Origin of the sequence: Pseudomonas sp. REP124, from assembly GCF_020164475.1 — a bacterium.
In the GTDB taxonomy this organism is placed as follows: domain Bacteria; phylum Pseudomonadota; class Gammaproteobacteria; order Pseudomonadales; family Pseudomonadaceae; genus Aquipseudomonas.
Window position 1 is genome coordinate 57,672 of sequence record NZ_JAIQWX010000003.1, and the last position, 55,013, is coordinate 112,684.

Below are 55,013 nucleotides of genomic sequence, written 5' to 3' on the forward strand. Positions count from 1 at the left end.
CTTGCCGGCGCCGACATTCAGCTCACCCGCTCCCGCGGCAAACTTGCCTCGAAGGTAGGCCTCAAGAGGTTTGGCGATGCCATGGGGATCGGTGATCGACTGGCGCGCTTCCAGGTTGGTGATGCTGGTGGCGTTCTGACCGATGTTCAGATCGTTGGCCAGGCCGTAGCTGTAATCCACGCCCAGCATGTCGTTGTACCAGCCCGACCGGAAGGTGAACTGCGCACCCTGGACCCACTCGTCACGGACAGGGCCGACGCCATCGCCGTCGTTTTCGTTCCAGTAGTACTGGCTATAGCGCAACGAGGTCTTGCTGTCTTCGATAAAACCGCCAGCCTGCACGCCAGTAACGAGCATGCCGCATGCCAAACCAGCCAGAGCGCTACGAGTAATCAACATGACCTGTCCCTTTTTCGGGTTATTAGAATGGTGCCCCTTTGGTGGCGGCACCTAGATTCCAACGGGTCATGTCGGGAGGCAATTCAATCAGGTTTCATCCTGTGGAACAGGGTCTGAGGGCCGCGAGATAGGCACTTGCAATGGGGGCAGGTAATGCGGCACATGCTCGGTTAACGAGGATTTCCGAGGCGAATATAAGTGTTTCAGGCGAAGCAGATGTAGCCTGAACTGACGCCTTCGCAGGCAAGCCTTGCTCCTACAGTTGGGGTGTCACATTGCCGTAGGAGCGAGGCTTGCCCGCGAAGAGGCCGGCACATTCAGCATCAAGCCTGCGTCCGGCTGTGAAGCAGTCGCAAAACCTGCAAATCGGATTTATCTGACAGACCGCTCTGTTTTTGAGGGGGCATGCGCTCCGGCGACAGTTTTTACGAAGCAGTTTGATAGAGTCCAGCCTCTACTGAAATTGCTGACAAGGAGTCACACATGCCAAAACCAGCCGCGCGTGTAACCGACCCGACCCGTTGTCCACTACATGCAAAGACCGAAAATGCTATTGCTTCCGGATCCCCGGACGTGTTCATCGACGGGCTCCCTGCTGCCCGTGAAGGTGACACCTGTACCTGTGGTAGTACTTTGATCTCCGAAGTGTCCTCAACGGTATTAATAAATGGAAAAAAAGCGGCATTGATCGGCACTGTCGGCACTCACGGAAACGTGGTGATTGGCGGCTCCAGTACGGTGATTATCGGGGACTCACACACTCCTGCCACAATCCTGCCGTCCTCGCCTCTCCCGACTCAGAAAGTCTACGGACAATCATTCAGCATCACTGATAGCGAAACAGGACTTCCATTACCTTCTCGCGGCTATGTCGCAATTGTCGATGGTGTTGAGAGTAACGGTGTAACAGATGCCCACGGCATGGTTCATCTCAAGACCCTGAATCCAGAAGCCAAAATTTCGCTTCACATCAAGTTCGTTGCTCCCGCCCGCACACTTCACGAACTGTCGGAGGAAAGCTGATGGCCTCTTCAGTCAGGACCCTCTCCGATGCAAGAGAAATCAAGTCGGGCGAATTCATATACCCTGTTCCGATTACTGTGAACGACCGGGCAGCCACACGTGAAGCGATCATCAAAAAGGCTCGATCGCTGGATGCGACGTTTGTAGAACGCTCCTTCTGGGGTGCACTGAAAGGTAAGGCTGACATGGTCATCGACTGGGACTACAGCATGATTGCCTTGCACCATGCGGGACGAAGTCATGGCTGCGCACCGGGTGCAGCACAAATGCTGGACATTCAGAAGGGCCACTTGAGCCAGAAGTACGACGATATCGGCTATCACTACGGGATCGATTGCACCGGGCAGATTTTTGAAGGCCGCGACATCCGGCTTCAGGGTTCAAGTGTTTTGAAGTTCAACAAGGGCTTGATAGGTATTGTCCTGCTGGAAAATCTTACGACTCCAGAAGAAGGCGGAGATTGGATCGCCAGAGGACGAGTGGCCCTCGATAGCATTGGCTACAGAACCACAAACGTTATCCCGGCTGCTCAGATTACCGCCTTGATGCATCTGATCAATGCACTCAAGAGCGTATTCGTCATCAAGCACTTTGGTGGGCACCGCGAATTTCCGGGTCAGGCTTCCGAGGGAAAGGTTTGTCCCGGCAACGTCGGAATGGAACTGGTGAGGCATCTCAGAAGCAAGACACAACTGCTGCCCCCACCGGCGCCGCGAGAGTGAAAACGTTACTGGCAGGTGTTCTTTTGGCAGTGCTGGCCATTCTCAATATCGGCTACTACCAAGCCCTTGAAGACGGTGACATTGAAACCGTCCTCTTCATAAAGAAACACCCGTCCCTGCAAATCAAGTTCTACAACATCCACGCTAATGACGGCGATATCAGGCCAGTCGAACGACTATCAGGCGAGGAGAGAATGTGGATCATTGATTACTGCAGGCACAGGCTTGGTATCGATACTGAGCTCAAAACGCAGGATGATGTTGAAATGTGCAGGAGAAAGTAAAACTGCGGCTTTGAGGAAAAGGGGCTTTGGCCCTATTCCGTTTTTCGCGACCTCCAAAATCAAAGAAATACGGGGTGCCGTTCGTCGGCCCCGGCGCACGATCAATTATTGGGCCAGTCGATGAATTAGCCAAAATCGAGGTCTCTATGCGCCCCCTTACTTCAGATATGCCAAATGGCCGCGAGCTCATTGACGAACTCGACTTAGCTACCGCGAGGATGATGGCCCTTTCCGTTGACCGCATCGGTACGGCTGAGTGGAAGGAAGCCTCCCTGAGACAGCAATACGCATTCAACAAATGGCGTGAATATCTTCATCAATTGGCTGATGACCGGGTTCTGGCCGAAACCACGGATGTAGTGGTCCCGCTGACTGAGATTGTCATCCCGGTCAATTGCTCCGATAAGGCCCAAAGTCTTTCTGCGTACTCATGATCAACGGCCCAAGGGGCCACACCCTTTCGCCCCACATCGGAATCGTTGACAGAGGTGATATTGCAGTCCTCGCAATAGACACCGCCCAACCCGGCAAGTGTGGGACTGGTCGCGCACCACAGGCTTGTCGCAGCACCTTGCTCGACGGTCTTCAGACCGGCTTGCGGATTCAGACGCTGGCGTCCGTGCTCATCCAGCACGTCGAACGCGGCGATTTCGGCACTGCTCAGATGGCGCGCGAGATTGGTGAGGATCTGGCCAGGATGGACCGAGAAAGCCCGCACACCCCGATCACGTCCGCGCCGGTCGAGCGCCAGCGCAAACAAGGCGTTGGCAGTTTTGGACTGACCATACGCCACCCATTTGTCATACGGGCGGCGCGTGAAATCGATGTCGTCGAAATCCACGCCCGCGATCTGATGTCCTCGCGACGATACCGACACCACGCGCGCCGCGCCTGCAGCTATCAGGGCCGGCCATAGCCCGCATGTCAGGCGGTAGTGACCGAGATGATTGGTTGCGAACTGACTCTCACGTCCATCGTCGTCCCGCATCAAGGGCGAAGCCATGACCCCGGCGCAATTGATCAGCATCGCGACAGGCCGCCCACTGTCGAGCACACGTCGACTGAAGGCAGCAACCGATGCAGCCTGCATCAGATCCATCTGCAGCACTTCGACCCGCTCGACGCCGGCCAGTGTAGTCAGCGCCTGACACGGATCTCGCGCAGGAACGATAACCTGCGCGCCCGCGGCAGCCAGACTTTGGGTGGTGATCAGTCCTATGCCCGAGTGACCGCCGGTAACAATGGCGATCCGGCCTGTCAGGTCAACACCTGCCATGACCTGGGCCGCAGTGCTGGCGGCGTCGAACTCGGACTGTATGGGTTTTTGAAGCGTCATCATCGGAATCCCCTGGCATATATCGAAGTGCACGATTCTTTATTAAGCTCGCTGGACGAACCATCCTCTGAAAACCGGTTTTCTATCGTGATCATCCAGAATGCAGTGTCTGATCCCCTGTCCGAAGTCCTTGCGCTGTCAGGACTGCGTGCCGCCTGTTCCGTGCGATTGCAGGCAGGAGGCACATGGGCCCTGAGATTCCGGCCCATCGAATTGAAATTCAACGTCGTGCGACGGGGCGAGTGCTGGCTTCGCGTGGCCGGGATGCAGCCAGCTCAGCTGACGGCGGGCGACTGTTTCGTGATCGCGCGTACCCCGTTCATTCTTTCCAGCGGGCCGGATGAGGAAGCCGTGGATGCTTCGCAAGTGTTCTCCCATGCGGGGGCATCGGCGACATTCGGCATGGGTGAAGAGGTCGAGTTATTGGGCGGCAGCGTTTCCCTGGAGGGACCTGCCGCGGTGGAGCTGCTCGAGACGTTGCCGGCTGCACTGATCATCCCTGGAGCGTCAGGAGGCGCATCTTCGTTCAACTGGCTGCTCGATGAGCTGGACCGTGAATGGCAGTCGAATCAACCCGGTGCGCACACGATGTGCAACGATCTGCTCCGGTTGGTCTTCGTTCACGCGCTGCGCCATCACATCACCACGGCTGACGCAAACGATCTGAGTTGGCTGGGTGGACTACGCGACCCCGTCATCGCAAAGGTACTGCGCGCCATTCACGGTGCACCTGAAAAAACGCTGAGACTGGCTGAAATGGCGAGTATCGCCTGCATGTCGCGCTCCGGTTTCACGGCACTTTTCAAGGCACGTGTGGGGCAGGCACCTGTCGAATATGCCACGCGCTGGCGCATGCAGGTCGCGGCTTCGCGGTTGCGCAACGGTGCAGACAACGTCACTACCGTCGCCGCGTCACTGGGCTACCTTTCGGACGCTGCATTTGGCGCCGCATTCCGACGCGTTCACGGCCAGTCGCCCGGGCACTATCGACGGGAAGCGAGTGCGAGAGCGCCTCAAGAATGAAACGCCGCCTTCTGGAATCCCCATGGAACGTTGCCAACACGATTTGAAAGAAGATGCCAGGGCGTAACACCCTGGCAGAACACAGAGATCACTTTTTCTTCTTCGCAGGCTTGTCAGTCTTATCTGACTTCTTCGCCTTGTCCGGCTTGCTATCAGCTTTCTTCGCGGATTTCTTCGGTGCGGCATCTTTCTTCTTGTCTTTCTTGTCGGAAGACTTCGAAAGCGCCAAGGCCGCAGCTGATTTCTTTGCCGATGATGACTTTTTGTCTTTCAAATCCTTGCTGGCTTTTGAAGACTCACTTTTGCTTTTCTTCTCGTCCTTCGCCATGTTGACCACCTCTCGGAGAATGCGTGTATTGGCAAATGGCCTGTGGGATTCGCCACAGGCTAGTCATTAGGCGAGCGGGTCCGGAGGCGGTTCAAAATATTTATGCTTCAAACTGAACCCGGGAGATGCAAGAGGCGGCGCGAATCGCTGAAGCCAGAACGCGTCCGAGCGCTTGCCCGGACGCGCCGTTCTTCACTGCGCGAGCGTCGCGTTGTCGATGACGAAGCGGTATTTGACGTCACCCTTGAGCATCCGCTCGTAAGCTTCGTTGATGTGCTCTGCGCGTATCAGTTCGATATCCGAGACGACAGTTCAATACATTGTCCCGATCCGTTCGCTTCTGCCGTAGCTCAATCCGGTCGAATACTTGCCTGATCCTGTGGAGATGCAAGGGGATGGAAAGAAAAAGCCTCATCGGCGGGCTAGACTTCGATCGGCTGATACAGCGAGTAGGTCCTCGTCCCGGCTGTAGCAAAGCACTGGCCGCATTCGAGGAGCTTTGTTCATTCAAGGCCACGACCGGAACATGATTCGGTCCAGGCCTTCCTTCATTCAGGAGAAGCGAACATGGGTTTTGTGACGACGCGGGACGGTGTTGAGATCTTTTATAAAGACTGGGGACCACGTGATGCCAAGGTCATCTGGTTCCATCACGGATGGCCACTGAGCGCCGACGATTGGGACGCGCAGATGCTGTTTTTCCTGGCCAACGGTTACAGGGTCATCGCACACGACCGACGGGGCCATGGGCGCTCGAGTCAGGTCTGGGACGGCCACGATATGGATCACTACGCCGACGACGTTGCGGCCGTGGTGGATTACCTTGGGGTACAAGACGCAGTACATGTCGGGCACTCCACCGGCGGCGGCGAAGTGATTCATTACATCGTGCGCCACGGTGAAAACCGCGTCTCCAAAGCCGCCATCATCAGCGCCGTGCCACCCTTGATGGTCCAGACTCCGAATAATCCCGGAGGCCTGCCAAAATCGGTTTTCGACGACCTGCAGGCCCAACTCAAAGCCAATCGCGCGCAGTTCTACCACGACGTCCCTGCCGGACCTTTCTACGGTTACAACCGCCCCGGTGCGAAACCGTCCGAGGGCATCATTCGCAACTGGTGGCGCCAAGGCATGATGGGTTGTGCAATCGCGCACTATGACGGGATCGTGGCCTTTTCCCAGACCGACTTCACCGAAGATTTGAAGCGCATCAAGATTCCCGTTCTGGTGCTGCATGGGGATGACGACCAGATCGTGCCTTATGAGAATTCGGGGGTTCTGTCGGCGAAGCTGTTGCAGAACAGTACGCTGAAAATCTACCCGGGCTTTCCGCACGGAATGCCGACAACCCATGCGGATACGATCAATGCTGATTTGCTCGCGTTCATTCGCAGTTGAATGATCGGGGCGGGTGAAAATCCCGCCCCTTTCAGCGTTGGCTAGCTGGGCAACTTCAGGTGCAGCAAGGGAAACGGTCGGCCCTCGCCATCCAGCGGAGAACGACCTGTTTGAACAAACCCGTAATGCAGATAAAAACCTACCGCTTCGGGATTCTGCTCATTCACGTCAACACTGATCTCATTGCGCGAACGGCGAGCGTGATCCAGCAATGCGCGCCCAATCCCCTTCCCTCGTAAATCCGGCTCGATAAAGAGCATCTCCACGTGGTTTTCGTTGAGCCCGATGAAACCCAGCGGGCGGTCCTGCGCATCGACTGCAACCCATAACTCCACAGCGGGCAGGTAGATGTCTCGCAGCTGCGGAAGTAACGCAGTGATATCGGATTCTTGCAGGAAGTGGTGAGTGGCGCGAACGGAGCGCAGCCAAATGTCGAGCAGTAGCGGATGGTCGGCGTTGGTAGCCTGACGAATGATCATGGAATCATCCTTTTGTATTTGATATCGGGAATGAGGCACGCCAGTGAATGGCGACCGTATAAGCGTCGGCAACGTGTATGACCGCTTCGCGAATTAACGCCTGGGCGGTTCACGGCAGAGGTGGCCGCAAAGGAGGGAGGCGGAACGATACTGATGGGTTTTCGATATGTCTATACCAATTGACGGATCTACGTTCAGCGCACCGCCTGTAGGAGCTGCCGCAGGCTGCGATCTTTTCGCAACGCTCGACACAAAGGAATCCATCACAGATCATCAAATGCCCCTTCAAGGATGCCCAGGGACGTATGCCATGGATCGCCTTCCGACACTCTTCACCGATCGTCTTGTACTCACGCCCCTCCAACTGGAGGATGCCCCCATCATCCAGGACTTGTTCCCCCAATGGGAGGTAGTTCGCTACCTGGATAGTCGCGTCCCATGGCCGTATCCAGAAGACGGAGCGCTGGTCTATGTGCGGGACATCGCCCTGCCTGCGATGGCAGCCGGTCGTGAATGGCATTGGATGATCCGCATGCGCAACGATGCCGAGTGCACCCTCGGTAGCATCAGTTTGTTTGAACAGCCTGGGAACAACAGAGGCTTCTGGCTTGCGCCGCAGTGGTGGGGAAAAGGCTATATGCGTGAAGCATGTCGGATCATCAACGCGTATTGGTTCGAGACATTGTCGCGTCCGGTCATGCAGGTTCCCAAAGCGGTTGCCAACCATGCGTCCCGCAGGGTCTCAGAGCATGAGGGCATGCGTCTGGTGGGTGTGCGAGAAGGTAATTTTGTCTGCGGGTTGATGCGCGTCGAGGTTTGGGAGATGACGCGTACGGAGTGGATTGGCAGATCTATGGCTGGCCATTAGTTTTATTGGCTCGGTCATTGGCCGCTATGTAGAAAAATGAAAAAGGAGACAAATTTACTTTGTAGAAAACAAATCTGTCCCCTTTCCGATGGTCCCCTTCTCCGCAAATTACGGCATGGAAATACTGTAACCCGCGAGTTTGGCCCTCTCCTTTTCTTTCACGTACTTCTTGTTGGCCATCTGCGAGAACTTCATGAAGTCGGCCTTGGCGTCGTCCCTGTCTCCCAAATGGTCGTACGCGATACCGCGTGCGTAGTAAGCCCAGGCATAGTCCGGCTGGCGCTGAAGGCCGGTGCTGAATGCTTCAGCGGCCTCTCGGTACTGACCCAGGTCCGTCAACGCGAGTCCCAGATGATAGTAGGTTGGCATATGGAAGCCGGAGCCCTTCCCAGCTTCTCCCATCCCGTTGTCAAGGTTGTACTGCACGAGTTCAAGGGCTTTTTTCGGGTTGCCAGCGTCGCGATACATGGCACTCAAGTCCAGGTTGTCACGCGGATCAGGCTTGACCGCCAGCTGCATGGATTTTTCCTTGGCGGCCACGGCTTCCGGAAAGTGTTTGAGGTTGCTGAAAGCATCGGCCTGCACAGCGTAAATCGAACTCTGCAGCGATGCGGGAAGCGTATTTTTCTGCAGGCAAAGATCACCTTCCTGCAGCACCAGAGGATAGTTTTCGGCTTTGGAAGCCTTGAACTGATTTACGCAGTGGGCAAGGTTGGCTTTTTGCGGGTTCTGCATCCCTGCACAACCTGTAAGGATGACAGAGGAGGCAAACAGTACGGGCCAGCGAAAATTCATGATGAGCATCCTTGTCAGTCGAGCAGATGAGCGTTGAGGTCAGGACGATAAACCTGCAAAAGAGGAGCAGTCACGGTGCCTTGTAGCGAGCAAAACACGGTGGTGTGTCCCGCAAGTGGCGTTGTCGTGCCGCCCTCCTCGACGATCAGCACGCGGTCTACGAAACCAAACGGCGTGGCGACGCCGGGACCGGTGAGATTCTCGGTGCGCCATTGGCCGATCGGGTCACCAACGCGGCGAATTTCGGCGCGGCTAATAGCGTTGCCCTGACTGAAAAAGCGTGCGCTATCGACGAACAGCGGTTTGAGTTTTGCCGCCACTTCTTGCGGCAAGCCATCGGCTACGAAACCCCAGAAGAGAAAATTGCCGACGTCTTTGATGGTTTGGGCCTGGTTGTAATAGCCGACCATACGCACGCCGTTAACGATCAGGGGCGTTTCGAACTGTTGGTAAGTGCCACCTTCCTGCAGCGGACTCATGACGGTCGGTGCCTTGACCGAGCCATAATCACTCAAGCGCAGGGTCCCTGCCGGCAGACGTGCGTCGCGCAGGCTTTCGAAAAATTGCGCGTCGCAACGAGAGAACTCAGTCAGAAGTTGTTCGGGCGTGTTGATGGCTTGGGGTTGAGCCTGTACAGCGCTGGCGGCTGTGATGGCGAGCAAAGTAATACTGGAAAAAACTGAGCGGAGCATTTACGTCATCCATGAGGAGGGAACGAAGGATTTCGGCTTATCAGTCGCAATCTTTAATAAAGAAGGGCTTGCGAGAGAAGGCCTGAGTGCTGGCAAAAGGGGCACAGATTGATTTTCTGGACAATGAATCTGTCCCCTTTTAACGCCCGGAGCCGATCTTTCTCATTACCGCGGAACAACAATCACCATCGGCGTGGGTGCCGCTGGAGGCATCATCATTCCCTCGCTTTTAACCACCGTCACACCGTGCTTCTTGATGGACTCAAAGACCTTTTGCGTCGCTGCCGAGTCGTTATAGCCACCGTCATCTATGACTACGGTCAGCGCGCTTTGACGGCGCGGCTCGATGAGTTGTACCTGATTGGTCCGGAAGTACGAGTCCATGGCAACCTTGTCCAGGGACGACAGATCAACTCGTAGAATTTCCGTGTACTTCAACGCCGATGCATTCCAGCCATAGACATTGATCTGTTCCTGAGTCAGGGCAAAAACACAGAAGTGGTAACCACCGATAGTGGAGCCTGGAGTGGAAACGATTAACGTGCAGCGGCCATGCTGCATGATCGATCCTTTGATATCTGGAAAGTCCTTCACGATCTCAGTCGGAAATTGCACTCGGTCGTAGTAGACCGTTGCCCTGTCTAACGGGGTCGTGTTGCAGCCGGACAGAGTGACGGCTAACCCGACGGTCAAACTGGCAAGAAAATTACGCACGGACTACTCCTGTGAGGTTGGTGGTGGGAAGGCGTGAGCCAAAGATCACCAAAATAACAGGATAAAGGCGAAACGCCACCACCGAAATCAGGCCATACGGATATTCGCTGTTTCAGGTCATAGCCCCCGAGAATCGTACAAATCCAGTGGCTCTCGTCAGGGCTGTTTTTGAACGTCCACTCACTGCCAAAACCGGAAATTTAGACTGTTCCCCCCTGAAACGGGCTGACACCTGCCTCACCCAACCACCGGCGCATGCTCAGCCATCAATTCAATCACCCAGTCGATAAACACCCGCACCTTGGCACTGACATGGCGATTCGGCGGAAACGCCAGATACATCGGCATCGGCGCCAACTGCCAGTCCTCAAACAGCGGCAGCAACTCGCCGCTGACCAGGTGCGGTTTGGCCATGTACTGCGGTAGCCAGAGCATGCCCAGGCCAGCCAGGCCGGCGGCAAGGTAGGCATTGCCGTCGTCGACCGTCAGTTGCGGGCGGCCGTGGGCCTCGATGCGCTCCTCACCTCGCTGCATCGTGTAGGGCAAGGTTTTGCCGGTACGAAACCAGAGGAAGCCGACGGTGTTGTGCCGGCCCTCCTCCAGTTCACGGGGATGCGCCGGCGTACCGAAACGCTGCAAATAGCCGGGCGCGGCATAGATGCCGAGTTTCAGATCGCCCACATGCCTGGCCACCAGGGATTGATCGGTGATCTCGCCGCCACGCAGCACGCAGTCGACGTTTTCACCAATGATGTCGACGATGCGATCGCTCACGCCCAGGTTCAGCTGAATTTCCGGATAACGTGCAAAGAACTCCGGCAAGGCCGGTATCAGCAGCATGCGCGCAAATGGGCTGGGGACATCCACCCGCAGCCGCCCGCGCGGTGTCATCGACGCGCTGGACAAGCTGGTCTCGGCGTCTTCCATGTCGACCAGCAGCCGCGCGACGCGTTCGTAGTAGGCCGCGCCGTCGGCGGTGACATTGACCTTGCGTGTGGTGCGATTGAGCAGGCGCACGCGCAATCTGGCTTCCAGTTGCTGAACGAGCTGCGTCACGGTGGTCTTGCTCATGTGCAGGGTGGCTGCCGCTTTGGTGAAGCTACCCGTTTCCACCACCCGGGCAAACGCCTGCATTGCATCGAAACGGTCCATTTCACGCCTCTCTCGGGTCTGGATTGTTTGGATTGTACAAACAGTCATGACCAGACCTGCCTGTTTATTGAGGTCGGCGGCCTTTTTTATAGTGGCTTCACCGTAAACACCGGGCCGCGATGGCCCCGAAAGAGGTATGCCATGACCAGCAAACGTGATGTCGTTTTCCCGCCTGACCGCCATGCGTTGTACGAGCTGCACCGCTACTCGCCGGCGATTCGCTCCAACGGTTTTCTGTTCGTATCCGGACAGGTCGGCAGCCGCAAGGATGGCTCCGCCGAGCCGGACCTTGCGGCACAGGTTCGCTTGGCCTTTGCGAACCTCAACGCGATTTTGGCCGAGGCCGGCGGTAGTTTCGAGGATGTGGTCGACACGACGATCTTCATGGTCGACCCCGACTCGAAATTCGAAACCATCTGGGAAGTGGCGGCCGAGTATTGGGGCGAAGCGCCCTATCCGACGGTGACGGCGATCGGCGTGACCTGGCTGTCGGGCTTCGATTTCGAGATCAAGGTGATCGCCAAACTACCGGGCCTGTAGGAGCGAAGCTTGCTCGCGAAAGCGGTTCATCGGCCCCCATCGATGTTGACTGGCAGACCGTCTTCGCGGGCGAGCCTCGCTCCCACGCGGCAGATGCCAGTTCATGACCAATGTGGGAGCGGGCTTGCTCGCGAAGGCGTCGTGTCAGTCGACATCGTTGTCAGCTGATGAACCGCTTTCGCGAGCAAGCCCGCTCCCACAGGAGTCCGATGGACAGCGCGTTCTACAAGACGCCCATGGCCGGTCGCCTGCGGGGGGCGGGAGAAAACATTGATGCAAACCATCGAGCGTCAACAGACCACACGCGCATCAATGAAAGATAGGGTGACGAGATAGCACGTCCGTCACCCTTTGAACTCCGGCGAATTCCCTGTCAGTGCTATGAAAAGTGATGCCGTACCGGAAGCGTGAACTGGAAAATGGCTCCACGGGGCTGATTGGCACTCGCCCATAAGCGTCCGCCATGGGCCTCGACAATCGAGCGGCAGATCGACAAGCCCATGCCAAGGCCCGCGGCTTTGGTCGTGTAGAACGAGGTGAACACTTGGTCGGGGTTCTGCGTGGCAAAGCCCGGCCCCGAATCGCTGACGCTGATCAGCAAGTAGCCCTCCTCCCCCGGCACCGCACTGATCTGCAACTGGCGCTCGTTTTGCGGTGTAACGCCCATCGCCTCAAGCGCGTTCATGATCAGATTGAGCAGCACCTGTTGCAACTCCACACGATCACCGACGATCAACTGCAAGCCATCGGTGAGTTGCGTCTGCAGCGTCACACCGTTCTTCATGATCTCGCTTCGGGTGAATTCGATCATTTCGCCAATGGCCACATTGATGTCCAGGGCACCGTTCTGCGGCGGTGCCTTGCGGATATGCCCGCGAATGCGCCCCAGCACATCGGCGGCGCGGTTGGCATCCTGGATCAGCCGGCCGAGCACCTGACGGACCTCGTCGAGCGCCGGTGGCTGAACGTTCAGCCAACGCTGCGCGGCATGGGCGTTGAGTATCGCGGCTGCAATCGGCTGGTTGACCTCGTGCGCGATCGATGCCACCAACTGCCCCATGGTGGCGACGCGATTGGCGTGGGCCAGTTCGGTCTGCACCTCGCGATAGCGCCGCTCGCTTTCGCGGGCTTTCTCTTCTGCCTGCTTGCGCTCGGTCAGGTCCAGAACGAAGGCGACGCCTTCCTTGCGATCGCTTTCGAACATGGCTAGACCAACGATCGCCGGCAGCGTGCTGCCATCTTTCTTGAAATACGCCTTCTCCAAGGGTTGAGCATGGCCATTGCGCACCGCGTCCTGAACGTAACGATCGCTGAGTTCGCGATACTGCGGCACCGTCAGATCGCGCCAGCGCATCCTTCCTGAAACAAGGTCTTCGCGGGTGAAGCCCAACATACGCAGAAAGGCATCATTGGCCTCGACAATGTCACCATCAACATTCCACACCACGATGCCGATGATGTTGGCGTCCACCAGGCGCCGGATCTTCGATTCGCGCTCGGCGACCTCACGGTACAACCGGGCATTTTCCAGGGAAATGGCCGCCTGCGAAGCCACCAGTTTCAGCACCGCAATGCGGTTCGGGCTGAACACCCTGGCGCTCAGGTTGTTTTCCAGATACAGCGCCCCCACCAGCTTGGCCTGGGTCATCAATGGCAGGCAGAGAATCGAGCGGGCGCGCTGCTGTCGCACGTAAGGGTCGGCGGCGAACGGGGCTTCGCTCGTAGCGTCGCCCAGAACGATGCTCTCGCCAGTGCGCAAGACCTGATAGAGAACGGACTCCGGCAACAGCTTGCTGCTGACGGCGGTATCGCGCAATTGCGTAGCGTTGCCGCCGGTGGTCACTTGCGCAACAACCCTGTGCTCGCCTGCGTCCGACAGGATCAACAGGCCGCGCTCGGCTCCGGCCTGTTCGATGGCGGTGAGCATGACCGTGTCGATCAGCTTTTCCAGAACGATTTCGCCCGACACTGCCTGGGAGACCTTGATCACGGTCGTCAGGTCGAGGTGTTCAACCGCCGTGGCCATGGTGGTAATCGGGCCGAGCGAAGACTCTTCGGTGCGCAGCGACGGATACTTCGCTTCCAGCTGGCGCACCTTGCCATCGGCGCCCCAGCGCAGATAACCGTAGCGCGCATCCTGCAGATAGACACAGGCAATTTTGCCAAGGCCACGCGCGGCGAAGAAGCGAGACGCCAGTTCATTGGCCAGCGCCTCGATCTGTGTGAAACCATCCTTCTGCGCCAGATTGATGGCTTGTTCATACAGCAACTCGGCGTCCAGCACACGCCCTTCAACTCGGGCGATCTCGGCAGCGATCAACGCTGCCCGGCTGGCGAAATTCTCCGGACACTGTTGCGCCCAGCCCTGCAACCGCTGGTAATCGACGCCCATGGCGGCCAGATGCAGCGCATGCTCTTGCTCCGAGACGCCGTCGCACCAGGCTGACCGAACCAGCGCATCATAAAAGTAGAACTCAGCTTCCTCGAAAAACGAGTGAGACGCCCAGAGCAAGCGCTGAGCCTGTGCAGCGGCTGTCATGGCCGCCGCGTAATTTTCGGCCATGTACTGCGCCTGTAATTTGCGCACCCAGTACCAGCACTCTGCCAGGGCCAGGTCCAGGCTGCTGGACAGATGGGCTTCGGTCTTGCTTTCGTTGAACTGTTGATCGTCAAAGCAACCAAAGTATGACGTCTGGCCTCGAAGCATGCGGATCAGCGCGAACTGGGTTTCGATGAAATCGACAACCAGGCCGAAACGTACCTTGATGGCATAGGCCAGACCGCGCTCAGCCTCGCCTTGTACATCGGACAATGGCGCGCCGGCGAACAGCGCGTCGGAAGTAAGGCTGTTGCCCGCATAGGCACCGTACGGCAAATCTCCGATCCGATTAGCGGCAGCAAACGAGCGGCGCAACAGATCGCGACACTGCGCCACTGGCCTCATCCAACGCGAAGTAAAATTGGAGAAACACAGAAAGGTGCTCGGCTCGAATCGCGTCAATCCACGATGTTCGACCAGCTCGCAGCCCAGTTGCCCGAAGCGCAATCCCGCCTGATAGTCACCAAATCGCCGCCCGGCAACCCGAAACAGGTTGGCATAGTGCACACACGATGCATCGCAGTTACCGCGTTCGAGACTGAGGCTGACCGCCTTGCAAATTGACAGGCACGCCAGGTTCGCGTCTGTCTGCAGAGCAGGGGGAAAGAGCTTGCCCAACGCGCTGACAGTCATCAGTGAGACGGCGTCGTCCATCAACGGTAAATCGACAAGCGCCTCGATTTGTCGATCGCCCAGCAGTGACCAGATGCGGTCGTACTCCTGGGACACTTCATTGTCGCTTGGGTGGGCTGACCACTCGATACCCACATGACGCAGGTAGTCGAGACAGACACTGACCGCGCCGTCGCTGCGATCCATCAGCAGGTAGACATCCATCTTCAGGCAGGCGATGTTCGCTCGCTCAATGACAGTCTCGGCCCGCTTCAACAGTGTCGTCAGACGCTCATCTGCAACGGAGAGCTGTCCGGTAAGGAACTCGCATTCGGCCCGGTTCAACTCCAATGCAAAAAGCAGTTCATGCTTATGTGCCCAGCCGTCTTCGTCCAACAACTGCGAACCGGTGGTGAGATAGTTGAGCGCTGACGCGTAGGCAGTCGATGCCTTGGCGCGCTGACCGGCGATCAGATTGAACTCGGCCAGCTGCTCCCGCTCGATCGACTCCGTGAGCAGATCAGCACCGCGATTGAGCTGGCCGACGATTTCGAAGATCGATTCCTCCAGATCCAGGGCAGTTATCTGCGATACAAGCAACCGACCGATTCGCAAATGTGCCTGGGCCCGGGACGCTTCAGGAATCAGAGAATAGGCAGCCTCATGGATACGGTCATGTACAAACCCATAGCTGCCGTCCAGTCGCTCGACCAACTCCTGACTTATCGCTTCCCACAATACCGTGCTCAACTGCGCCTCGGGCACATCCATGGCGGTGGCCAGCGCCTGAATGTCGGCGACGTTGCCCAGGCAGGCGAGATGCTGCAACGCTTGCTGAGTGTGAATCGGCAAGCGGGTCAACTTGTCGACCATCAGGTCAACGATGTTGTCGGTGTAACCCTTGGCATGGATACGATCCGGGTCCCAGAACCACTGACGAACCTCGTAGCCGAAAGCCAACAGCTCTTCCTCGGCAAGCGCCAGTAGAAACTGGATCACAAAGAATGGATTGCCCGCCGTTTTCTCCAGCACGATCTGCGCCAGAGGCTCGACACGCTTTATCTCTTCGTGAAGCGCTTCGGCAATCATCTGCTCGATGTGCGTCTTGGCCAGCGGTGCCAGAGTAATCTCGTTAACCCTGCCACCGGCATTACGAATGGCCTGAAGCTTTCCCGAAAGCGGGTGCGTAACATCCACCTCGTTGCTGCGGTAAGCCCCCACCAGCAACAGGTGCCGCATATCCGATCCGACGAGCAGGTCTTCCAGCAGGTCGAGCGTTGCGGCGTCGAGCCACTGCAGATCGTCAAGGAACAGGGCGAGCGGATGTTCAGCCCGTGCAAACACGCCGATAAAACGCCTGAACACCAGGAGGAAACGACGTTGCGCCTGCTGAGGATCAAGCACCGGCACCGGCGGCGGCTCGCCGATGATCAATTTCAGCTCGGGAATGATATCGGTCATGAGCCGCGCGTTGGCATCCAGCGCCATTTGCAGGTCCTCACGCCAACTCGCCAGCTCCGTATCGTTCTTGCCCAGCAGTGTACGGACCAGGCTTTGAAACGCCTGAACCAGTGTCGAATAGGGAATGTCTCGCCGGTACTGATCGAACTTGCCGGAGGCGAAAATTCCTCGGGGTGGCACTAGAAACTTGTGCAGCTCATTGACCACCGAGGACTTGCCTATGCCGGAATAACCGGTAACCAAAACCATTTCCGGTGCGCCGTTTTCAACGATTCGACCGAACGCGGCAATGAGCGCGTCGACCTCCCGCTCGCGCCCGTAGAGTTTCTCCGGAATCAGCAACCGGTCAGACCTGCTGTGTTCACTCAAAGTAAACGAATTGATCTGCCCAAGTTGCTGCCAGTCGGCGAGGCATTTGCGCAAATCGTACTCAACCCCGGCGGCGGTGCAGTAACGCTCCTCCGCCGTTTTGGCGAGCAACTTCATTACAATTTCGCAGAGTGGCTTGGGCACCGTTTCGACCCGTACGCTGGGTGGCAGCGGTTTCTTCGCGATATGGCAATGTACCCATTCGATCGGGTCGACGGCGGTGAACGGCAACGTTGCGGTCAGCATCTGGTAGAGGGTGACGCCGAAGGAGTACAGGTCACTGCGCGAATCGATCGAGCGATTCATCCGACCGGTTTGCTCAGGTGCCATGTAAGCGAGCGTGCCGCTGATCGTCTCCGGCGCCGACCGTTCGCGGGGAAACCGAGAAGCCAGGCCAAATCCGGTGAGTCTGGCCTGGCCATCGGAGCAGTTCACCAGGATATGGCTGGGTTTGATGTCCTTGTGAACAATCCCCCGCTGATGGAGCTTACCCAGCGCCACTGCAATGCTGACTGCGTGCTGCAAGAACGTCGTGATTTCCATCGGGCGTGCCAGCAATTGCGCCAAGGGCTGGCCGCCCGGATCCTCAAGTACCAATTGCATATGAGCGCCTTCGCGCACCATCTCGTGCGGCTGAAGTGCCCAACTGCAATCGAGTTCATCTTTCAACGAAAATTCGTGAGCGAGTCTGGCGAGACTCGCCGGCAAAGGTTGTTCGGCGGCGAGCCTCGACAACAAGACGTTGCGATTACTGTCAGCTCCCAAGCGCGATACCCGACAGAGGATACGTTCACCGTCGGCCCATAAAATCTGCATGTTGTAATTCGCCAGACTAAAAAGAATATAAGGTCCTGAGCCGTTTCTTCCTTGTAGTCGTCATTTTTGACAGTTGATTGCCAAAACAGCGCAAGTTTCCTCGGCGAATGCACTCTCGCATTCATAGGCTTCAATCAGGGTCGCGTGGCATAAGGATTGTCTTCTCGAAATTATGTTCTGAGAAGAATAATCATCAGTCACACGATAGAAGGCGGCGAAAATGTCATCGAACGGACTTAAAAGCAGCTACACCAAGATTTAAATATTTAATACCAAAATATACTTTACCTAATGGAAGACTACGTGTAGCGCAGGAAATACGAGCCGGCGCACCCTTCGCGTCAGCCTCGTTGCTCGATGGTTCTACAGCTTGAATGTATAACTAAAAAGAGCACATTGATAATAAAAAGAACATGCTCACAGGATATCAATCTGAAAAACTGAACCGGCCAATTTATCTGCTTAAATGTGGGAAAGTTGAAAAATGATCAGATGTTTTCCGTGCCATTACTGTCTGTAGCCAACTTCTATAAAAAACTGCTACTGATCAATTCCTGATTATTCTCCATGCGCTGGCTGGAAAGCCGACGTCCGTCGCCCGCAACACGGTGGTCGTTGGCGGTGGTGGTTTTACACCGCCATCCAGATGATCGACGAGGTGATGGAAAATCACGTCGACCGAGGCCAGGGTTTCGGAACTCATTCCGAAACCATTTAAACACGCACCTTTCAGCTATGTTTAATGCGCGCAAGCAGACTTCCCATGCCTGCGGAAAAAGGAGCCACCCCATGTCAAAGCTATACCCCAGCATCGATCCCGAGGGGCTGGTCGAGTACTCAGTGGTCTACACCGACCGCTCGCTCAACCACATGTCGCAGTCGTTCCAAGGCGTGATGAAGAACATCTCCAGCACCCTGAAGCAGGTCTACAACGCCCAGGCTGTTGCGGTGGTGCCGGGCAGCGGCACGTTCGGCATGGAAGCGGTGGCGCGCCAGTTCGCCACCGGCCAGCAATGCCTGGTGATCCGCAACGGCTGGTTCAGTTATCGCTGGAGCCAGATTCTGGAGATGGGCAACATCCCGGCGGCCACCATGGTGCTCAAGGCCCGACCGGTCGAAACCGGTCGCCAGGCCGCCTACGCCCCTCCTCCTCTGGACGAAGTGCTGGCCGCCATTCAGACGCACAAGCCGCAGATCGTCTTCGCCCCCCACGTTGAAACCTCATCAGGGATCATCCTGCCCGACGACTACCTGCGAGCCGTCGGCGACGCCGTGCATGCGGTGGGTGGCCTGTTCGTACTGGACTGCATCGCCTCGGGCACGATTTGGGTGGATATGCACAAATGCGCAGTCGACCTGCTGATCAGCGCACCGCAGAAAGGCTGGAGCGCCTCCCCTTGCTGCGCCCTCGTAATGCTAAGTGCCTTGGCCCTCGAATGCATCGAACACACGCAAAGCAGCAGCTTCGCCTGCGACCTGAAAAAGTGGCTGCAGATCATGCAGGCCTACGAACAGGGCGGGCATGCCTACCACGCGACCATGCCCAGCGATGCCCTCGCGCGATTCAACGAAGTGATGAAAGAGACGCAAGCCTACGGTTTCGACAAGGTGCGCGAGGAACAACAGGCCTTGGGCGATCGGGTGCGCGCAATGCTGACCGGCAAAGGCATCAAAAGCGTGGCCGCCGCCGGTTTCCAGGCCCCTGGCGTGGTGGTGAGCTACACCGATGATCCCGACATCAAGAGCGGCAAGAAATTTGTCAGCCACGGCCTGCAGATCGCCGCGGGAGTGCCGTTGCAATGCGACGAGCCGGCCGACTTTCAGACCTTTCGTATCGGGCTGTTCGGGCTGGAAAAGCTGAACAATATCGAGCGTACGGTCAGTACGTTGGAGAAGGCATTGGATGAGGTGATGGGTAACTAAATCCTCATAGTGCCCAAAGGTGATACCGGACTTGTGAACTCCTGGAAGGTATCCCTGGGCACTGCCAGCCCATGACGCTGATGCTCGACGTGCCCTACTCCCGAACCGCGCAAATGCCCTCCAGTGTCGAGAAGGAAGTGTCTTTGGCCGTCAGTAGAAAATCACTCATATAGGGCGTTGCCAGCATGTCCGAGCGCACCGCAGCGAAAAGTGTCGGAAACATGCCCTTCTCGCCCAGGCGTCGAGCCGTGACATATCCGCGGGTGGTGTATTCGTGCAAGGCCCAGTTTGGCAGGCAGCTGACGCCTCTGCCCGACGCCACCAATTGCATCATCATTACCGTCATCTCGGAGGTTCGGACATTGAGCGGCTCGACGTCGGCCGGATCGAGGAAGCGAGTGAAGATATCGAGCCTGTCTCGTTCGATGGGATAGGTGATCAGCGTAAGTGGCTTCAGGTCCTTCGGCGCAATGACACTTTTTCCAACCAGCGGATGGTGGTTGTCCACGGCCAGCAATGCTTCGTAGGTGAACAGAGGCACATAGGTGATGCCGTTCATGTTGATCGGATCGGAGGTGACAACCAGATCCAGATCGCCACGCGCCAATGCAGGTAGCGGCGCGAAGGAGAACCCTGACGCGAGATCCATCTCTACTTCCGGCCATGATCTCCTGAAGGCGTCGATGGCTGGCATCAGCCACTGGAAGCAGCTGTGGCACTCAATCGCCAAGTGCAAACGTCCAGCCGAACCGCCCGCCAATCGGCTGAAATCACGTTCGGCTTCCCGCAGTAATGGCAGGACATCATCAGCCAGTTTCAGCAATCTCAGACCCGCGCTGGTAAAGCGCATCGGCTTTGATTTGCGCATGAACAACGTCATCCCCATGCGCTCCTCCAGTTCCTTGAGCTGATGGGAAATAGCTGACTGTGTCAGGTTCAGACGCTCAGCCGTTTCCACCAGACTGCTGGTATCCCGCATGGCTTGTACGGTTTTAAGATGACGTAAATCGATCATGAATATGAATAAAATTTGAGTTGGCGAGAATTAAAATTAGTTTGTCTCACCATGAGAGAAAAGTCGACAGTGACTTGAGTTCCAGTGCGGGCGAGAGGTAGTTGCACCATTTGGAGCGCACTCTGAAACGTCTTCTGGTGGGCGCCGATTCCTCAGCCCGGATCCAACACCCAAACATGAATGTGATTAATATTTTATTGAAATCAATTCGTTTTTATTCAACTGGGCACTCGGCATAAAATGCGAACTGCTCTTCACGGCAGGTCCAATAAAGCCTGCCAAGTGAAAAAACAGAACGCTGGTCAATCTGAAAACGATAAATAAAAAGTTCAGGTCCGGCTCAAAAACAGGATGTCAGACCAAGATGAACAATGAATTCGCATTTGCTATCAAGAGCATTTGTTTTGATGAGGATTACTTGCCCTCGGACACTACGCGCATTACCACAAACTTTGCCAATCTGGCCAGAGGGAAAAGTCGTCAAGAGAATTTGCGCAACACTTTGAAGATGATAGACAACCGCTTCAATGCCTTGGCGCACTGGGACAATCCTGCTGGCGATCGTTACACGGTTGAGTTGGACATCATTTCCGCTGAAATGAACATCGATGCCCAAGGCGGTGATCAGGCCATTCCTTTGATCGAAGTTTTGAAAACAACGATTGTTGATGGAAAAACCGATGAGCGCATCAACGGCATCGTAGGCAACAACTTCTCCTCCTACGTGCGCGACTATGACTTCAGTGTGCGATTGCTGGAGCACAACAGGAACCAGTCCGGGTTCAGCACCCCGGAGGATTTCGGCGACTTGCACGGGAAGTTGTTCAAGTGCTTCGTCAATTCAACTGCCTACAAAGAGCATTTCGACAAGCCGCCTGTAATCTGCCTGAGTGTTTCAAGCACCAGAACTTATCACCGGACCGAGAACCAGCATCCTGTTTTGGGGTTTGAGTACCAACAGGACCAATACTCTTTGACGGATGAGTATTTCAAGAAGATGGGGCTGAAGGTTCGCTACTTTATGCCGCCTAACAGCGCTGCGCCCTTGGCCTTTTATTTTTCAGGCGACCTGCTGGGTGATTACACCAACCTTGAGCTGATTGGCACCATCAGCACGATGGATACCTTCCAGAAAATTTATCGACCTGAAATTTATAACGCAAATTCTGCAGCAGGAAAGTCCTATCAGCCTAGTTTGAAAAACCAGGACTACTCATTGACTCGAATTGTGTATGACCGAGAAGAACGGAGTCGGCTGGCTATCGAGCAAGGTAAATTCGCCGAAGAAAACTTTATCAAGCCCTACCAGACCATTCTTGAGCAATGGTCCGTCAGCTGCGCTCTTTGATTAATTGAACCAAGGTCATCTTTCATGAAAAAACTGTTGCCCACTTCGACAGCTGGCAGCTTGCCGAAACCTGCCTGGCTTGCTCAACCGGAGACCCTTTGGTCGCCCTGGAAACTGCAAGGCGATGAGTTGGTTGAAGGCAAGCAGGATGCGCTGCGCTTGTCATTGCACGAACAACAACTGGCCGGTATCGATATCGTCAGTGACGGTGAACAGACTCGTCAGCATTTCGTTACTACGTTTATTGAACACCTCGACGGCGTTGATTTTGAAAAGCGCGAGACGGTCAGGATTCGTGATCGTTACGATGCCAGCGTGCCAACCGTCGTAGGTGCCGTCGCTCGGCGAAAACCAGTCTTTGTCGAAGATGCCAAATTCCTGCGTCAGCAAACCGGACAGCCTATCAAGTGGGCCCTGCCAGGCCCGATGACGATGATTGATACCCTCTTTGACGCCCATTACAAGAGCCGTGAAAAACTGGCATGGGAATTCGCCACGATTCTCAACCAGGAGGCTAGAGAACTGGAGGCTGCCGGGGTCGACATCATTCAGTTCGACGAACCTGCCTTCAACGTATTTTTCGATGAGGTGAATGACTGGGGTGTTGCCACCCTGGAAAGAGCAATCGAAGGGCTTAAATGCGAAACCGCCGTGCATATCTGCTACGGCTACGGCATCAAAGCGAATACCGACTGGAAGAAGACGCTGGGCTCGGAGTGGCGACAGTACGAAGAAGCCTTTCCCAAGCTGCAAAAATCCAGCATCGATATCGTTTCGCTGGAGTGCCACAACTCTCACGTGCCCATGGATCTGATCGAGCTCATTCGGGGCAAGAAAGTCATGGTAGGCGCCATTGACGTGGCGAACCACGCCATTGAAACGCCCGAGGAAGTCGCCAATACCTTGAGAAAAGCCCTTCAGTTCGTCGACGCGGACAAGCTCTACCCATGCACCAACTGCGGTATGGCTCCTTTGCCTCGTCAAGTCGCCCGGGGCAAGTTGAACGCGTTGAGTGCCGGAGCGGAAATCGTTCGCAGAGAACTGTCGAACGGGCGCTGAGCCACGCTCCAAAGTGGTCGACGCAACTTCATGAGCGATCAGCTCACTTTTGATCGACGGGCCGCTTTCACAATTGAGAAGGCTGAAGTCTGCCAGATGATCGGGTGGCTTCAGACCTTGCTTAACACGGTCAACGCACTCTTTACTTAGGACCTGTCATGTCACTTTCTGGTAATGCCATCGAACCTTTGAGCTTTCGCGAAGCGCTCGGGCACTACGCATCTGGCATCACAGTGATTTCAACACACGTTGATGGCGAACCGATTGGCTTCACCTGTCAGTCGTTCTACAGCGTGTCGATGAGTCCGCCGCTGGTGTCATTCAGCGTCATGTCCAGTTCAGCCAGCTACCCCAAAATTCGCCAGGCAGGCCGATTCGCGGTCAACATCCTGTCGGGCGAACAGGTCAATATCTCCAACCAGTTCGCTCGGCGAGGCACGGACAAGTGGCACGGTGTCCAATGGCAGGAGTCGCCGCTGGGTAATCCGATCATTGCCGGCAGCCTGCACTGGCTGGATTGCGAAATTCACGCCGAACACGTCGCAGGTGATCACCTGATCGTGATTGGTGAGGTGAAAGCGCTGAACCTGCAAGAGGCCGCTGCTACGCAACCATTGCTGTATTTCAAAGGGCAATATCGCAATCTCGCCGCGCATGGCGCGGTGTGAGTGCTTGGCTGCGCTGTGCGCGAAAGTCGATTGAAGGAGGTCCTGTTCCGCTTCCGAGGTTACCGCGCGGCTTAACGAACATCCATGTGCATGGGTAGCCAAACATCGGTATCAGAAGCGCTATCAAACTTATAATTTCCAAATCCACAGACCGGTCGCCTGATCACTGTCTTCCAGACCTGACCGACGACCAGTCTCTTTGCGTTCTACTACATATTGCCGCCCTGCGAACGATTACGCCCTTGCTGCTGGATGTGCCCGTGAAGTTTCCAGTTCGACCCTCTCCCATTTGGCGATAACCAACGGTGCGATGGCGTTACCCAATACGTTCAGCGTGGTGGTGCCGCTGTCGATGATCCTGAAAATGCCAGCGATCAACGCCACGCCCTCTAATGGAAGACCGGCAGACGCCAAAGTGGCTGACAGGATGATGATGGCAAAACCCGGCACCCCTGCTGCCCCTTTCGAGGTCAGCACCATCGTCACCACCAGCAGGATCTGCTGAGACAACGACAAATCGATGCCATAGAGTTGCGCCACAAAGATCGTCGCGACACCGAGAAAAATCGACGCTCCATCTAGATTGAACGCATAGCCCACCGGCACCACGAAACTGACGATCCGACGCGGTACACCGTAGCTCTCCAGCTTGGTCATTAATTGCGGCATGACAGCGGCTGATGCAGCACTCGAGAACGCCAGGATCAACTCATTGCGAAAGTACCGAATCAACTTGAAGATGTTTTCGCCAATCAGGTAGCAAATGCCACCAAGCACCAGAATTGCGAAAACAATCAACGCCAGATAAACAACACCGATCAACTTGAGCAAGGGCAACAGTGAGGCGAAACCAAAAGTCGCCACCGTCGCACCGATCATGCCAAACACACCGATCGGCGCGTAGGCCATGACAATGGAGACAACCCTGAACATTGCATCCGAAATGCTCTGGACCAGTGCGATGACGGGTGCGCTTTTCTCTTTGGGTAAAGCGTTCAGTGCCAGGCCGAACAGAACGGCGAAAAACAGCACTGACAGCAACTTTGCCTCCGACATCGCGACCAATACATTGTCTGGAACGATGTTCTGCAAAATGACCAATGCACCTTTGGATGGCTCCATGGTGATCGATGCAGAACTATGCGAGACCCCTGAAATATCCGTACCCGTACCTGGCTCGAAGATGTTCGCGAAACACAGCCCCATAACGATGGCCAGTGCGGTAATCGCAAAGAAGTAACCGAGTGACTTCGCACCCATTCGGCCAAAGGATTTGCTGTCTCCGCCACCTGCAATGCCCAAAATCATGCAACAGAAAACAATCGGCACGACCACCATCTTCATCATCTTGATGAAGATGTCGCCGAGCGGCTTGAGGATCTCCGCGCTGACCCATGTTTGATATTGCGGATGTGTATTGAAGTACCAACCGACAAGCACGCCGAGCACCAGCCCGGCAACGATTTGCCACACCAAGGGAATACGTTTCATGTCTAGCCTTCTTGTTGGAATGAAAGGTCTGCGCTATTGGCAGTTGCTAGAGTCATGAGCTTCCAGCTCACTTGAGATCAAATGGCACAACGGGGTTGTGCCAGGCGTTTTGTTATTTGGCAAAGAGCTGGCTCATATCCTTGAAAGCCTTGAATTCAAGGGCATTACCGCACGGATCAAACAGAAACATGGTGGCTTGCTCGCCAACCTGACCTTTGAAGCGAATATACGGCTCGATCACGAACTCGGTACCGAACGACTTCAGACGCTCGGCCAATGCTTCCCATTGCTCCCAACCCAGGATGATGCCGAAGTGCGGAACAGGAACATCGTGACCATCGACCGGATTGCTGTGGACGCTCTCTTGAGAAGCGGTTTTCGGGTGCTCGTGAATGACCAGTTGGTGACCATAAAAATCAAAATCGACCCACTGGGTGCTGGAGCGCCCTTCTTCAAGACCAAAGACGTCACCGTAAAAGGTGCGCGCTGAAGCGAGGTCGTACACAGGGATTGCGAGGTGGAATGGCGAGAGGCTCATCAGAACTCCAGTAATGTTTTTTGTTGGTTGGCGAACATTTCTACCGTCATTGGATGTATGGGTCAGGCCGATGCCGGGGATGGGAAACATCGTAGGGCGGAAAACAAAACAGAAAAATCAATATATATTTCTCAGAAACACAATTAATATTTGTGAATGATCAAAGAACTCAAGACACTCATCGCCGTGGCGCGCGAAGGCACGTTTGCCGCTGCGGGCAACAAGATCGGTCTCACGCAGGCGGCCGTGAGCGCGCAGATTCAGCGACTGGAATCAGAGCTGGGCTTCGAAATTTTTGACAGAAAAGGACGCTCGGCACATCTCAATAAGATGGGCCAGCAGATACTCCTGCAAGCGCAGGAGCTGCTCAGGCTTTACGAAAACCTGGGCTCCACGACGTTGGGACAACCTGCAAGTGTGCTGGTGAACATCGGCGCTATCGCGTCCGTGCAGCGCTCCTATTTGCCGGACGCGCTGGCCAGGTTCCACCAACAATGTCCCCAGTGCCGCACGCGCGTCATACCGGGACTATCAATGGAGTTGGTGAACCTGGTCGATGCAGGCGAGATCGACATGGCCGCCATCATTCGCCCACCCTTCTCACTCCAGAGTGATCTTCGCTGGACGAATCTGGCGCTCGAGCCCTACCGTCTGATCGTGCCGCGCGATATGCCGGGAGACGACTGGTCGGCACTGATTTCCAGTCAGCCATTCATTCGATATGACCGATCATCCTTCGGCGGCAGGCAAGTCGACCGGTTCCTGCGTCAGATGCATTTCACCCTGCATGAAGTCTGCGAACTGGATGAGCTTGAGGCCATTGTCAAACTGGTCGAAAACAATGTTGGCGTTGCGCTGGTACCACAAACAACGCCCGATCCGGAATGGCCAGCAGGTGTACGGGCACTCGATCTCGGAACGCACACTTTTCACCGAGATATCGGGTTGGTACATCGTTCTCGCCAAAGCTTTACCGAACCTGTGCAAGTACTGGCTGACCTGATCAGTGAGCAGGTCAAGCGCGGGTTCATTTAAAGCAACAGCCATTTTTTCAGCGTTAATCAAACGGCTGCAACATCGTCGGTGCGCAATCGAATGGCGGGGCCAGTCGCTCAATGCAGCACCTGGCTCAGGAACAACCGGCTGCGCTCGCTCTGCGGGTTTTCGAAGAACTCTTTCGGTGTGGCCTGTTCGACGATTTCTCCCTGGTCCATGAACACCACGCGGTGCGCGCGAAGCCCATTTCGTGCGTCACGCACAGCATGGTCATGGCTATCGGTCTATTGGGTTGAGCCCCGCGGTGTCTGGGCCACCATCGCGAGCAAGCTCGCTCCTACAGTGGGTGCGGCGTGGTGATTTTGGGTTGTCTATCGCCGGGCAGGGAAACCTCTGAAGGCATCTTCGTCACACGCTGTAGGGCATTTCTGTTTTTCCTACACCCTGGTTTTGCCCCCCATGACTGCGGCAGAATCCCACGCCCCGGGGGGTTGATACTCGGGGTGTAGGACGCGCTGTAGGTCCTGGGAAATTTTCTTGGCAAAGTCCTCGCAGATTCCTTCGAAACGCGGCGATTTGCATGAACTGGTGGGCGTTGGATGGGCGGGATAGTCTTTTTCCCGTCGCCGTGAAAGCGGTGGCTGGGTGTAGGAACCCATTACTCCATTCTCAACACCGCTACCGTTTGCTACGGCACATTCTTTGTGTTCGTGACTTCGTTCATGGCAGCTGTGTGCGGGACCACGCTTCGGCGTGGCTGAGTTTGGAGTACCTCAGTTCCTACTCCCGTATACGGCTGCCACCCTCGCCTGTAGGAAGGCTGTTGGCTGCTTCAAACTGTTACTCCAAAGAGTTTTCCAACATGACAAAACTACATCCGGATCCACCCTACGAAAAACCACTGCCCCCGCCCGTCAACCGCTGGATGGCCATGACCGGCAACTGCTCCGACATGCCACCTTCTTCATCGACACTCACGTTCCGCTCGACATCCTGATGGAAGCGGCCAACTACCGCATCCGAGCCGTCACCCAGGTCCTGGAAAACCTCGCCATGCGCGGCTCCATCGAGTGCGACTCCTTCATCCTCAGCGACTTCGCCCTGCTCTGTGCCATCCCGCTGCGCGATGGTTGCGACGTCCTGGACATCATCGGCCGCCGCCTGCGCGCCCGGCCTTCGCCATAACCAACGCGCAAATCCTATGTGGGAGCGGGCTTGCCCGCGAAGGCGTCAGTTCAGGCGACATCGCTGTTGAATGTGCCGGCCTCTTCGCGGGCAAGCCCGCTCCCACAATGTTCAGCGATGATCACAAAACCTGCGCACGACACAAATCCACTGTAGGAGCGAGCTTGCTCGCGATGGTCGCCAACGATAACGCTGGCTGCCTGATGCCCAGCGGTGCCTGGGCCTCCATCGCGAGCATGCTCGCTCCTACAGGTCCTGCGTCGATCACAAATGCTGTGCACGACACCAATCAAAATGGGACAGATCTATCAATAAATGGATCTGTCCCCTCTGGATACTGCAATCAAAAGGGGACAGATTTATTTATGAAAAATAGAGCTATCCCCTTTTGGTCGATTTTGATCCGAACACCTAACCCCAGGTTTCCCTCATCACCGAGCGGAACATTTCTGAAAGTAGTGGCTCAACGTCTTTACGCTCATTACGGGGCGGTTTGACCGCTTCAAGTCGATTTATTTCTCGCTCAACGTATTTTTGGATGGTCATGATCTGGGGAGATAAGCCCATTTCTGGAGAGGCGCGCTTAATCGTCAGCAAATCATCAATCGACCGCAGAAGATCTGTATCTCCTTCGATGACGCAGAGCAGCTTGTCAAACTCTATCGGCGCAGGTGAGCCGAACTGCTCCAGCCAGCGTACTGAAAGCAAAGGTCGTAACACGTAAAAGTATTTTTTGAGCGGTACCTGAGGGGCTTGCAAGTACCCCCTGTAGTTAGTTTTGGCCATACTGCGATAGTGGTAGATCCCACTCTCTACCGAATAAACATGCGGCAGTAGCTCCTTGGCCCGTTCGTGAAAAGATCCCGAATGCTCATAAATGATGGTCGACTGAATCCACTCCACAAAACCTGGATTGGATTTCCAGAATAACCTGAGCGCCTTTCGGAGATCCCAGCCATTGATGTCCATTTCATCAACGATTGGGTACTCAACGACGTCGCGTTGCTCCTCAAGGCCAACGGAAAGATACCAATCAGGAGTATTTACGTAGATAAAACGCGCATCGTAATCGCTGTTCGGAGAAGCGAAGCCCCAAGCACGACTGCCAGATTCCACGGCTAGTAGAACCTTCACACCATGCTCGTCCTCGGCGCGGCGTAGACGGTTGCGAACCTCATTTTGAACAGCCAAAGAAACCATGAGCTTTCTCTAAGTGGGTGATACATGAAAGGCACGCTACTCATACAACGACGGACTGTCCAGTAACTGCGGGAGCCCGGTAGGTTTTCTACCGAAATAAACATAAAAACAATCAAAAGCAATCAAAAGGGGACAGATTTATTTATGAAAAAAAAGATCTGTCCCCTTTGGGTGCCTGATATTTCCCTAGCAAACAACCGAATATGAACGGCGGCAATCAACCCTAAGCTGATGCTCAGCATCGGCCGATAGGTGCCGGTAACCATTGAGGTATCGAATCGAAAGCGGGTTCAGGCATAAGCCGACGGAAGCCGCATTGCTACTTGCCCCCAGCATCTACTGATTTCTTTGACAATGCCGCTGTCTCCCAATTTGTTCGCGGAGACTTCACATACCGATAGATGCTCCAACAGCCATTCATCTGTCCACCCTGCCCATTCACCAACAATGGATTTGAGGTTTCCCTCAAGTGCTGGGAACACCTCCCCCCAAAGGATGCTTTGAATTTCTTTAGGCGAATAACCTGTTTCCAGGACTACGCGAGCGACATAGTCAAAAGTCGAGTCGGTGATCTCTGTGTCGAGGAAAAACTCTGAAAGTGCTTGCCAGATCTTCAAGCGGTTTGCGTCGACATTTTTCATGCAATATCCCGAAACTTGGATGGGGCCAGCAACCGAAGGGTATCGTAGCCGAAAGCGTTCAGACAGATATTCGCCGCCAGGATGGACCGGTTGCGGTCCAGAATAGAAGTTAGATCGCATGCTTTGCGAATGTGACATCCATCAACGGGCGGTCATGGTCCAACAGGTATGCACGATGATGGCGGTACAGCTGTAAGAGCAGACTGGTGTTGGGACCAATCACGTCCATGCCCCTGTCGTCATATGGGAAAGCCATGATGCGTCTTTTCAAATTGAACAGATAGAAATCACATCTGGGCTTAGGCTGTATCACGGCAAAGTCTTTAGCCAATGCACACCAGAGAATTGCTTGAAGCAGGGTCACAGGCGCTTCAAATGCCACGTTGATCCAATACTCTGGTTCATTTTCACAGAACCACTCATCTGGATCTATTTCCTCGCTCCAGACCGACCGTTCAGTGGGTATGTCAATACCGGCTGATCGAAGAGCGTGAATCGTGGCACGATGAGCAAATCGATTGCTTCCAGAGTGAATGCGTACGCAAGCAACAAGTTTCGCTTCCCCAATAAAGATATCGCTGCAAATCTTCGTTGATTTTCGAAGTGCGGAAAGGAACTGCTCTATCACCCCGCCGGTTTCGGAAAGTTCGAAGCGCAGCCCTCCTGGATACGAATAGAAAAGAGGTCTTAGAAAAGCTTTGCCGCCAAAAATGCTCTCAATTTCAAGCTCTAAATTCATTTAATCCCTTTATGACTAACCAACAGAGAAAGCCCGTGCACGCATCTTAGCAACACGTTCAACCCGCCGCGCCTCGCATATGGTTTCACGAACCAACCGTTTCTGCTCACCACAACACAAAGTCATACGTCAGATAAACCCGAACATTGTCCCGATCGCTAGCATAGGTGCTTCGCGAGACAGCATGCCGCAACTCGGCCCCTACCCCCCTGAACATCCCATCCTGAATAACGTACTTCAGCTGGGTATTGGTTTCATGCTCCCTGGCTTCCAACCCACGGTATTCACCTCCCCTGCCGTTGTAGTAGCGGGTCATGAAGGCACAATCAAAAGGGGACAGATTTATTTATGAAAAATAGATCTGTCCCCTTTTGCTGCCATCAGGAATGGCTGGACGGGCTCGTCAGGATTGCACGGGCGTAACACCAGGCGGTTCTAAATCAAGACGGAATACGCCATGCGGCCGAAGCCTGGCATCAAGCGCTGGATCCGGATAAAGGAAATCTGAATTTGGATCATGACGAAATCCGACACGCGTGGCGGTCCGTGCAGAGCGAGTATTGGGCTGAGAAATGATGGCGAGGATTTGACTCCCCGTCATTTTCTGGCGGCACTCCTGCAACACCATATGCATCGCTTCGGATGCATATCCTGCACCCCATGCAATCCTGCGAAATCGCCATACCGCTTCAACCGCAGGTGCAACCGGCAACTCGGATCGGACGGGTTGTAATCCTGCCAGCCCAAGAAACATCCCGCTGCTGTCCGCCACATGCAGCACCCCCCATCCATTGGCAGCCATGCACTCTCGATACCTGTCCAGCGAAGCAGCACTCCCCTTCGCCAACGCAGGTCCACCTAACCATTCATTAACTTCAGGTTCCGAATTCATCGATATGAGCGAGGTCAGATCTGCGTTTGTCCAGGTCCTTAATACGAGGCGGTCGGAGCGCAGAACCATGGTCGGGATTTCGGATTCTGTTTGCTTCGAAACCATGTTCAATCCCCTCCATCCATAAGTAAAAGCCGGTGATTCTAGCAAAGCCACTTTGGCTTGCGGGCTATGGGCCCTGCGGTACTAGCGGTGGTTCTGATAGCGTTCCGTCAAGGATTGCACGAGGCTGACGTAGGATTGCGTCTCGGCGTAGGGAGGCACCCCGTTGTACTGGTCCACGGACGCTTCGCCGGCGTTGTAACCTGCCAACGCCAGCGTCCGGTTGCCGTTGAAGCGCTTGAGCAACCAGGCCAGGTAGCGCACACCGCCACGAATGTTCTGTCGAGCGTCGAACGGATCGTTCACGGCGAAGCGCTCGGCGGTGGCGGGCATCAATTGCATCAGACCTTGGGCGCCGGCTTCGGAAATGGCATAGGGGCGAAACGCCGATTCGGCATGGATCACTGCGCGCACCAGCGCCCTGTCGACACCATACTGACCCGAAGCGGCTTCGATCTCCCGCTGATAGGACCGGGTGTCCAGGCGCAGTGAGGCGACCTTGAAATCCTTCGGCATCGTGCACAGGTAGCAGCCCTTGATGTAATAGACGTCGAGCTCATCAACCCGCGCGGAGATCCCGACGGGGCGCCGGCTCACGTACTGACGAACACCTTTGTGCATGAAGGTGAACACCCGAATCCGCATCGCGCCGGGGTCGTCGCCCCGGACAGAGCGTGGCTGGGCCTTTGCCTTGGCACCGGCATCGGCGCCCGCCATGCCATTCACGCGGGTGCAGCGGGCGGTGGCGATGGTTTGGCTGGTGTAGCTGATGGCGCCGTCCCTGGATTGGCACTTGAACATGGCGCTGGCGCACAGTGGCACCACCAGCAAGGCCAGTTCGATGCCGCCAAGAAGACTCTTGCGAGCCCATCGCCATGCTCTGGAACTCATCACATCGCTCCGCGCCGCGGGTGCCTGTCAGGCTGGAGGGGCTGGTCAGGGCGCAGCCTTTGGAGGGCGTGTGCACCGCCTGTTGCACTGACAGTTATACCCCTTGTAATCGGCCATGGAACTTGCGTTGACGTACGGGCTGACGGTGTTCGCGCAAGCGCCAGCGGACGGAGGAGACTGATGACACTGGGTGCCTGATGCCCTGCGGTGTCTGGGCCACCTTCGCGAGCATGCTGGCTCCTACAGGTTCTGCGTCGATTCCAACTCCCGCATTCCACGCAGTGGAACAATGGGACGAAAAAAATGGGACAGATTTATTTATTAGGATCACTGCCCGCTGGCTGTTTTCTACCTTTCGCGACGGGCAGAAAACGGCCCAGAGTGTGTAAAAACAGATGGTGCAGCCAGCCAACGGCAGTGAGCCAAGAATCTCGCTGCGGGATCTACTGAAATTTCCTGAGGGCGGCTGGCGGTTTACGTGGCTCCGGCCAAATGTCGGCCTAAAAATCGTTTAGTCGAACTCCACATCTGGTGCGAGTTCTGGATACTCGATCTTCATGTCTTCAAGGATTTTTTGCATCAGCTTCGCATCCCCCGGTAAACGTCTGGATAAAGTATTCCAACCTGAAATTTTCAAGTGTATGGGCATTTCCACAAGTCCCGTAATTGCGTCCCAGAAAGCATCCCAATTACAGCCGTACCAGCTAGGGAATCCGAGTGCATCTTTCAAGATGGAATGGAGTTCGTCAGAATTCGTCACCTCACTTAAGTCAATCTTTACAGCCTGTAAGCGGGCCATCGTCTGCACCTCAAAAATTGTTCGCCAGTAAGAGGGGTAACTGAAGTCCGCCTCTATCAGGGAGCCTATGCCGCTATACACCTTTGCTATGATTTTCCGAGGTGTTTAACTCAGGAATCGTCAATGAAGCGCTTCATCCAAGGCGAACATCGCGGTCAAAGCACCTTACTTCCCGAGAGTCTTGACGACTACGTCAGCGATACCAACCCGGTGCGCGTAGTCGACGTCTTCGTCGACGAACTCGACCTGGCCAAACTTGGTTTTGACGGTGTCATACCGGCAGAGACGGGCCGGCCAGCTTATCACCCCGCGATCCTGTTGAAGATTTACATCTACGGCTATCTGAACCGGGTTCAGTCGAGTCGACGCCTGGAACGGGAAGCCCAACGCAACGTCGAGCTGATGTGGCTGACCGGGCGTTTGATGCCGGATTTCAAGACCATTGCCAACTTCCGAAAAGACAACAGCAAGGCCATCTGAGGCGTCTGCCGCCAGTTCGTTGTGCTGTGTCAGCAGTTGGGATTGTTCGGGGAAAATCTGGTCGCCATCGACGGCAGCAAATTCAAGGCAGTCAACAATCGTGACCGCAATTTCACCAGCGCCAAACTGAAGCGGCGAATGGAAGAAGTTGAATCGAGCATCAACCGTTACCTGACGGCACTCGATGCTGCCGATCGGCAAGAACCTACAGCCTCCGAGCCCAGCGCCGTGCGGCTGGAAGAGAAAATCACCAAGCTGAAGACGCAAATGAAAGAGCTTCAGGCGATCGAAATCCAGCTCAATGAATCGCCGGATAAACAGGTCTCACTGACCGATCCAGACGCCCGCTCCATGATGACGCGCGGCACGGGAATCGTCGGCTACAACGTGCAAACAGCGGTCGATACTCAGCACCATTTGATCGTTGCTCATGAGGTCACCAACTACGGTTCCGACCGCGATCAACTCAGCTCGATGGCGAAGCAGGCTCGCGATGCCATGGCGTCAGAAACGTTGGCGGTGGTAGCTGATCGAGGTTACTTCAAGAGTGAAGAAATCCTTGCTTGTCACGACGCGAACATCACTGCCTACGTGCCAAAGCCGATGACTTCAAGCGCCAAGGCGGATGGTCGATTCAACAAAGATGCTTTCGTTTATGACGCAACGAAAAACGAATACATCTGTCCGGCGGGAGAGTCGCTGCCCTGGCGCTTCTCCAGTATTGAGAAAGGCATGAATATGCACTGTTACTGGAGTTCGAAATGCCAGGGCTGCGCACTGAAAAGGCAGTGCACACCAAGCAAAAATCGTCGAGTAAGGCGCTGGGAACATGAAGCGGTGCTGGAGGAAATGCAGCATCGGTTGAACCATGCACCGGACATGATGCGAATCCGAAAAAGGACGGTTGAGCATCCCTTCGGGACGCTCAAACAATGGATGGGCTCAACGCATTTCCTGACGCGCAAACTGGTCGGGGTAAGCGCGGAGATGAGTCTCAATGTGCTCGCCTACAACATGAAGCGGGTTATGAACATCATCGGTACAGCAGGCCTGCTGAAGGCGATGGCGGCGTAAAGCCTCGGTTTTCTCTGCTCCAGAAGGCGCTATACCGCGCGATAACCGCTTTGGAACGTCAATCATGCTTATCGCGGCAAACGCTTGGGCAATCGCATCGCCTAGGAACGCATGGTTGACGCACTCAAGATACAAAAGCGTTTTTACACACTCTGGGCCAGAAGCTGCCTCTCATTTCGCTAGAAATGAGCAGGAGAAGATCGCATTTATGACTGAGGAATAGTGCAGGTCAGGAGGATCATTTCTTCATTGTGAGCCGTAGTCGCTGCCATTCATTCCAGCAATCCTCAGCAACCAAGTCCCGGAAACCACGATCCTTCTCCATACCTAGGGCGACGTCGAATGGAACTGCAACGCATGTCGCTTGATCACGGATTTTGAGCGCCTCGGACTCTGTAAGTGGAGAGCCTTTGTTCGTTTCGGCGTTTTGCAACGCTACTGAAAGAGCCGGAATGAACACCACGCAAAGCTGTTCCGTCATCTGTTGCTAGCCTCAATTGTGCGGGAAGGCCGAAAGATTACTCCGGTTGCTTAATTACAGCTATTGGCCACGAGCATCCATTGCCTGACGTCAGCTTTGGGTCGTTAGCGGGCATCCCGGAATCGCGCGCTCGCAGTCATGCTATGGTTAGAAACTGAAAGGTAACCTACGAAAATCAAACATGGATCTTCTTCAACTCGCGCCTGCGACATTTCACACAACGGACGACTTTTGGCATCTCCTTCACGCAGGAGATGGCTCAATCTATGTCCTCGTCAACTGCGAGGCGTCTTTTGTGAGTTACGAATGTTTGATTAAGCTCAACGACGAGGAATTGCGCGACTACCGAGGCTTGGGCTGGCTATCCATTCAGCACCTAGCTAACCGAATCAATTACTTTGTCGATGATTACAATGGCCGCCGGATCACTGGCTCTTTGCTCGAAGCAGCTATTCAGGCTTCGAAGCTCTAAACATCCCAAGAAATCTGGGTAACGTTCGTCAATCCGCCGCTGAATTACGACTAAAGGCGTTTTCAACCGGACACCATAGGCAAAACACGACCCATGCTTTCACCGAAAACAAACGGCTGATACCTCCTCTCGTCCGTTCCTGGCAGCCAGTGTAAAAGGTACATTTCTAACTCTATCCAATTGAAACGACTCTATGACACTCGACCATGGTCATCGCATTTGTGATCGTTGCGGCGACTCGATCACCGCCTATTGCCCGTCCATTGAAACGCTAGCGACCATCGGGGTCCTCCACGAGAAGGGGGATCAGGCGGTAGTAGATGAGTTAGTTCGGCGGGAAAATATCGATCCAAGCATCGTCTGGGATTACTTCCGCCATCGGATGAAGCTGCGCTGTGAGCAAAAGCTTGCCCACTGCTCATTCTGCGGTGGGCAGTTGAGAACTTGGCGAGCGCGTCAATGCATGCACTGCTTTAAAGATTGGCACTGATGCACAGCAATTCGGCGGGCTTAAATCTCAGATTTTGAGAAATCCTTCTGACATCTTTTTGGCCGCTTTCTGCCTGTCGTGAAAGGCAGAAAACGGCCAGAGGCGGCCGGTCATGTAGCCGAGCTAGCCATAGCTCAGCTGCTTTACTTGCCATGATCGATTAACTCAGAGCGAGAGATAAAACCTCCAATTTCAGCGTATAAGTCGACTCAATTTATAGCTCTACTGTGGTGAAGACCCTCGCTGGCTGACTCAAAAGTGGACTACTCAAGATCCCATAGACATCCTTGGCCCATGCTTCTAATTTGACTGATTATTTGGCGCCGGCTAATTGTCAGCCAGTTATTTCACGTAATTTAACACCTCTTAACTACCATCAAGCGCTCCTGATGTTTACGTTAGTTGCACAGCTATGCTAGCGACCTAACGAAACGTTCGACAGGAGCACATAATGACTACCTTTAAATACAATTGCCTTTCTGCTGCTGGGCTGGCTATTGTTCTTGGTTTTTTCGCCAGCAATGTGTCTGCCGAACAAAAATCTCTTAGTCACAATAATCAAGCTGCTATCTATGCGGTGATGGCAACTATTACTGTCAAGCCTGAGGCGTTCGAGCAGTTCGTTGAGGAGACGTTGCCTCTGATTAAAGAAAGCAGAGCCGAGAGTGGGCTCAGCATTTATCAGCTGCACCAGTCTAAATCAAACCCATTACAGTTCATGTGGTATGAGCATTTCAATGATAAAGCAGCTTTCGACTTCCACGTTCAGACTGCTCATGTTTCTTCGTGGGCAAAGGTTGTAGGGGACTTAGCCTCAGTTCAATTAGTGGCAATACCGTTTCAGCTAATTGAGTCAAGCGCAGACATTACCCGGCCTGGTAAATAGCAGCCCTCGAACCCACTGAAGGAGAAAAGCTATGAAAGCTCAATTTTTTGTTGCAGCCATTTTATTTTCAACGGTCGGATTTGCTAGCGCTCAATCCGCAGGATCAGTAGCTGCTCGCATGGACGGCGTGCAGCATTTTGGCATTACGGTCAAAAATATAGCGAGGGCGCATAAGTTCTATACTGAGGTGTTAGGTGGAACTGAAATTATGCGGGATGGAGATTTTCAGGGTGATCAAATTCATAACACGCTGATGCAGATTGATGATTTGAATGCTAAGTCTCGCGGGGTTAATCCTCGCTCTATTGGTGTACCAGACTTACGGAGTGGCGACCAGAGATTGGATGTGGTTTTCATCCAATTTAAGAATGTAGTGATCGAACTGCTTCAGTATCGCAATGCGGTGCAAGAACCTTGGACTGAAGGAACGTTCGCTCCTGCGCACGAAAACACGGCGCCGTCATTTCCCACCAATATGCACGTTTCGTTTCAAGTAAGAGAAGATGCTGACTTTGATCAGTTCATTGCTGACATGGAGAAGGAGGCTAAAGCACTAGGCATGAATAATGTGCGATGCAATCGGAATGTATCAGTCGCTTCCGAGAGCGAGCGCATCAGTGCGCCAATTGAAGATAACGCATTGGAAATTTCCGAGGGAAAATCCAATGGTTGGGCCTTAGCTTACTGCAAAGGGCCTGAAGGTGAGCAGATGGAGTTCAATCAGGTGAAGGCGCCGGTGAAGCAGCTATTTGAAAAATCCAAGCAGACCCACGACAAGAAGTACGAGAGCATTAAGTAGTCTTGCGTTCCGTGGTCTCGCCGGCTAACCAATAAGCGACCCAGGCTCGATGGAGGGAACACCATGACACTCAAGGATATCTTGCCCGGCCAGCTCGGCTTCGGCACCGCGCCACTGGGTAACATGTTTCGCGAGATTCCCGAAGAACAGTCGCGGGCAACGGTAGACGCCGCCTGGAGCGACGGTATCCGCTACTTCGATAATGCTCCGCTGTATGGCGCCGGGCTGGCCGAGCTGCGCATGGGCGAAGCACTCGCCAGCCGCCCCCGTGGCGAGTACGTCATCAGCACCAAGGTCGGCCGCGTGGTTCTCGACGAAGTCGAGGATCCGAGCGTCCGCGACATGGGCGACAAAGGCGACGTGTTCCGCCACGGCAGGCCGAACAAGATCGAAAACGACTACTCGGAGAGCGCGACCCTGCGCTCCATCGAGGACAGCCTGGAGCGGCTGAAGACCGACCATATCGAGATCGTCTGGGTGCACGACGTGGCGCAGGACTTCTTCGGTGACGAATGGCTCGGCGTTTTCGAGAGCGCGCGCAAGGGCGCCTTCAAGACCCTCGACCGCCTGCGCGACGAGGGGGTGATCAAGGCCTGGGGCCTGGGGGTCAATCGCGTCGAACCCATCGAGCTGCTCCTGGCCCTGGAAACGCCAAGGCCGGATGGCTTCCTCCTCGCCGGCCGCTACACCCTGCTCGACCATAACCGGGCTTTGCAGCGGGTCATGCCCCAGGTGTCCGAGCGTGGCCTGAGCATTGTCGTCGGTGGCCCCTACAGCTCGGGCGCCCTGGTGGGCGGCCCCAATTTCGAGTACGCGCCGGCCAAGCCTTCGATCCTCGCCAAGGTCGCCCGCATCAAGGCCATAGCCGAAGCCTGTGGCGTGAGCATGAAAGCTGCCGGCCTGCAGTTCGCCCTCGCCAATCCGGCGGTGGCCGCAGTGATTCCCGGTGCCAGCCAGCCGAGCAGGATCACCGAGGACCGCGCGGCGCTCAACGAAGCGATACCCGCCGAGTTCTGGCATAGGCTGCGCCAGGCCGGGCTGGTGAACCCGGCCGCGCCGTTGCCCATCGCCGATTGATCGAGGAGTCCGGCACCTTCACCCCGGACGGAGTCAGCGAAGCGGAGGCGGAACAGCTGTTCCCCTCGATCTACCGGAACGGCCTGGCCGCCCTGAATCAGACCTTTGGAGAACAGCCCAGATGAAAACGCCTGCCGCCTTGCTCCTGTTGTCGATCTGGTTGGCCTGCGCCACGCCAGCCCATGCCGAGCCCGAGCCCAAAACGCTGATGATGGGTCAGATCAACCTCAGTTTCTATACCACCAGCGCGGCGGTGGTGAAGGAGGTGCTCCAGCGCCTCGGGCATCCGGTGCAGGTGGTCGAGGGCAACCATCCCGATATCTATGGCCGGCTGGGGCGCGGCGAGGCCGACCTGCTGGTGGCGTCCTGGCTCCCCAACGCCCACGGCCACCTGCAGGCGCCGATCGCCGATCGCCTGGTGGAAGCCGCGATCCTCTACGAGGACGCTCGCCTCTATTGGGCGGTACCGGCTCATGTGCCGGCCGAGGCGGTAGCGTCCATCGATGACCTGAAGAGGCCCGACGTGCTGGCCCGCATGGACCGCCGAATCGTCGGCGTTGGACCGGGCTCCGGCCTGATGAAGGGCTCCGAGCGGGTCATGCAGGACTACGGCCTGCACCAGACCGGTTACCGACTGGACGTGGCTCCCGCTCCCGAATGGTCGAAGCGTCTCGCCGACGCCTCCGCCAGCGGCGGCTGGATGGTGATGCCCCTCTGGCAACCGCAGTACCTGAATGCGCTGTATCCGCTACGGGTACTGGAAGACCCGCAGCAGGTGTTTGGCGTAGACCGCGCCGTGGTGGTGGTACGCAAGGAGATCTGGCAGCAGTTGCCCGCGCGCAGCCGCGAGGTGCTGGGGCGGGTGTACCTGGGCATCCCGCTGGCCACCGAGCTGGAGCGCCGGATGATGGTGGACGGCGCCCCCGCCGAGCAGGTCGCCCGCGACTGGATGGCGGCCAATCCGGCAACGGTCGAAGCCTGGTTCCGCGAGTAACTGAGCATTTTCAACGATGCGCGCGGCTCCGCCCCCGGAGCCCCATGAGTGGCAGTCCATGAGGTCCCCGCCGACTACCCGGTCGCCGCGGGCCCGCATCAGACCTTGGCTCCATAAGGATATCTGCAATAAACAGGTTCAGCGCCACCCAGCTCGCCGGATCGTACGGATCTGGACCGGCACCGAAGGCCTGCCAGGGCGCTGAGGGCCAGCCACGGCGAGCCTGTTTAGGGGGCAGGCTCCCCGCACAGGGCTTCGAGCGCCTGCGTCACCTCGATGAGGTCGCGGGTCTCGAAGCCCTCGCTGCAGCGCGCGTAGACCTCCTCCAGCAGCGCCCGGGCTTCCCGAGGCCTGCCCTGGGAGGCCTTGAACCGCGCCAGGCTCAGCGCGACCCGCAGTTCCCAGCCGAGTGCGGATTGCTCCCTGGCGCAGTCCAGGGACTGGGCCAGCATATCTTCGAGGGGCTCCTGCTGGCCCTGTGGCAGACCCTGCATCACCTCGACGCGGGTACGCAGCAGGTCGGCCAGGTTGAACGCGCCGTCGGTTTTCTCCGCCAGGTCGATGGCCTCGTCTATGGCCGCCAGCGCGGCCAGGGCATCGCCGCTGGCGAACTGCGCCTCCGCCAGTGCCTGCAAGGCATCCGTGCGCACCACGCTCATCTTCGGTGGCGGCAGCATGTCCAGGCACTGCCGGAGGTGCACAACCGCAGCCGGGAAACTGCCGCGCGCATGCAGCAGCAGGCCCTTGAGGAAATGCACGACCTGGCTGCGCACCGCCACCTTGTAGTCGTTGGCGACGCTCTCCAGCTCCTGGATGAGCTTCTCGGCCAGGTCCGTCAGGCCATTTCCCAGCAGGATGGGGAAACACAAGGTTGCGCTCAGGTAGAAGGAGTCCGGGTGGCGCCGGCTCTCCTCAATGGCGCCGAGGGCCAACTGCAGCCCTTGGATTGGCAGGCCGCGCATCCACTTGACGCGCGCCATGCCGAGACCAGCGACCACCTGCTCCTTGAGCTCGAAATAGTGCAGCGGCCGCAGCTCGTGCCGCGCGACCAGCTCGACGCTGGCACCATAGCTGTCGTCGGCCGCCCGCTGGAAGCCCCTGAAATGCCTCGACGAGCCTTCCATCCAGCGCGCGATGACGGCTTCGTCATGGCCGCCCTGGGCGCAGGCCATGGCGGCGTACTCTTCGCTGACGGACAGGGACTCAGCGAACCTGCCATTGGCCATCCGCGCCAGATGCAGGCCGGCGAGGAATTGGAACGCCGACTTGACGTCGCCCAGCTCGCGGGACAGCGCCAGGCCGCGCTCCACCACATGGGTCATCTCACCGTCGTAGTCGCCACCGGAGTAGTAGGTGATGGCCGCCGACTCCAGCAAGCCGAGCTCAATGCTAGACGAGCGCAGCGACTCCGGCAGCAGCTTCAGGGCCCGCTCGCAGCAGCGCTTGCACTCCCGGAACAGGCCAAGCTCCAGGAGCAGCGGCGCAGCCATGCCACTGATTTCCACCGCCAGGGCGAGGTCCTGCCGGGAGGTGAAGGCCCACTCCATCGCCGCGCGAACATTGCCAATCTCCGGTGCGCAGGTCAGTGCGTCGGCGCTTTCCGGCCGTGCCTGGCGGCCTACATGGATGCACAGCTGCTGCGCGTAATACAGCGCATGCCGGCGCGCGATCTCGTCGCGCCCCTGGAGCTTGGCCAGGCGGGTCGCGGCATAGGCCCTGGTGGTTTCGAGCAGACGGATCTGGACTTCGTCGTTCAGCGAACTCACGGCCACCAGTGACTTGTCCACCAGATCACCGATAGCCTCGGCCACCTGGAAGGCGCTGAACAGCTCATCCGAGGCCACGGCCACGGCGGCGCCAATGGGAAACTCCCCACAGAATACCGACAGCCGGTACAACACCTGCCGATCATGTTCAGTGAGCAGGTTGTGGCTCCAGTCGATCATCGCCTCCACCGTCTGCTGCCGTGGGCAGGCATCCCGGCGGCCCTGCCAGTGCAAGGCGAACTGGTTCTCCAGCAGGTCGGCGACACCCTTGATGCCGTAGGTCCCGACCCGGCTGGCCACCAGGCCGATGACGTGGGGATTGCCGTCCAGACGTCGACACAGGGCAGCCACGATGGGGGCGTCGTCGTCGCTTAGGCCGCCCCGCACACCGCCTTCCCGTGCACGCTCCATGAACAGCTGGATGGCGGGCCATTCCATGGCCTGTTGCGCGGACAGGCGGCCGGTGTTGGGTGGCGACGCCAGGGGGCGCAGCAGGTAGACGAATTCCTCGCTGACCCGCAGCGCTTCCCGACTGGTGGCAAGGAAGCTCACGCTGCTGCATCCCTCGAGTACCCGCCCACAGAGTGCCGCCGCCGCGCCAACCAAGTGCTCGCAGTTGTCGAGCACGATCAGCGTTCTGCGCGTCGACAGCACTTCTAACAAGCCGGGGAACAGCTCGGCGCCCGGGCTGGTGTAGCCGACCGCGCAGGCCAGCGCCTCCGCGACCATCTCGTCGCAGTCCAGGGTGCTCAGGTCCACGAAGAAGATCGCTTCTTGGAACAGATCGTGCTGGCCATGGCCGACGAGCACGGCGAGAGTGGTCTTGCCCACGCCGGCGCCGCCGACCACCGTGACCAGGCGGCTGTCCTGGATTGCCTGGGAGAGTTCGACGACGGCTTCTTCCCGCCCCACGGCGCCCTTCAAGGGCAATGGGAAATTGAACAGCGACGGCGCCTTGGCCTCTGTCGTGGTTCGCGCCACCTCGGCCACGAAGCAGTAGCCACGCCTGGCGACACTGGCGATGTAGCGCGCGCCGTCCTGGCCGCAGCCTAGAGCGCGGCGGATGTTCGCCACCTGTACGCGCACGTTGGAGTCTTCCACCACCAGGTCCGGCCAGGCAATCGCCATTAGCTCCCGGCAGGTCAGGACCTTGCCGTTGCACTCCACCAGGGCGGTCAGGATGTCGAACGCGCGACTCCCTAGGGGCATCTCCGCGCCGTCCTTGCGCAGGATGCGGGTGCTAGGGGACAGGAGGAACGGGCCGAAGGTGAACGTGTTGCTCATGGTCTGCTCTCCCGCGGCCGCATTGGAAATGAGAGATGTTTACGGATTTGGCAGCTATAAGTTTTCTAGTGGATGTTTATGACCAGCGCCAGTCGATAGAGGTTGCATACAGGTAAATATGGACCCACCGCGACGGCGTGCGCGCCCAGCGGGCGAATGGCCCAGTTCACAGCGCCCCCATCACGTCTGCCGGCGCTTTTATCAGGGACACGGATTATCACGCCTGGGCGGCGCATTATTTGAATAAAGCCAGGAGAACTCACGCCTCGCGTTCACGCACTAACTGGCGAGCAGAGTCTGCAATGACCGGGAGGGAGCCTGCCAACATCAGAACGTCTTTCAGCACCAGGCGACCTGCACCGGACAAATACGGAAATCCATGCTGGCCATCTCCCAGAGCACCTACCCATGCTTCCGGTGTTGTGATGAGAAAGGTCAATGTCACCAACGGCGTACCGAAGGCCAACGCACCACCAAGCAATCCCGTGCGACGTGAAATCGGGTTGGAAAGCACCAGCAAACCGATCAGGATTTCGACTACACCCAGCCCAGTCGAGAAACCGTAAGTGTTGTTGGCTGTCTGCCAGGCGCGCTTGTCAGCGTTCAACTCGCCCTCATGAGTCAGGTGCGCCTTGTACTCCTGCGGATGTTCATAAAAGAACGACATGAACGGGCTGTTGGCGACAAAGGGAGTGATGCTGTCGGCCTCATACGGGACGAACTTGAGCGCGCCGATCCAAAGGAAAACCACAGCTATCGCGAGCCGCATGAGTGAGGTGCTGAACGTATCGGCCTTGCTGATGATGCGTAGCCAGGCGGTGAATGAGGTGATCATTAGACTTCTCCGAATGTTTGGAATGCGGAGCCAGTCTGAGGTAACGCTAGGGTCTACTTTTGTTCGCGGGAATCAAGTTTTTGCTCAATCGTCTCAAGGTGCAAAATGAATTCGATCGATAAGCTCATCAGCATGGCCAACGTCCGCGGCAGTCTGGATCTGCGCTGCCAGTTCGAAGGTGATTGGGCTCGTGAACATGAGCAGGAGGCTTTGGGTAAGGCGCCATACCACATCGTTTTGGCTGGAGAATGCCGTGTGGACTTCCCGGATGGCCATCGCATCCCGATGCGGGCCGGCGACATTCTGTTGCTACCTGGAGGTGCGCCGCATGTCATGCGTAGCCCAGAGAAGTCCGTGGCTCCCACCGTGCCAAAAATCACCCACAAGGGCGCATTGCCGGTCCATCGTATCGGCGGAGCGAGCCTTGACTTCGACATGCTCTGCGGCGGATTTCACTTCAACCGGACCTCACTCCTCTTCGCGGCTTTGCCTGAGCATCTCGTCATTTCAACGGCCAGTGGGCCGCTGTCGGCTCTGGTGGAGATTCTGCGCGGTGAAGCTGATGGTGATCAGGTGTGTTCGCGATTCATGCTCGACGCGCTGTCTCAGGCGCTATTCACCCTGATCCTGCGGGCTCATCTGACGAGTGACGGCCAAACGTCGGGCTCATTGGCTCTGCTCAGTGAAAAGCGCCTCAGCCGAGCGTGGCATGCGATGCTGAGCGACCCTGCAAATGAATGGACTATCGACGGATTGGCAGAAATGGCGACGATGTCCCGAGCCACCTTCATGCGGGCATTCGTTCGTGTGGCGGGCGCATCACCTTGGGTGCTGTTGACTCAGGTTCGGATGGAAATGGCCTTTAGCCTCTTGAGCCATTCCCATCTTGGGCTGAGCGATATTGCCGCGCAGGTTGGATACCAATCCCAGTCGGCGTTCAGCAAGAAATTCAAGGAATTCTATGGCGAGGCACCTGGAAAAATACGTCGTGAAATATAGTCGGTTGCAGTTGCTACATTTCCAAGCGGTTGGGGTGTCGCGACTCTGTGAGTCATCTCAAAGCGCATGGTGCACGCTGATAAGCGCAGAGCATTACAACAGTGCATGCCCCCGATTATGCGATCGCTTGGCAATTCCCTGATCGAAGATCTTGTCGTGTCTGAAACTGCAAAAAAGCCGGGATCGCCAGCCTGCTTCCAGCGAACCCCTCCCGTCCGGGCTGGTCTTCTGCTGTATCAGCTCTCGGGAACTCGACGTCATGTCCACTCAACAGAGCCTCATCGTACTCGCACGCGGCGGATATGCCGCCCGTGGCGTTCTCTATCTGATCATCGGGATTTTTGCGCTGTTGGCGGCTGTCGATTCGACCAAACCCAAAGACAGTGAGAAGAGCCTCGAAGCGTTACTGAGCCAACCCTTTGGCTACGTGCTGGTCGGGCTGGTGGTGATTGGTCTGTTCGCCTACGCGGGATGGCGGGTATTTCAGGCCATCCGCGACGTTGATCATCACGGTAAGCGATTCAAGGGATTGGTCATTCGTGCAGGTCTGTTGGCCGGTGGTCTTTTCAATGGAGGGCTGGCGTTCTTTGCCCTGGGATTGCTGATCAGCGGAATCAGAAGTTCAGGTGATTCCAAAGGTGGGCAAACCCGGGATTTGCTGGCGCATGTGCTGTCCTGGGAAGCATCGAACCTGCTGGTGTATCTGATCGCGCTTTTGCCGCTTGGCGTAGGCATTGCTCACATCATCAAGGGCTGGAAGGCGTCGTTCGAGAAGTACTTTGAAGCGGATGAAGACGTCATGCAGTACGTCCGTCCGGTGTCTCGGCTTGGCCTCATGGCCCGTGGCGTTGTTTTTATCGAAATCGGCCTGCTGCTGATACTCAGTGGCTCGAATTACCAGGCGCTGCATCCGCCGGGCATGAAGGACGCCCTCGACGCCCTGCAGAATCTGCCGGCTGGCGGGTTGGTCCTGATGTTGATGGCCCTGGGGCTGATCGCCTTCTCGGTTTACAGCTTTGCCGAGGCCGCTTGGCGAAAGATAAACGTCACATAGATCTGCCTGATCATCGCCTGGCTGACTCAGGCTTCTGGGACAGAGGTAATCGCAACGCCTTTGCGACCCAATTGTTTGACCCCGTACATGGCCTGATCTGCCGCCTTGAGCAGCGTATCCAGATTCTGGCCATGAACCGGACACAACGAAACGCCGATGCTGCACGATACCGATAGCTCTCCTGCGCTGGTCATGACCGGTTGCGAGAGACTGCCGAGAACCCTTGCGGCCTTCGCCTGCGCGTTTTCGAGGTCTTCCAAGTCGGCAATCAGCATTACGAATTCATCGCCGCCGTACCGCGCCGCGGTGTCTCCGGCGCGGGTGCTGTGCAGCATTCGATTGGCAACCGCTCGCAGAACCTGGTCGCCCACTTCATGGCCGTGACGGTCGTTGATGTCCTTGAAGTGATCCAGGTCGATCACCAGCAGGGCGAACGGGACGCCTTTCACTTGCCAGTCGGAAAACGCCTGGTTGAACCGTTCGGCAAACAGGTAGCGATTCGGCAATTGCGTGAGGACATCGTGAGTCGCCAGATAGACCGAACGCTCATGCTCGACATCCGCCCTTTCTATCGCCCTGAAATGCCGAATCAAGACCATCGGCATCAACACCAGTGCCCCGGCGAGTACCAGCAGAATCATCAACATCTCTTCGGTCAGTACATCCCCGAGACGCAGTTGACGTTCGAACATCAAGGTCATGGGCTGCGATGCACTGCGGATCTCGACCCTGTCGGTCATTTGCGGCAGGAGCAGACGATCCAGAAATCCCGCTTGTTGAACCTGCGTTGAAAAGATGTCGCTTTCGGATCCCGCAGCGTTCTTCAGTACGGCAGAGATATGAACCAATGGATCGATGTTGGCTTCGTTCGCGGCCTCCAGCAGCGAATCCGTCCGGATCAACAGCAATGAAACCATCGCGCTCCCGAAAAAGTTGGGCGCAGCGGTTTCTCGAACATGGGCGGGACGGGTTACGGACTGCATCAGGATGTAGGCGCTATCACCCTCGAACATGGAGAACACCGGTGATGCGACCGGCTTCTGGCTGCTGCGGGTGCGAGCCAGCGCATAGGAAAGATGGCCCACGGTCTCCAGCCTGACGCCGTAGATCGAACTGGCCCCCGGGAGGGATGGGTACATGAACAGCACGGGCCAGGTCTCGCCGAGATAGGCCTGTGGCTGAGCGGACTGCTGAGTAAGGCTCGGGAAATCCTTGAGTTCGAAATCCGGACGCCAGGTGCGCCGCAGCAACTGTTCAAATGCCGTCTGCTCGGCGATAGGCACCGCACGCGCGGCCTCGAGCATGTAGATATGAGGGTAAGCCGATAAAACAGCGGCCGCATACCGTGCCGTCGCCTCGGTATCGCTTTGATCAACGGCTTGCAGAAACGCGGAGAACCCCGAAAGCACCGCTTCGTTGGTATCGAGCTGATTGCGCACGATCCCGGAAATGTTTTGCACGTACTCGGAGAAATACGTCTGTCGCCGCTGGGTCTCGGACTTCAACAGAAGCAAAGCCGAAAACAGTACCAGTCCGATAGCCAGCGCAATAAAGCCCATCAGCGAGCTGCGCCGTTTAGTCCATTTCATTTTGCATCGTCCATTGCGCAGATCAGACATACTGCCCCGCTCATCCACAAAAATCATCTGCGATTTAGCCGTGGATAATCGTTTTTACCGGCGAAAAGCCAATGTCAGAGGATGCTATCGGTGAAAGTAACCATTGAAGATTGGGATGGAGACGGCGCCATTCGTATCCCGGATGAAGCCCTGCAAGAGCTGGAACTGGATGTAGGCGACTCGCTGTACCTGATTGAAGAGTTTGTGGGCAATACCCGGTGTTTTGTTCTTTCAAAAACGCCTCGGGTTGCGGATCGTATCGATGAGCTAAGGGCTGCTTGGAAGAGCGATATGGAGTCGGACGGGGCTCGGCAGCTTCTGGCTGGCGACTGATCGCGTGGTCCACTTTGCTACGTTTATGAAAAGCCCCGGCGGGTGCCAGGGCTCAATCTATTGGAATGAAGCGCTTCCAGTTCATTCCATTTTTTAAAAGTGTGCTCCATCCCAAGCGGGCAGAACCGTCTTAATCGTCTTCTTCGTCCAGATAGGAATTCAGGTCCTCGTCCTCATATTCCTCGTCTTCGTCATATTGAGACGCGAACTCATGGTCAAGAAGATGTTCATGCTCCGGTTCGGGAGCCTCGTTCTCGTTACTCATGACATGACCTTCCAATACAAATTAATGACGCGGGCTATATATCGATCGAGAACCGATGAGTCAAAACTTATCTATGAGTGCCCCTCTCTATGAAAGCAGCTCTCTATGAATGCACCTCTCTATGAATGCACCTATGGAAGTGCTCCTGCGTCACCCTCGTCCGACTTGTGCGCCGCCTCTCGCCCCGCCCGACAGCTTCTGCACAACACCGGCGCGGGCGTCCAGTTGCAGTGGTACCGGAATGGCAAGTGGCAAGCCTCACACGTCGCCTCCGGCCATTCCTTATCCCTGCGATCCTTTGCCAGGGAGGCTTTCAACTTGCGCATCGAATCGTGACTGTTCGGGCTCATCGGGCGCTCCATTGTTTTCCCTTTCCCAATGCGTTTGATACTCCAGTGTGGCAGAGGTTCATGCCCAATTGCGCGACGATTATGCGGTCTTCAGTTGTGGTTATCTTTTTGGCCGAAAATCCCGGCGCGTATCGTAGTCAACTGGCGCAATTCGGAGCCGCCAAGCGTGCGGATATGTTTGCGCTTGAGCGTTATTGGCAACTCGATTCCGAGTAGTGTTGCAGCGGTGAGCTAAGCTGACCCGAAACCCGAGGATTCGCGATGCCAAATTCCGACCTGCTCCCTTCGCTGCTGTACAAGATCAACGAGAACCAGCTTGCTCTCGAAGCGGCCATCATGGAGCTCACCAATTGGGCCGAGCAGCACGGCGCCAAGGACATTGCCGACAACGTGCATGCCGCCCTGGACGTCATCGACAAAAATGAAGAGTTCATCAAGTTGACGCTGGCGGTGTTCATGGCGCCGGACTGAAACAGCGCTTCCTGCCTCATCCGTGCGCTGGGAGCTACGCCAGCTGCATCAACGCCTCTTCCACCGCAGCCACCATGCGGTTGCCCTTGGCTCCCGGCAGTTTCCACGCCGCGATGACCATCCCCAGCGGCACCGACTGATTGATCGGCGCCACCAGTTCACCGCTGTCCAGATAACGCTGTATGAGACTGCGTCGGCCGATCAGCACACCGGACGCCAACAAGGCTTGTTGCACAGCGATGGAATACAGGGAAAACCCCGGCCCGCGCGCCACGAACTTCTGGCCGGGCATGACCGAGCGGGTCCAGACGTCCCAGTCACTCCATCCCACATCGGCAATGCAGCGCACATCGGCAAGATCCTCTGGTTGACTGATCCGGGCCGCCAGCGCGGGCACGCAGACCGGCAGAACCTCCTCGACCGCGAGCATGCGTTGACCGCGCTCAAGCTGCTCGGTGTAGAAAAGGCAGAGGTCGAACGGGCTGCGTTTGAGGTTGGGCGCTTCATCGACGGCGGTGACGGAAATTTCGATGGGCGCCAGCATTTCAGTCAGGCGTGGCAGGCGTGGGCCGATCCACAGTTCGGCCAGCGCAGGTGAAGTGACGATATGCACCCGCTGCGGGGCAGAGAGTCGGCGCAGGGTTCGGGCGGCTTCCTCCACGGCGTCGAATGCTTCGATGAACTGGTCCTTCATGCTTTCGCCAAGGGCCGTCAACCGCACGCCCTTGGCATGGCGCTCGAACAGCGCTGCGCCGTATTCGTTCTCAAGCGCCTTGACCTGGGCGGCGATGGCGCCCGGCGTCACCTTCAGCTCATGGGCCGCCCGGGCGAAACCGCCGAGACGCGCCGAGGCCTCGAAGGCGCGCAGGGCATTGAGTTGCAGGGTGTGGCGGATGGGAGAGTCGAGAAACATGTCGTGAGCCTCATTTTTTCTAGGCCTAATATTTCAGAAATCTACCGTTGTTCCCAGTTGGCGCCCGCATTATTTTGATCATGAAACATCTGTTTACGCTCAACGGCCCGCTCAAGCTCAAGGAACTCAAATGAATTATCGAAGTGGGACACAGGCGTTCGTGCACGGTGCTCACAGCGCTTGCCCTTTGACCACCGGGGTCATTCCTTTTGGCTTGATCGCTGGCGTCACCGCTGCCGGGATGGGCATATCGGCCACCAAGGCCATGGGCATGACGCTGCTGTTCTATTCGGGATCGGCGCAGATCGCCGTATTGCAGATGCTGCAGAACGGCGCCATGCCGGTGACCATCGTGCTCACCGCTCTGGTGATCAATCTTCGCTTTCTGATGTACAGCGCATCGCTCGCGCCGCACCTGCACGATCTGCCCCGGCGCAAAACCTGGCCGCTGTCCTACCTGCTCGCCGACCAGGTGTTCGCGCTGTTCAGCCTGAGAACGGCGACAGGCGGGCTGGGACGTTTCGCATTCCCCTACTACATGGGCGCGGCGATCACGATGTGGCTGGGCTGGAATCTGGCGGTGCTGGCGGGCGTGTTCCTGGGCGCGCGCATACCCGAGTCCTGGTCCCTGGGCTTCGCGATTCCACTGTCATTCCTGGCGCTGCTGATCCCCAGCATCCGCAATGCCGCGACCTTGAGCGCCGCCATCGCGGGAGGTTCGCTGGCGATATTGGGCGTCGACCTGCCCTACAACCTGGGCATGCTGACGGCTTCGCTCGGCGGTGTCATCGCCGGACTTGCCGTCGAGCATCTGCGAAAGGATTTGAACACCGCACCAGGCACCGACGCCGAACAGGAGGCCTCATGAGCGAGCTGTCCCAGTGGGGCCTATTTCTGTTGATCGGCGCCGGCACCTTCGCCATCCGCCTGTCTTTCATCCAGTTCTACGGCAGTTTGCGCATCCCGCCGCTGCTCAGCCGCGCCCTGCTCTACGTTCCGGCGAGCGTGCTGGCCGCGCTGGTGTTGCCGGCGGTGGTCTACCCGGATCGCCACGGGACGTTTGACTGGAGCAATCCGCAGATTCCCGCGGCGATACTCGCAGCCCTCGTCGCCTGGCGAACCCGCAGTACCTTGCTCACGCTGGTGGTCGGGATGGGCACGTTGTGGGCGCTGAAGTACTGGGGGCTTTAGAGGTTGTGCAGCACCAACTGCACCCCGGTGACGAGCAGCCCGAACCAAGCGATGCGATAGAACCATTTCTGGTTGACCCGACCCTGCAGCCAGATCCCCAGCCAGACGCCGGGAATCACGATCGGAGCCAGCGCCAGGCTGGCGCCGAGGTTGGTCGTCGAAAACTGCCCCAGCAGCGCATAGGGCACGAGCTTGATCGCGTTGGTCAGCAGGAAGAACACGTTGGTGGTGGCGATGTAGCGCACCTTGTCCATCTGTTGCGGTAGCAGGTACATCATCAGTGGCGGCCCGCCTGCGTGCGCGACGAAACTGGTGAAACCCGCCAGGGCGGAATAGAACGTGCCCTTGCCGGCGTGGGGTTGTGCTGGTGCCAGGGCGTGCCGGGCGGTCCATACGTTCAGGCAGAAAAACGCAATCGCGATGCCCCCCATCAACAGCGCAATGAGCCGCTCACTCAAGGCGCCGAACGACAGCGCACCAATCAGCACGCCGACCAAGGCCCCGGGAATCATGATCTTCAGATTGCCCTTGTCCCATTTGCCACGAAAGCGCCGCAGCCCGGTGATATCGGCCAGGCACAGAATCGGCAGCATGATCGCCGCCGCCTGGGTGGGCGGCATGTTCAGCGCCAGCAACGGCACGGCAATGCCGCCCAGCGCACCGCCGAAGCCGCCCTTCGAAATCCCCGTCAGCAAGACCGCCGGTATCCCCAACAAAAACAACTCGACCAGCGACATGCCCTGCTCCGTCTCGACCGTTGAAAACTTCGGCCACCTTACGGCCAGGCGTCGGGTTTAGGAAGATCCTAGCTCTCCCATGGCGCAGCACAGTCGATATCGATGACGTACTTCGCAATTGCCTCGCTGCAAACGCTCGCCTCCAGCGTGCCTTCGTGAACCAGCGCCGTCAGCGCACTCAACACGATCTGATAACGGTCCACTTCGAAGAACCTGCGCAACCTGTCGCGGGTATCGCTGCGGCCGAAGCCGTCGGTGCCGAGCACGGTGTAGCGGCCATCAAGGTAACTGCCGATCAGCTGGGGCAAGGCGCGCACGTAATCGGAGCAGGCAATGATCGGTGCAGATCCCTCAAGCGAAGCTTTGAGGTGGCTGCGGCGAGCCGGATGTTGCGGATGCAGGCGGTTCCAACGCTCGACCTCCCGAGCATCCCGGGCCAGTTCGCTGAAGCTGGTGACACTCCACACCTGGCTGTCGACGTTCCAGTCGCTGGCCAGCAACTGCGATGCGGCAATCACTTCGCGCAGGATCGCCCCCGAACCCAACAGCTGAACACTGCCGCGCGCATCGGCGCCCTCATGCCGGGCGAAGCGGTACATGCCTTTGATGATCGCCTGCTCCGCACCTTCGGGCAGGTTGGGCTGCGGGTAGTTTTCGTTCATCAATGTGACGTAGTAGAACTCGTCCACCTGACGCTCCAGCATCTGGCGCATGCCGTGGTCGAGGATCACCGCGAATTCGCAGGCGAAGGCCGGGTCGTAAGCGCGACAGTTGGGGACCATCGCGGCCATCAGGTGGCTGCTGCCGTCCTGGTGTTGCAGGCCTTCACCGCCCAAGGTGGTGCGCCCGGCGGTGGCGCCCAGGAGAAAGCCGCGGGCCCGTTGATCCGCCGCCGCCCAAATCAGGTCGCCGATGCGCTGAAAACCGAACATCGAGTAGTAGATGTAGAACGGCAGCATGGGCAGGCCGTGCACCGAATAACTGGTCGCAGCCGCTACCCAGGAACTGATCGCCCCGGCCTCGCTGATGCCCTCTTCCAGAATCTGCCCGTTGAGGGCCTCGCGATAGCTTAGGATCGAACCGATGTCTTCCGGCTCGTAGCGCTGGCCGACGCTGGAGTAGATGCCGATCTGCTTGAACAGGCTGGCCATGCCGAACGTGCGTGCCTCGTCGGCCACGATCGGCACGATGCGCGGCCCCAGTTGCCGGTCCCGCAGCAACCCGCCGAGCATGCGCACGAAGGCCATGGTGGTGGACATTTCCTTGCCGTCGGCGGCGATCGCAAAGCCGGCATAGCTGTCGACCTCGGGAACGGCCAATGGCGGGCAGGCCGAGGGTCGCGTCGGCAGGTAACCGCCCAGGGCCCGGCGGCGTTCGTGCAGGTAGCGCATTTCACGGCTGTTTTCGTCGGGCTTGAAGAAGCTCAACTCGGCGGCCTGCTCATCAGTCAATGGCAGGTTGAAGCGATTGCGGAACGCGATCAGCGCCTCCCGGTCGAGCTTCTTCTGCTGGTGCACGGTCATCCGCCCCTGCCCCGCCTCGCCCATACCGAAGCCTTTCTTGGTCTGCGCCAGAATCACCGTCGGCTTGCGCCCTTCGCGCTGGGCAGCGTGATAGGCGGCGAAGATTTTCACCAGGTCGTGACCACCGCGTTTGAGGCGGTCGATCTGCTCATCGCTCAGACCCTGGGCCAGTTTTGCCAAGGCCTCGTTCTGGCCGAAGAAGTACTCGCGGTTGAACTGGCCGTCCTTCGCCGCGAACGTCTGGAACTGGCCATCGACGGTGGCGGACAACGCCTTGACCAGCGCCCCATCGGTGTCCCGCGCAAACAGGCCGTCCCAATCGGAACCCCAGACCAGTTTGATCACGTTCCAGCCGGCGCCGCCGAACAGTGCTTCCAGCTCGTCGATGATTCGACCATTGCCGCGCACCGGCCCGTCCAGCCGTTGCAGGTTGCAGTTGACCACCCACACCAGATTGTCCAGCCCTTCGCGCGCCGCCAGGGTCAGCGCCGACATGCTTTCCGGCTCGTCCATTTCCCCGTCACCGAACACGCCCCAGACGGTGCGGCCCGTAGTGTCCAGCAAACCGCGGTGCTGCAGATAACGCATGAAGCGCGCTTGGTAGATCGAGCTGATCGGGCCGATGCCCATGGAGCCGGTGGGAAATTGCCAGAAGTCGGGCATCAGCCACGGATGCGGATAACTCGACAGGCCCCGCGCGCCGTTGGCCCGGGCACCGATTTCCTGCCGATAGTGATGCAGGTCCCGCTCCTCGAGCCGTCCTTCGAGAAAGGCCCGGGCGTAGACACCCGGCGCCGAGTGCGGCTGATAGAACACCAGGTCACCGCCGTTGCTCTCGGTTCGGGCCTTGAAGAAATGGTTGAAACCCACCTCGAACAGATCGGCGGCGCTGGCATAACTGGCGATGTGTCCGCCCAGTTCGCCGTAGGCCTGATTGGCCCGGGCCACCATCGCCAAAGCGTTCCAGCGCATGATCGACGCCAAGCGCTCCTCGATGGCCAGGTCCCCGGGAAACACCGGTTGGCGGTCGACGTTGATGGTGTTGATGTACGCAGTGCCCAAGCTGGGGCGCCAACCGATGTCCGCTTCGCTGGCCACTGCCAGCAAGGTATCGAGGATCCTTTTCGCCTGCTCCGTGCCGCCATAGGCGATGACCGAGAGCAAGGCGTCGCGCCACTCGGCGATTTCCTCGAGGTCTTCCGCTGCCTGGCCCGGCGATTGGGCGTGTTGATCGGACGGGTTCATGGGCGACTCCTGCAAAATCGGCGTTACATCAATGTGGTCGCTCTGCTCGACTTTCGCTAGAGGCCACAGCGTTCTTGCAGCACGCTTTTGGCCAGCGTCCGGGTGAGCGCGAGAATCTCCTCAACCTGCTGATCCATCGCGGCATGGGACGACGCCTCCTTGCCGAGCCTGACCAGCCGCAACGGATGACCGCGCACCGAGCCGAGCCAAGTGAGACTGGGGACCGGGCCGACTTCGACATCCAGTAAAAAGCAGCCCTTGGCGACACAGCTCAGCAACTGGCTGGCTTGGCAGGTGGCGGCGAGTGTCGGTTCGTCCGGGTTGGAGCCGGCCTGCAGCCAGTCCTGCATGAAGGCCCCGGATTGCTGGACGACCAGATGGGCCACCTGGTCCCAGTCGTCGATGGCCCTGTGCAGTTGGTGGTTCATGTATGGCGGCAGCGTGGCGCTGGACACGATCACCACGGCGGCATCGGCCGAGGGTGGTTTGAGCCAGGTGGCGGATGGCGGTGTTCCTTGCATGGTGGTAACTCCTGTCACACAAAGCCGATAGGACTCGAATTACTGTGGGAGCGGGCT

At 57.1% G+C, this 55,013-nt stretch carries 51 protein-coding genes and 5 pseudogenes (1 of these 56 only partly in view); 25 read left to right on the forward strand and 31 right to left on the reverse strand.

The window, feature by feature from the left end; genetic code table 11:
* Positions 1-399, reverse strand: partial view of an OprD family outer membrane porin gene (locus K9857_RS01465; protein WP_224533136.1) — the 5' end (the start) only. Its footprint begins 906 nt before the window's first position; the window shows 399 of its 1,305 coding nt (coding positions 1-399); the start codon lies at positions 397-399; its stop codon lies beyond the left edge, outside the window.
* A 483-nt stretch (positions 400-882) separates the two neighbouring features.
* Between K9857_RS01465 and K9857_RS01470 the strand changes: the two genes are divergently transcribed.
* Genes K9857_RS01470 through K9857_RS01480 form a run of 3 tightly spaced genes read left to right on the forward strand, consistent with a single transcriptional unit; the run spans position 883 to position 2,428 of the window.
* Positions 883-1,422, forward strand: coding sequence for a PAAR domain-containing protein (locus tag K9857_RS01470; RefSeq protein ID WP_224533137.1), 540 nt, complete (start codon positions 883-885; stop codon positions 1,420-1,422).
* The gene (locus K9857_RS01475; protein WP_224533138.1) at positions 1,422-2,144 is read left to right on the forward strand and encodes a peptidoglycan recognition family protein; all 723 of its coding nucleotides are present in this window, start codon (positions 1,422-1,424) and stop codon (positions 2,142-2,144) included. Before K9857_RS01470 ends, K9857_RS01475 begins: the two co-directional genes overlap by 1 nt.
* Complete coding sequence (locus K9857_RS01480; RefSeq protein WP_224533139.1) at positions 2,141-2,428, forward strand: hypothetical protein; 288 nt, start codon at positions 2,141-2,143, stop codon at positions 2,426-2,428. Before K9857_RS01475 ends, K9857_RS01480 begins: the two co-directional genes overlap by 4 nt.
* A 316-nt stretch (positions 2,429-2,744) precedes the next feature.
* On the opposite strand, the gene K9857_RS01485 is transcribed toward K9857_RS01480, so the two are convergent.
* A complete protein-coding gene (locus K9857_RS01485; protein ID WP_224533140.1) occupies positions 2,745-3,767 on the reverse strand; it encodes an oxidoreductase in 1,023 nt (340 codons plus the stop codon).
* Between K9857_RS01485 and K9857_RS01490 the strand changes: the two genes are divergently transcribed.
* Positions 3,753-4,787: an AraC family transcriptional regulator gene (locus K9857_RS01490; protein ID WP_224533141.1), complete on the forward strand. Its 1,035-nt coding sequence runs from the start codon at positions 3,753-3,755 to the stop codon at positions 4,785-4,787. The two genes, K9857_RS01485 and K9857_RS01490, sit on opposite strands and share 15 nt — an antisense overlap.
* 88 nt (positions 4,788-4,875) lie before the next feature.
* Here K9857_RS01490 and K9857_RS01495 read toward each other — a convergent pair whose 3' ends face one another.
* Together K9857_RS01495 and K9857_RS30335 are read right to left on the reverse strand one after the other, a co-directional pair.
* The gene (locus tag K9857_RS01495) at positions 4,876-5,115 is read right to left on the reverse strand and encodes a hypothetical protein (RefSeq protein ID WP_224533142.1); all 240 of its coding nucleotides are present in this window, start codon (positions 5,113-5,115) and stop codon (positions 4,876-4,878) included.
* A 192-nt stretch (positions 5,116-5,307) separates the two neighbouring features.
* Positions 5,308-5,424 (reverse strand): annotated as a pseudogene (locus K9857_RS30335) (NAD(P)-dependent alcohol dehydrogenase); the annotation flags it as partial.
* A gap of 258 nt (positions 5,425-5,682) precedes the next feature.
* Between K9857_RS30335 and K9857_RS01500 the strand changes: the two are divergent.
* Positions 5,683-6,513: an alpha/beta fold hydrolase gene (locus K9857_RS01500; protein WP_224533143.1), complete on the forward strand. Its 831-nt coding sequence runs from the start codon at positions 5,683-5,685 to the stop codon at positions 6,511-6,513.
* Between the two features lie 41 nt (positions 6,514-6,554).
* Here K9857_RS01500 and K9857_RS01505 read toward each other — a convergent pair whose 3' ends face one another.
* A complete protein-coding gene (locus K9857_RS01505) occupies positions 6,555-6,992 on the reverse strand; it encodes an acetyltransferase (RefSeq protein WP_224533144.1) in 438 nt (145 codons plus the stop codon).
* A gap of 310 nt (positions 6,993-7,302) precedes the next feature.
* On the opposite strand from K9857_RS01505, the gene K9857_RS01510 reads away from it, so the two are divergent.
* Positions 7,303-7,860 carry a GNAT family N-acetyltransferase gene (locus K9857_RS01510; RefSeq protein WP_224533145.1) on the forward strand — a complete coding sequence of 186 codons (558 nt, stop codon included), beginning with the start codon at positions 7,303-7,305 and terminating at the stop codon, positions 7,858-7,860.
* Positions 7,861-7,968: 108 nt separating this feature from the next.
* Here K9857_RS01510 and K9857_RS01515 read toward each other — a convergent pair whose 3' ends face one another.
* From K9857_RS01515 to K9857_RS01530, 4 genes are all read right to left on the reverse strand, one after another.
* The gene (locus tag K9857_RS01515) at positions 7,969-8,655 is read right to left on the reverse strand and encodes a tetratricopeptide repeat protein (RefSeq protein WP_224533146.1); all 687 of its coding nucleotides are present in this window, start codon (positions 8,653-8,655) and stop codon (positions 7,969-7,971) included.
* A 14-nt stretch (positions 8,656-8,669) separates the two neighbouring features.
* On the reverse strand, positions 8,670-9,347 hold the full coding sequence (locus tag K9857_RS01520) for a hypothetical protein (protein ID WP_224533147.1): 678 nt from the start codon (positions 9,345-9,347) through the stop codon (positions 8,670-8,672).
* Positions 9,348-9,512: 165 nt separating this feature from the next.
* Positions 9,513-10,061, reverse strand: a complete 549-nt coding sequence (locus tag K9857_RS01525) for a hypothetical protein (RefSeq protein WP_224533148.1) — start codon at positions 10,059-10,061, stop codon at positions 9,513-9,515.
* Positions 10,062-10,298: 237 nt separating this feature from the next.
* Entirely contained in the window at positions 10,299-11,213 is a 915-nt protein-coding gene (locus K9857_RS01530; RefSeq protein ID WP_224533149.1) for a LysR family transcriptional regulator, read from the reverse strand.
* Positions 11,214-11,354: 141 nt separating this feature from the next.
* On the opposite strand from K9857_RS01530, the gene K9857_RS01535 reads away from it, so the two are divergent.
* Positions 11,355-11,753 (forward strand): RidA family protein, encoded by a 399-nt coding sequence (locus K9857_RS01535; RefSeq protein ID WP_224533150.1) that lies wholly within the window; start codon positions 11,355-11,357, stop codon positions 11,751-11,753.
* A gap of 379 nt (positions 11,754-12,132) precedes the next feature.
* On the opposite strand, the gene K9857_RS01540 is transcribed toward K9857_RS01535, so the two are convergent.
* Positions 12,133-17,610: an AAA family ATPase gene (locus K9857_RS01540; protein WP_224533151.1), complete on the reverse strand. Its 5,478-nt coding sequence runs from the start codon at positions 17,608-17,610 to the stop codon at positions 12,133-12,135.
* Positions 17,611-18,157: 547 nt separating this feature from the next.
* Entirely contained in the window at positions 18,158-18,313 is a 156-nt protein-coding gene (locus K9857_RS01545) for a hypothetical protein (protein ID WP_224533152.1), read from the reverse strand.
* A gap of 86 nt (positions 18,314-18,399) precedes the next feature.
* On the opposite strand from K9857_RS01545, the gene K9857_RS01550 reads away from it, so the two are divergent.
* On the forward strand, positions 18,400-19,533 hold the full coding sequence (locus tag K9857_RS01550) for an aminotransferase class V-fold PLP-dependent enzyme (RefSeq protein WP_224533153.1): 1,134 nt from the start codon (positions 18,400-18,402) through the stop codon (positions 19,531-19,533).
* A 94-nt stretch (positions 19,534-19,627) separates the two neighbouring features.
* Here K9857_RS01550 and K9857_RS01555 read toward each other — a convergent pair whose 3' ends face one another.
* Positions 19,628-20,548: a LysR family transcriptional regulator gene (locus K9857_RS01555; protein ID WP_224533154.1), complete on the reverse strand. Its 921-nt coding sequence runs from the start codon at positions 20,546-20,548 to the stop codon at positions 19,628-19,630.
* A gap of 364 nt (positions 20,549-20,912) precedes the next feature.
* Here K9857_RS01555 and K9857_RS01560 point away from each other — a divergent pair, with 364 nt between their 5' ends.
* From K9857_RS01560 to K9857_RS01570, 3 genes are all read left to right on the forward strand, one after another.
* On the forward strand, positions 20,913-21,896 hold the full coding sequence (locus tag K9857_RS01560; protein WP_224533155.1) for a DUF1852 domain-containing protein: 984 nt from the start codon (positions 20,913-20,915) through the stop codon (positions 21,894-21,896).
* A gap of 24 nt (positions 21,897-21,920) precedes the next feature.
* Positions 21,921-22,955, forward strand: a complete 1,035-nt coding sequence (locus K9857_RS01565) for a methionine synthase (RefSeq protein ID WP_224533156.1) — start codon at positions 21,921-21,923, stop codon at positions 22,953-22,955.
* A 158-nt stretch (positions 22,956-23,113) separates the two neighbouring features.
* Positions 23,114-23,623 carry a flavin reductase family protein gene (locus K9857_RS01570; protein WP_224533157.1) on the forward strand — a complete coding sequence of 170 codons (510 nt, stop codon included), beginning with the start codon at positions 23,114-23,116 and terminating at the stop codon, positions 23,621-23,623.
* A gap of 234 nt (positions 23,624-23,857) precedes the next feature.
* Here the strand turns inward: K9857_RS01570 and K9857_RS01575 are convergent, their stop codons facing one another.
* Positions 23,858-25,114 carry a cation:dicarboxylate symporter family transporter gene (locus tag K9857_RS01575; protein WP_224533158.1) on the reverse strand — a complete coding sequence of 419 codons (1,257 nt, stop codon included), beginning with the start codon at positions 25,112-25,114 and terminating at the stop codon, positions 23,858-23,860.
* Positions 25,115-25,226: 112 nt separating this feature from the next.
* Positions 25,227-25,652, reverse strand: coding sequence for a VOC family protein (locus K9857_RS01580; RefSeq protein ID WP_224533159.1), 426 nt, complete (start codon positions 25,650-25,652; stop codon positions 25,227-25,229).
* Positions 25,653-25,808: 156 nt separating this feature from the next.
* On the opposite strand from K9857_RS01580, the gene K9857_RS01585 reads away from it, so the two are divergent.
* Positions 25,809-26,687, forward strand: coding sequence for a LysR substrate-binding domain-containing protein (locus tag K9857_RS01585; RefSeq protein WP_224533160.1), 879 nt, complete (start codon positions 25,809-25,811; stop codon positions 26,685-26,687).
* Between the two features lie 77 nt (positions 26,688-26,764).
* Here the strand turns inward: K9857_RS01585 and glnQ are convergent.
* Positions 26,765-26,922, reverse strand: a pseudogene (gene glnQ / locus K9857_RS01590) (glutamine ABC transporter ATP-binding protein GlnQ); the annotation flags it as partial.
* Positions 26,923-27,510: 588 nt separating this feature from the next.
* Here glnQ and K9857_RS01595 point away from each other — a divergent pair.
* A pseudogene (locus K9857_RS01595) lies at positions 27,511-27,833 on the forward strand (hypothetical protein).
* Between the two features lie 411 nt (positions 27,834-28,244).
* Here the strand turns inward: K9857_RS01595 and K9857_RS01600 are convergent.
* The 7 genes and pseudogenes from K9857_RS01600 to K9857_RS01630 form a co-directional block, all read right to left on the reverse strand.
* Positions 28,245-29,033 (reverse strand): DNA polymerase beta superfamily protein, encoded by a 789-nt coding sequence (locus K9857_RS01600; protein ID WP_224533161.1) that lies wholly within the window; start codon positions 29,031-29,033, stop codon positions 28,245-28,247.
* A gap of 290 nt (positions 29,034-29,323) precedes the next feature.
* Positions 29,324-29,674 (reverse strand): hypothetical protein, encoded by a 351-nt coding sequence (locus tag K9857_RS01605; protein WP_224533162.1) that lies wholly within the window; start codon positions 29,672-29,674, stop codon positions 29,324-29,326.
* Positions 29,675-29,783: 109 nt separating this feature from the next.
* Positions 29,784-30,413, reverse strand: a complete 630-nt coding sequence (locus K9857_RS01610) for a DUF3885 domain-containing protein (RefSeq protein ID WP_224533163.1) — start codon at positions 30,411-30,413, stop codon at positions 29,784-29,786.
* A gap of 106 nt (positions 30,414-30,519) precedes the next feature.
* Positions 30,520-30,735 (reverse strand): annotated as a pseudogene (locus K9857_RS01615) (OprD family outer membrane porin); the annotation flags it as partial.
* Between the two features lie 81 nt (positions 30,736-30,816).
* Positions 30,817-31,410 (reverse strand): GNAT family N-acetyltransferase, encoded by a 594-nt coding sequence (locus K9857_RS01620; protein WP_224533164.1) that lies wholly within the window; start codon positions 31,408-31,410, stop codon positions 30,817-30,819.
* 81 nt (positions 31,411-31,491) lie between these two features.
* Positions 31,492-32,298 carry a lytic transglycosylase domain-containing protein gene (locus K9857_RS01625; protein ID WP_224533165.1) on the reverse strand — a complete coding sequence of 269 codons (807 nt, stop codon included), beginning with the start codon at positions 32,296-32,298 and terminating at the stop codon, positions 31,492-31,494.
* Positions 32,299-32,809: 511 nt separating this feature from the next.
* The gene (locus K9857_RS01630) at positions 32,810-33,097 is read right to left on the reverse strand and encodes a barstar family protein (RefSeq protein WP_224533166.1); all 288 of its coding nucleotides are present in this window, start codon (positions 33,095-33,097) and stop codon (positions 32,810-32,812) included.
* Positions 33,098-33,220: 123 nt separating this feature from the next.
* On the opposite strand from K9857_RS01630, the pseudogene K9857_RS01635 reads away from it, so the two are divergent.
* Positions 33,221-34,651 (forward strand): annotated as a pseudogene (locus tag K9857_RS01635) (IS1182 family transposase).
* A 238-nt stretch (positions 34,652-34,889) separates the two neighbouring features.
* Here K9857_RS01635 and K9857_RS01640 read toward each other — a convergent pair.
* Positions 34,890-35,132, reverse strand: a complete 243-nt coding sequence (locus K9857_RS01640) for a hypothetical protein (RefSeq protein WP_224533167.1) — start codon at positions 35,130-35,132, stop codon at positions 34,890-34,892.
* 181 nt (positions 35,133-35,313) lie between these two features.
* Between K9857_RS01640 and K9857_RS01645 the strand changes: the two genes are divergently transcribed.
* The 5 genes from K9857_RS01645 to K9857_RS01665 all read left to right on the forward strand — a co-directional run bounded on the left by K9857_RS01645 (position 35,314) and on the right by K9857_RS01665 (position 39,850).
* Entirely contained in the window at positions 35,314-35,604 is a 291-nt protein-coding gene (locus tag K9857_RS01645; protein WP_224533168.1) for a hypothetical protein, read from the forward strand.
* Between the two features lie 941 nt (positions 35,605-36,545).
* A complete protein-coding gene (locus K9857_RS01650) occupies positions 36,546-36,980 on the forward strand; it encodes a putative quinol monooxygenase (RefSeq protein ID WP_224533169.1) in 435 nt (144 codons plus the stop codon).
* A gap of 31 nt (positions 36,981-37,011) precedes the next feature.
* Positions 37,012-37,779, forward strand: a complete 768-nt coding sequence (locus K9857_RS01655; protein ID WP_224533170.1) for a VOC family protein — start codon at positions 37,012-37,014, stop codon at positions 37,777-37,779.
* Positions 37,780-37,842: 63 nt separating this feature from the next.
* Entirely contained in the window at positions 37,843-38,856 is a 1,014-nt protein-coding gene (locus tag K9857_RS01660) for an aldo/keto reductase (protein WP_224533171.1), read from the forward strand.
* 121 nt (positions 38,857-38,977) lie between these two features.
* A complete protein-coding gene (locus K9857_RS01665; protein WP_224533172.1) occupies positions 38,978-39,850 on the forward strand; it encodes a glycine betaine ABC transporter substrate-binding protein in 873 nt (290 codons plus the stop codon).
* Between the two features lie 227 nt (positions 39,851-40,077).
* On the opposite strand, the gene K9857_RS01670 is transcribed toward K9857_RS01665, so the two are convergent.
* On the reverse strand, positions 40,078-42,900 hold the full coding sequence (locus tag K9857_RS01670; protein ID WP_224533173.1) for an ATP-binding protein: 2,823 nt from the start codon (positions 42,898-42,900) through the stop codon (positions 40,078-40,080).
* 259 nt (positions 42,901-43,159) lie between these two features.
* Positions 43,160-43,735, reverse strand: a complete 576-nt coding sequence (gene rclC, locus K9857_RS01675; protein WP_224533174.1) for a reactive chlorine resistance membrane protein RclC — start codon at positions 43,733-43,735, stop codon at positions 43,160-43,162.
* A 105-nt stretch (positions 43,736-43,840) separates the two neighbouring features.
* Between rclC and K9857_RS01680 the strand changes: the two genes are divergently transcribed.
* Positions 43,841-44,734, forward strand: coding sequence for an AraC family transcriptional regulator (locus tag K9857_RS01680; protein WP_224533175.1), 894 nt, complete (start codon positions 43,841-43,843; stop codon positions 44,732-44,734).
* A 259-nt stretch (positions 44,735-44,993) separates the two neighbouring features.
* Entirely contained in the window at positions 44,994-45,788 is a 795-nt protein-coding gene (locus tag K9857_RS01685) for a DUF1206 domain-containing protein (RefSeq protein ID WP_224533176.1), read from the forward strand.
* A gap of 26 nt (positions 45,789-45,814) precedes the next feature.
* Here the strand turns inward: K9857_RS01685 and K9857_RS01690 are convergent, their stop codons facing one another.
* On the reverse strand, positions 45,815-47,407 hold the full coding sequence (locus K9857_RS01690) for a sensor domain-containing diguanylate cyclase (protein ID WP_224533177.1): 1,593 nt from the start codon (positions 47,405-47,407) through the stop codon (positions 45,815-45,817).
* Positions 47,408-47,497: 90 nt separating this feature from the next.
* Here K9857_RS01690 and K9857_RS01695 point away from each other — a divergent pair, with 90 nt between their 5' ends.
* Entirely contained in the window at positions 47,498-47,740 is a 243-nt protein-coding gene (locus K9857_RS01695) for an AbrB/MazE/SpoVT family DNA-binding domain-containing protein (protein ID WP_224533178.1), read from the forward strand.
* A gap of 130 nt (positions 47,741-47,870) precedes the next feature.
* Here K9857_RS01695 and K9857_RS30240 read toward each other — a convergent pair whose 3' ends face one another.
* The gene (locus K9857_RS30240) at positions 47,871-48,005 is read right to left on the reverse strand and encodes a hypothetical protein (RefSeq protein WP_256672783.1); all 135 of its coding nucleotides are present in this window, start codon (positions 48,003-48,005) and stop codon (positions 47,871-47,873) included.
* A gap of 611 nt (positions 48,006-48,616) precedes the next feature.
* On the opposite strand from K9857_RS30240, the gene K9857_RS01700 reads away from it, so the two are divergent.
* Positions 48,617-48,826 (forward strand): hypothetical protein, encoded by a 210-nt coding sequence (locus tag K9857_RS01700; RefSeq protein ID WP_175379991.1) that lies wholly within the window; start codon positions 48,617-48,619, stop codon positions 48,824-48,826.
* 34 nt (positions 48,827-48,860) lie between these two features.
* On the opposite strand, the gene K9857_RS01705 is transcribed toward K9857_RS01700, so the two are convergent.
* On the reverse strand, positions 48,861-49,739 hold the full coding sequence (locus tag K9857_RS01705; protein WP_224533179.1) for a LysR family transcriptional regulator: 879 nt from the start codon (positions 49,737-49,739) through the stop codon (positions 48,861-48,863).
* Between the two features lie 130 nt (positions 49,740-49,869).
* Here K9857_RS01705 and K9857_RS01710 point away from each other — a divergent pair, with 130 nt between their 5' ends.
* Together K9857_RS01710 and K9857_RS01715 are read left to right on the forward strand one after the other, a co-directional pair.
* The gene (locus tag K9857_RS01710; RefSeq protein ID WP_224533180.1) at positions 49,870-50,607 is read left to right on the forward strand and encodes an AzlC family ABC transporter permease; all 738 of its coding nucleotides are present in this window, start codon (positions 49,870-49,872) and stop codon (positions 50,605-50,607) included.
* Positions 50,604-50,930 carry an AzlD domain-containing protein gene (locus K9857_RS01715; RefSeq protein ID WP_224533181.1) on the forward strand — a complete coding sequence of 109 codons (327 nt, stop codon included), beginning with the start codon at positions 50,604-50,606 and terminating at the stop codon, positions 50,928-50,930. The genes K9857_RS01710 and K9857_RS01715 overlap by 4 nt, the downstream gene beginning before the upstream one ends.
* Here the strand turns inward: K9857_RS01715 and K9857_RS01720 are convergent.
* The 3 genes from K9857_RS01720 to K9857_RS01730 form a co-directional block, all read right to left on the reverse strand.
* Positions 50,927-51,667 (reverse strand): sulfite exporter TauE/SafE family protein, encoded by a 741-nt coding sequence (locus K9857_RS01720; protein WP_224533182.1) that lies wholly within the window; start codon positions 51,665-51,667, stop codon positions 50,927-50,929. The genes K9857_RS01715 and K9857_RS01720 overlap by 4 nt on opposite strands.
* A gap of 68 nt (positions 51,668-51,735) precedes the next feature.
* A complete protein-coding gene (gene mdeB, locus K9857_RS01725; protein WP_224533183.1) occupies positions 51,736-54,435 on the reverse strand; it encodes an alpha-ketoglutarate dehydrogenase in 2,700 nt (899 codons plus the stop codon).
* Between the two features lie 56 nt (positions 54,436-54,491).
* Positions 54,492-54,956: a transketolase gene (locus tag K9857_RS01730; RefSeq protein ID WP_175379997.1), complete on the reverse strand. Its 465-nt coding sequence runs from the start codon at positions 54,954-54,956 to the stop codon at positions 54,492-54,494.
* Positions 54,957-55,013: the final 57 nt, after the last annotated feature.

Bases quoted from the DNA above. Each gene is read 5' to 3' on its own strand.
- K9857_RS01470 (WP_224533137.1), top strand. From the start codon at position 883: ATGCCAAAACCAGCCGCGCGTGTAACCGACCCGACCCGTTGTCCACTA.
- K9857_RS01475 (WP_224533138.1), top strand. From the start codon at position 1,422: ATGGCCTCTTCAGTCAGGACCCTCTCCGATGCAAGAGAAATCAAGTCG.
- K9857_RS01485 (WP_224533140.1), bottom strand. From the start codon at position 3,767: ATGATGACGCTTCAAAAACCCATACAGTCCGAGTTCGACGCCGCCAGC.
- K9857_RS01495 (WP_224533142.1), bottom strand. From the start codon at position 5,115: ATGGCGAAGGACGAGAAGAAAAGCAAAAGTGAGTCTTCAAAAGCCAGC.
- K9857_RS01500 (WP_224533143.1), top strand. From the start codon at position 5,683: ATGGGTTTTGTGACGACGCGGGACGGTGTTGAGATCTTTTATAAAGAC.
- K9857_RS01505 (WP_224533144.1), bottom strand. From the start codon at position 6,992: ATGATCATTCGTCAGGCTACCAACGCCGACCATCCGCTACTGCTCGAC.
- K9857_RS01510 (WP_224533145.1), top strand. From the start codon at position 7,303: ATGGATCGCCTTCCGACACTCTTCACCGATCGTCTTGTACTCACGCCC.
- K9857_RS01515 (WP_224533146.1), bottom strand. From the start codon at position 8,655: ATGAATTTTCGCTGGCCCGTACTGTTTGCCTCCTCTGTCATCCTTACA.
- K9857_RS01520 (WP_224533147.1), bottom strand. From the start codon at position 9,347: ATGCTCCGCTCAGTTTTTTCCAGTATTACTTTGCTCGCCATCACAGCC.
- K9857_RS01530 (WP_224533149.1), bottom strand. From the start codon at position 11,213: ATGGACCGTTTCGATGCAATGCAGGCGTTTGCCCGGGTGGTGGAAACG.
- K9857_RS01535 (WP_224533150.1), top strand. From the start codon at position 11,355: ATGACCAGCAAACGTGATGTCGTTTTCCCGCCTGACCGCCATGCGTTG.
- K9857_RS01540 (WP_224533151.1), bottom strand. From the start codon at position 17,610: ATGCAGATTTTATGGGCCGACGGTGAACGTATCCTCTGTCGGGTATCG.
- K9857_RS01545 (WP_224533152.1), bottom strand. From the start codon at position 18,313: ATGAGTTCCGAAACCCTGGCCTCGGTCGACGTGATTTTCCATCACCTC.
- K9857_RS01550 (WP_224533153.1), top strand. From the start codon at position 18,400: ATGTCAAAGCTATACCCCAGCATCGATCCCGAGGGGCTGGTCGAGTAC.
- K9857_RS01555 (WP_224533154.1), bottom strand. From the start codon at position 20,548: ATGATCGATTTACGTCATCTTAAAACCGTACAAGCCATGCGGGATACC.
- K9857_RS01560 (WP_224533155.1), top strand. From the start codon at position 20,913: ATGAACAATGAATTCGCATTTGCTATCAAGAGCATTTGTTTTGATGAG.
- K9857_RS01565 (WP_224533156.1), top strand. From the start codon at position 21,921: ATGAAAAAACTGTTGCCCACTTCGACAGCTGGCAGCTTGCCGAAACCT.
- K9857_RS01570 (WP_224533157.1), top strand. From the start codon at position 23,114: ATGTCACTTTCTGGTAATGCCATCGAACCTTTGAGCTTTCGCGAAGCG.
- K9857_RS01575 (WP_224533158.1), bottom strand. From the start codon at position 25,114: ATGAAACGTATTCCCTTGGTGTGGCAAATCGTTGCCGGGCTGGTGCTC.
- K9857_RS01580 (WP_224533159.1), bottom strand. From the start codon at position 25,652: ATGAGCCTCTCGCCATTCCACCTCGCAATCCCTGTGTACGACCTCGCT.
- K9857_RS01585 (WP_224533160.1), top strand. From the start codon at position 25,809: ATGATCAAAGAACTCAAGACACTCATCGCCGTGGCGCGCGAAGGCACG.
- K9857_RS01600 (WP_224533161.1), bottom strand. From the start codon at position 29,033: ATGGTTTCTTTGGCTGTTCAAAATGAGGTTCGCAACCGTCTACGCCGC.
- K9857_RS01605 (WP_224533162.1), bottom strand. From the start codon at position 29,674: ATGAAAAATGTCGACGCAAACCGCTTGAAGATCTGGCAAGCACTTTCA.
- K9857_RS01610 (WP_224533163.1), bottom strand. From the start codon at position 30,413: ATGAATTTAGAGCTTGAAATTGAGAGCATTTTTGGCGGCAAAGCTTTT.
- K9857_RS01620 (WP_224533164.1), bottom strand. From the start codon at position 31,410: ATGGTTTCGAAGCAAACAGAATCCGAAATCCCGACCATGGTTCTGCGC.
- K9857_RS01625 (WP_224533165.1), bottom strand. From the start codon at position 32,298: ATGAGTTCCAGAGCATGGCGATGGGCTCGCAAGAGTCTTCTTGGCGGC.
- K9857_RS01630 (WP_224533166.1), bottom strand. From the start codon at position 33,097: ATGGCCCGCTTACAGGCTGTAAAGATTGACTTAAGTGAGGTGACGAAT.
- K9857_RS01640 (WP_224533167.1), bottom strand. From the start codon at position 35,132: ATGACGGAACAGCTTTGCGTGGTGTTCATTCCGGCTCTTTCAGTAGCG.
- K9857_RS01645 (WP_224533168.1), top strand. From the start codon at position 35,314: ATGGATCTTCTTCAACTCGCGCCTGCGACATTTCACACAACGGACGAC.
- K9857_RS01650 (WP_224533169.1), top strand. From the start codon at position 36,546: ATGACTACCTTTAAATACAATTGCCTTTCTGCTGCTGGGCTGGCTATT.
- K9857_RS01655 (WP_224533170.1), top strand. From the start codon at position 37,012: ATGAAAGCTCAATTTTTTGTTGCAGCCATTTTATTTTCAACGGTCGGA.
- K9857_RS01660 (WP_224533171.1), top strand. From the start codon at position 37,843: ATGACACTCAAGGATATCTTGCCCGGCCAGCTCGGCTTCGGCACCGCG.
- K9857_RS01665 (WP_224533172.1), top strand. From the start codon at position 38,978: ATGAAAACGCCTGCCGCCTTGCTCCTGTTGTCGATCTGGTTGGCCTGC.
- K9857_RS01670 (WP_224533173.1), bottom strand. From the start codon at position 42,900: ATGAGCAACACGTTCACCTTCGGCCCGTTCCTCCTGTCCCCTAGCACC.
- rclC (WP_224533174.1), bottom strand. From the start codon at position 43,735: ATGATCACCTCATTCACCGCCTGGCTACGCATCATCAGCAAGGCCGAT.
- K9857_RS01680 (WP_224533175.1), top strand. From the start codon at position 43,841: ATGAATTCGATCGATAAGCTCATCAGCATGGCCAACGTCCGCGGCAGT.
- K9857_RS01685 (WP_224533176.1), top strand. From the start codon at position 44,994: ATGTCCACTCAACAGAGCCTCATCGTACTCGCACGCGGCGGATATGCC.
- K9857_RS01690 (WP_224533177.1), bottom strand. From the start codon at position 47,407: ATGTCTGATCTGCGCAATGGACGATGCAAAATGAAATGGACTAAACGG.
- K9857_RS30240 (WP_256672783.1), bottom strand. From the start codon at position 48,005: ATGAGTAACGAGAACGAGGCTCCCGAACCGGAGCATGAACATCTTCTT.
- K9857_RS01700 (WP_175379991.1), top strand. From the start codon at position 48,617: ATGCCAAATTCCGACCTGCTCCCTTCGCTGCTGTACAAGATCAACGAG.
- K9857_RS01705 (WP_224533179.1), bottom strand. From the start codon at position 49,739: ATGTTTCTCGACTCTCCCATCCGCCACACCCTGCAACTCAATGCCCTG.
- K9857_RS01710 (WP_224533180.1), top strand. From the start codon at position 49,870: ATGAATTATCGAAGTGGGACACAGGCGTTCGTGCACGGTGCTCACAGC.
- K9857_RS01715 (WP_224533181.1), top strand. From the start codon at position 50,604: ATGAGCGAGCTGTCCCAGTGGGGCCTATTTCTGTTGATCGGCGCCGGC.
- K9857_RS01720 (WP_224533182.1), bottom strand. From the start codon at position 51,667: ATGTCGCTGGTCGAGTTGTTTTTGTTGGGGATACCGGCGGTCTTGCTG.
- mdeB (WP_224533183.1), bottom strand. From the start codon at position 54,435: ATGAACCCGTCCGATCAACACGCCCAATCGCCGGGCCAGGCAGCGGAA.
- K9857_RS01730 (WP_175379997.1), bottom strand. From the start codon at position 54,956: ATGCAAGGAACACCGCCATCCGCCACCTGGCTCAAACCACCCTCGGCC.